Origin of the sequence: Mesorhizobium sp. B2-4-15 (assembly GCF_006658505.1) — a bacterium.
GTDB lineage: Bacteria > Pseudomonadota > Alphaproteobacteria > Rhizobiales > Rhizobiaceae > Mesorhizobium.
The window spans coordinates 1-54,970 of record NZ_VFUZ01000034.1; the positions used below are offsets into that span (position 1 = coordinate 1).

A 54,970-nucleotide genomic window follows, 5' to 3' on the forward strand; every position below is an offset into this window, starting at 1 on the left:
GTTGGCACGGCGGGTACCGCTTCGGCCAGCATCGCGCTGACCAAGGGCGATGTGGACGCCGGCGACGCGGCTACTTACGACGGCACGGCGTTGACCAGCAATGGCTGGGCGACCAGCAATGGCGGGGTGACCTACACCAAGACCGGCACCTACGGCATCGCCACACTGACCACCGGCACGGGCATCGTGAGCTACGCGCTGAACAATGCCGACACCGACACCGATGGACTGGCCCAGGGCGCCAGCGTCAGCGACAACTTCACCGTCTTCGTCAAGGACGGCAGCACCGGCACCGCCAGCACCGCGGTGAACTTCGCCATCACCGGCACCAACGACGCGCCAGTGGCGCAGGGCGATGTCTATTCGGTGGCGAGCGGCGGCGCACTTCACATTGTCGCGGGGGGCACGCCTGATGGCGTGCTTGCCAATGATACTGATGTCGATAGCGCAATTACCGCCGTGCTTAATGCAGGACCTACGCACGGCACTCTCACTCTAAACGCCAACGGAAGCTTTGATTACACTCCGACCTCCGGTTACATTGGCACCGACACGTTCACTTACCATGCAAGTGACGGAACCGCTTCGAGCAACGTCGTTACGGTGTCGATCGCGGTAACGGCGGGAGCTTCCAGTGGACATATAATTGACTTTGGATCAGCTCAGGACACTGCCGACTTCTCGAAAGCCACGTTTGATAACAACCCTGCAACAGGAGGCGCCTGGTCGGTTTATATGGGCGGCAGTCAGGACACTCTTACGACTGCATGGAACCATCTCAATGGGACGACGTCGTACTTCGCCGACACAGTCCCGGTTGGCACACCTGGAAATCCCAATGACAGTGTAACCCTGCTTTTCTCCGTGGCTCAGCTAGAATCAATTTTGGCAGACGCCACCTATGAGGCGCGTTTGCAAACATATTTGGACGGGAGCATCAGCAACAACGATGCGCTCGACCTTTCCGGGTCGGCTTGGAACGCCAAAGTAGCAGGTTTTGGTAAGGCCCAATTGGCGGTGGCTGCCGCGAATGGGGCAGTGATAAATTATTCGGCCATCGGTGCGGCCGAAGCGAACCTGCCAGATCTCTTCACGACAAACTTGACTGGAAACAGCGCTGACAACACGATCGTTGGCACGAATGTTGGCCAGACCATCGGCGCCATCGACGGTGACACAAATGGAAACGGCAACGACATTCTCGTGGGCCTCGGCGGTGACGATACCCTCCTCGGCGGTGCCGGTTCCGACTTGTTACTTGGCGGACTAGGGAACGACATCCTAACCGGAGGCACCGGCGCGGATATCCTCTCGGGCGGTGCCGGCAACGACACATTCCGCTATACTGCGGCTTCCGAATCGACACACAGCGCTTTTGACACGATTGTCGATTTTACCTCTGGTTCCGACAAGATTGCGGCTACCTCGGGGTTTGCAATCTCCTCTGTAGGCACCTCACTGGCAGCAGCAAACAGTAGCATCGCCGCGCATACGTTTGCCTGGTTCGTCGACACGACCAACAACCAGACCATTGTTTATGGCAATGCTACGAATGGTGCTCTCTCCGGAGGGGACGGAAGTCTTCTGGAAATCCATCTTTCAGGGGTGACTTCGCTGACCGCCGCCGATTTTGTGACAGGAGTGGCGCCAGCCGGAATCGCTGGAGAGCAGATCAACCTTGGCCTAACTGGCCCCTCGGAAAGTTCGGGCGATGTGATCACGGTGAGCGTGGCTGGAGTTCCAGTTGGCTGGACTCTTGAGGGCGCCACGCTGCTTGATGACGGCACCTGGGTCGTGCAGACAAACGACTTGGGTTCGCTGGCGATCACCTCACCAGCAGAATTTGCGGGGGCGACCTTACTGAACGTCACCGAAACCTGGATGGATGGAGACGGCAGTACGGTGGCTAAACTTATCGCCGACAACGTCGAAGCCTACGCGTCGGGTTCGCCGATCTTCGCCTGGTCCAGCGACGACGTGCTGACCGGCTCCGGCGGGAACGACCTGTTCGTCTTCTCGCAGCCGATCGGCAACGACACGGTGCACAGTTTCGACGCGGCGGCGGACCAGATCGATCTCATTGGCTATTCCGGTTTGGCAGACTTCGCCGACGTCCAAGCGCACATGGCCGATGATGGAAACGGCAATACGGTGATCAGCCTCGGCGCCGGGCAGTCGATCACGCTCGATGGTGTGCATTCGAGCGCACTCGCTGGCAGCAATTTCGTCTTCGACCAGACGCCGGTGGTCAACAATGCCGGCACCATGACGATCGGCGACGGCGCATTGCTGCCGCTGAGCGGCACGGTCAACAATACCGGCCTCATCTCGCTCGACTCGACCGGCGGCGATACGCTGCTGCAGCTCATCCAGCACGGCATAACCCTGCAAGGCGGCGGGCAGGTCGTCCTCTCCGACAGTGATGCCAACATGGTCTCCGGCACGGCCGCCGATGTCACCTTCACCAATGTCGACAACACCATCTCCGGCGCCGGTCAACTCGGCGGCGGCCTGCTGTCCCTGGACAACCAAGGCACAATCATCGCCACCGGCACGCATGCGCTGGTCATCGACACTGGCGGCAGCACAGTCGCCAACTCCGGGATTCTGGAGGCGACGGGTTCGGGTGGCCTGACGGTCAACGGTGCCGTCGCCAATTCCGGACTGATCTGGGCCAATGGCGGTGACATTGCGATAGGGGGTCAGGTTACCGGCGACGGCGATGCCATCATCGGCAACATGTCGCAGCTGGAGTTTCACGCAGCCTCTTCCACCAACGTCACCTTCGCGGCGGATGCTGCCGGCACATTGCAGCTGGACGATTCATTCGATTTCAGCGGAAGCATCGCCGGCATCACCAATGATGACAAGGTGGACCTCGGAGACATCTTGTTCGGCACAGGAACATCCGCCGTCTATCATATGAACCAGGATGGAAGTGGAGGAACGCTGCTGGTTTCGGACGGTACCCATGATGCCACGCTCCACATCATCGGCGCGTACGATGCAGACAGCTTCACGGTAGCCGACGATGGCACCGGCCGGACCGTGGTTGGCTATCATCCGGCGGACGAATTCCACTTCGTCTGACCGTTGAACGGCCGCAAGGACCAATCTGAAGCGGGCGCCGGATCAAACCGGCGCCGCTTCAGATCTGAATTTCGGATATTCCAAGACGTAGGGCGGGCCTATTTCTCGCGGAATGCCCGCTGGAACGAGTCGACCAGTGGCTTGGTGAGGTAGGCCAGAAACGTCCGCTCGCCCGTTGAGATGAATGTCTCGACCGGCATGCCCGGATAGATCTGCTCGGGCTTGACCTGCGGTGGCAGCTTGTCGGCCATTTTCAGCCGTACGGTGAAATAAGGCAGCCCCGTGCTGGGGGTAATCAGCCGGTCTGCCGAGATGTAGAACACCTTTCCGGGTACTTTCGGCGTCGTGCGCGCATTGAGCGCCGTAAACATCATATTCGCATCCTGCCCCACCCGGATCGAGTCGATGTCTTCGGGCTTTATCCTGGCCTCGACGATGAGCTCGTTCGTGGTCGGCAGGAGTTCCATCGCAACCTCTCCCGCTCTGATGACGCTGCCTTGAGAATTGTAGAGGGATCGAACGACGATGCCGTCGACCGGGGCCCGAATGGTCGTCCGGTCGAGGACCGATCGAGCAGCGTTGATTTGTTCCTCCAGGTCCGCGACCTGTGCCCGTGCTTTGTTCATCTCGGTCACGGCATCCTCGACCCGGCTGGTTGTTAGCCGTTCAATCTGTTGACGCGCTTCCACGGTCTGGGTTGCAGAACTGGCGATCTGCGCCTCTAGGGATCCTGCCTGGCCTACCAAGTCGGCGGTGCTGCGTAGAAGATCTGTGTATTCCGAACGATTTGTCAGCCCTCTTTCCAGCAGACGCTTTTTGCGTTCAGTTTCCGCATTGACGATTGCGAGCTGGTTTTCCGCGGCCTCCTTTTGAGCCTTGAGCCCAACAATGGCATCCTGAAGTGCTGCTACCCGTTGCTTCAGAATCCCCTGTTCCGCGGCGTAGCGCGCTAGCCGCGCCTCAAATTCCTTGCTTTGCTCTCCGAAGACATCGCTATATTCGGAAGCCCCCGAATATGCTCCGAGGTCACTGGACAAGACAATTTTCTCAAGTCCGTCCCGCTCTGCTTCGAGCCGCGAAATTTCGGCTTTTTGTGCAACCCACTGCTTCAGAACGCGGTTCAGTTGGGATTGCGCGACCGTCGGATCGAGCACGATCAGGGCTTGGCCTCTTGAGACCCTGTCGCCCTCCCGGACCTTGATGCTGCTGACCACGCCTCCTTCGAGGTGCTGGATCATGACATTTTGCCCAGCTGCAGCCACCACACCCGGCGCGATCGTCGCTCCCCCGATGGGTGCGGTGGCCGCCCAGAACCCGAAGCCGAGCACGAAAACGGCCACGCTTCCATAGCCGGCCAGCGTGATCCGATTCGTGCGTGTGTCGACATTGCGCTGCCAGCGATACACCTTGGCGTGCGCTTGGATGGCTTGGCTAGGAACCATCATTGGCGACCTTTATGTCAACGCGAGCCGGTGACGGGAAAGGCACCACTCCTTCATTGTCTTGCGACTGAGCGGCCGCCGCCGCTGCCGCTTGGCTCCGTCGCTGGGCAAGTTGGTCGAGGACGTCCTTGGTCAAACCGTAAATCTCGACCTGACCATTTCGAAGCATGAGGATGCGATCGCATTTGGAAGCGAGGGAGGGCCGGTGGGTGATGACGAGCACGGTCGTTTTCCGTGAACGGGCCTGGATGATAGCCCGCTCGAGCGCGGCTTCGCCGTCGGAATCCAGATTTGCATTGGGCTCATCGAGTACCAGGATCTTGGGTTCACCGTAAAAGGCGCGCGCAAGGCCGATGCGCTGACGCTCGCCACCCGAGAGGCGGACGCCAGTCGGGCCGATCAACGTCGAATATCCATCCCTCTGCCCCAAGATGAGCTCATGCACCTGCGCCTGTTGAGCTGCTTGAACCAATTTCCCGTCAGGCGCATCCGGCTCGAAACGAGTAATGTTCTGGCCGATTGTTCCTGGGAAAAGTTCTACATCCTGGGGAAGATAGCCAATATGGCGGCCGAGCTCCTCCGGATCCCAGTTTCGAATATCGCCGCCATCGATGCGGATGACCCCCGATCGGGGCTCGATGGCACCAACTATGAGGCGCGCCAGAGTCGATTTTCCAGCTTGGCTTGGCCCGACGATCGCGACTGTTTCGCCAGCGGGGACTTCAAAGGTCACCCGCTTTATAAGCGGCAGGGAGCCGTCGGCCGAACCTGGAAGATGATAGACTAACTGATCCGCACTCAACGCCCCTTGGGGCGTTGGCAATGCGACATTTTCCTTTGGTCCCGACCTCGATTGGACAGCTGAAAGCCGCTTCCAGGCAAGATTGGCGTCGATGATCTGCCGCCAACTCCCAACGATCTGATCCAGAGGTTGCAGGGCGCGTGCGGAAATCATCGAGGACGCAAATATCATACCGGCGGTCATCTCGTTGTGCAGGACCAGATAAGCGCCGACGCCCAATATCGCGATCTGCAGTACCGATCGTGTGGTGCGGGAAACACCACCATAAAATGCGTTGGTGCGAGCGAGCCCATCGGAGGCATGCAGAGAGCCGGAAAAACGGGTGCCCCAGAACTCTATCGCATTGGACACCATGCCGAGTGCGCGGACCGTTTCGAAGTTTCGCGCGAAGGCCTGCGCCGAATTCATTGCAGCGCCAAGACTCTCCGCCGCCTCTTTGCCGGGCCGCGAACTTGCGACTTGGTTCAGCACGGCAATAAATACCATGAGAACCGCCCCGACGACCGTTACAAGGAACAGCAACGGGTGGATGAAATAGAGCAGGCCCACAAAGATAGGGCCAAATGGAAGATCGAAGAGAAAGAAAATGGTTCGCGAGGCGATAAATCCCCGCAGAGTGGCCAGGTCACGCAATGCTTGAACATCGCCGAGTCCAGCGCGTGGACCACTCATTGCGGCGAGAAAAGACGACGTGCCCAAAGAGACATCCATGCGTGCGGCGAGGCGGCTCGCATACACACCGCGGACGACTTCAAGCACGCCGAACAGCAAGAGCGATGAGAGTGCAAGCAAGGTGAGGTAGGTGAGAGTATCCAGGTTGGCGGCGGGCAACACCCGGTCATAGACCTGCAGCATATAGAGAGGCAGGATCAGCACGAGCGTGTTCATCACCGCGGAGAAGAGGCCCATTTCGGCCACGCTTCTCGATAGCACCTTTCGGTTTATAGAACTTGACATGCCCGGAATTGCCCCCTGGGAAATGCACGCACATTAGGCAATCTTTATATATCATTCGAGGTTGGCACGCTATCGACTGCGATTCTTTTGAGAGCCATAGTAAAGAGGACCGGCGCCGACTGGCGCTACGCCAGCAAAATCGATGCATTGAGGGATCAGGGCGGTTGCTGCGCGCCCGGATAAATCAGGCTCTTGATCAACTGGCTCGACAAACCTGATGTCCTTACCCATCCCGCCTGGTTGCGGTGGCCATACTTCGTTACCGGCCTTGAACGGCCTATACCGGCATCAGGCCACAGATAATTCACCGCGAGCGCCAACGGTTGCGGGCGGCCTCGGATGGGCTGATCGAGGCCCGCGTGCTCGATGTTAGGCAACCCGCCTTGGGTAAGGCCCTGCCTGAATATGAGACGTTGTATTTGGGCTGGTTGACTGCTTCAAGTAGGCAAACAGTTTCGAACCAACGTGACGGTGGATTGGGACGCGTTGCTACTACGTTAGGCCAGTCATTTGCCCCGCCAGCGACGACACTGAAGGGTGCTCGAGCATACGCGATTGTTGCCGGCGAGGCCTATGAGAACCCCTTGAGATAAGCGCCGCAAGGCGGTTGAAGCGAACTAGCTAGATCTAACCCCTATAAACCCGCTGCGAACGTTCCATTAGCAGATGATTTCTACGACAGCGCTGTATTGGTGGTAGCCCTCTCAAGGCTCGAACCCCCGATGACGTTCGTAATGTATTAGGCCGCGGCGGACGCCATCCCGCCGTGATACGGTTGCCCGCACTCCTCCTCGTCCGACCGTTAATCCTGAAGAACCACCGTCCCTTTTGCACGCCGGCGCCACTGTTTTTTTCTACTCGCTCCACGCGTCGCTTTAAATGTCTCAGCCTATCGGTTTCAATTTGCCGCAGCGTTTGCGATGGAGGTGAAACATGGGCCGAGCGCAACCAGTGTCGATCAGACGAACCGTTCGCAGGCATGAACTACGCGAGATAGTTCCGCTGGCCGACAGCACTATCTACGAAATGGAGCAGCGGGGAGAGTTTCCGCGGCGCTTCGCATTGACGCCACGATGCGTGGTTTGGGACCTAGGCGAGGTTCAGGCATGGCTCGCTGCTCGCCGCTCAAAGCCAATCCTCCGAGCTCCGGCGCCCGACGTGAAGCAACGTAAGACCCGCCCGGTCAAAGAGCAGGATCGGGCTCCAAGATCGGCATCGACGGCGGAATGAGAGTTGGGATGTGTCTTCTGCCGTCGGCCCATGCATCCAAGATGTCGGACCACTCTTGCATCATGTGTCGGCGCTGCACCTTATACTCGGCTTTGTTGTAGACGCCGCGCGACGAGCGCCCATCCTCGTGCGCCAAGCACTTTTCGATCCAGTCACTGTTGAAACCAAGTTCATTCAGCAGGGTGGAACCCGTTCGCCGCAGGTCGTGGACCGTAAACGGCTCCAGGGGCAGACCTTCCGCCCTGGCTCGTTCCACGACTGCGTATGTCACCCGGTTAAAGGTGGCGCGCGACATAGGGGCATCCGCGTCGTACCTCGAAGGCAGAAGATACCTTGAATTCCCCGCGCAGGTCTTCAGGGCGATCATGATGTCGAGCGCCTGGCGCGACAGGTAAACATTATGTGCCTTCGAGCGCTTCATCCGCTCCTTGGGGATTGTCCACACCGCATTCTCGAAGTCGACTTCGTCCCAAACGGCGTCCTGCAACTCGCTCTTGCGTACCATCGTGAGCAAATAGAGCCGCATCCCCAAACGGATGGTGGGAAGCGTAGCGATATGTTCGAGCTGCTTAAGCATCACTCGAATTTCAGAGGGTGACAGTGAGCGGTCCCTCGGCACGAAGGTTGCGATCGATGCCGGCCCAACGCCGTCCCCAGGATTGGCGACCTTTTCACCATGCAAGATCGCGAAGCTGTAGATCTGCTTCAGGATGTCTCGCACGTGGATAGCCGTTGCCGGGGCTCCGCGATCGACGATTTTGCCGCAGTGGGCTCTTAGGTCGTCCGGCGTAATCTCCGTCAAGAGACGATTGCGCCAGACCGGCAGCAGTTCACGCTCCAAGATCGAACGTCGCATGGCACGCGTACTGTCGGCCATCGGCGCCCCGGTCAACCACTTCTCCCCGAACTCGCCAAAGCACTTCGCCTCCTTCAGGCGACGCTTCTCGCGCTGCTTCTCGATCGCCGGAGAGCGCCCCTCGCGGACCTCGCGCTTTGCGTCGAGGCATTTTTCTCGGGCGCGAGCAAGCGAGATCCCATCGCGTCCGTACCTGCCTAGATAGACGGTCTCCCGGCGGCCATTGAGCCTGTAATCCAGGCGAAACGAGATCGCGCCACTCGGCATGACGCGAACATACATCCCATCGCGGTCCGCAATTTTGTATATTTTATCTTTTGGTTTCAATGCTTTGAATGCGGCGTCCGTCAGCATCACTATTGTCTCCCGAAAAGTACCGTCAGCACATTTTCAAGGGCTCGTGGCAGATATTTCTTTTTTCTTTCAATGTGTTAAAAGCAAAAAAGTACCGTCACGAGCCTCATTGACCGTGACGGTACTTTGAAAATTTCGTCCGAGCAATACAACGGAGACCCGTCGGGCAAGCCATCAGAGCCAAACTCTACGTGCCGATAGTCACCGAATGTTCTGGAGAGGATTTCGTTTTTCTTTCAATGCATTGCGTCGTACCGTGGCGTAATTTCGACGACGTTTGAGCAGGCCTGAATCATTCCCACTCAATCGTGCCGGGCGGTTTCGACGTGACGTCGTAGACGACGCGGTTGATGCCGCGGACCTCGTTGATGATGCGCGTGGCGGCAGCGCCCAGGAAGCCCATGTCGTAGTGGTAGAAATCGGCGGTCATGCCGTCGACCGAGGTGACGGCGCGCAGGGCGCAGACGAATTCGTAGGTGCGCCCGTCGCCCATCACGCCAACGGTCTGCACCGGCAGCAGCACGGCGAAGGCCTGCCAGATGGCGTCGTAGAGGCCGGCCTTGCGGATCTCGTCGAGGTAGATCGCGTCGGCCTCGCGCAGGATCTCCAGCTTCTCGCGCGTGATGCCGCCCGGGCAGCGGATGGCGAGGCCGGGGCCGGGAAACGGATGGCGTCCGATGAAGCTTTCGGGCAGGCCGAGTTCCTTGCCCAGCGCCCTCACCTCGTCCTTGAACAGTTCGCGCAGCGGCTCGACCAGCTTCATGTTCATGCGCTCGGGCAGGCCGCCGACATTGTGGTGCGACTTGATGGTCACCGACGGGCCGCCGGTGAAGGAGACGCTCTCGATGACGTCGGGATAGAGTGTGCCCTGCGCCAGGAAATCGGCGCCGCCCAGTTTCTGCGCCTCTTCCTCGAACACCTCGATAAACAGGCGGCCGATGGTCTTGCGCTTCTTCTCCGGATCGGCTTCGCCTTCCAGCGCCGAGATGAACTTGTCCGAGGCATCGACCAGGATCAGCGGCAGATTGTAATGCTGGCGGAACATCGAAACCACGCCGGCCGCTTCGTCCTTGCGCATCAGGCCGTGGTCGACGAGGATGCAGGTCAGCTGGTCACCGACGGCCTCGTGGATCAGCAGCGCGGCGACCGAGGAGTCCACGCCGCCCGACAGCGCGCAGATGACCTTGCCCTTGCCGACCTGCTTGCGGATCGCCTCGACCGCGTGTTCGCGATAGGCGCGCATCGTCCAGTCGCCCTCGATGCCGGCGATGTTGTGGACAAAGTTCCTGAGCAGCCTCGCACCGTCGGGCGTGTGCACCACCTCGGGGTGGAACATGATGCCGTACATCCTGCGCCCGACATCGCCGAAGATGGCGAAAGGCGAGCTTTCCGACTTGCCAAAGACCTCGAAACCCGGCGGCAGGGCGATGACGCGGTCGCCATGGCTCATCCACACCTGATGGCGCTGGCCGGTGGCCCACAGGCCCTCGAACAGCGGGCTGTCCTTTTCGATCTCGACGAAGGCGCGGCCGAATTCACGATGGTTGGAGCTTTCGGCGACACCGCCCATCTGCACGCACATCGCCATCTGGCCATAGCAGATGCCGAGCACCGGCACGCCGGCGTCGAAGACGATCTGCGGCGCGCGCGGGCTGCCGATATCGCTGGTCGACGCGGGGCCACCAGACAGGATCACCGCTTTTGGATTGATGCGCTTGAACACCGCCTCGGCCGACTGGAACGGCACGATCTCGGAAAACACCCCCGCCTCGCGGATGCGGCGGGCAATGAGCTGCGTAAACTGGCTGCCGAAATCGACAATCAGGACGGTGTCGGGATGATTGGCTGTTGTCATGGCGAGCGTTTAGAGAAAGAAACGAGTCTGCGCAATGGGTTGCGTAGCCTGACGTTCAGAGCGGTCTCACCTCTTCATGAGGTGAATCCGTCCGCAGCGTGCCCGACCCGATCGCCTGTTCAAGACGCGTGACGGCGTCGGCCAGCTTCTCGTCGATGACATGGAGGTATTCAGTCCAGTCACCAACGTGCCTGAGATCGGCCGCGCCGTCGGAAATGCCGCGCAACCCGATCAAAGGCACATCGAACAACTGGCAGGCGCGCAGGCATGCGAAGGTTTCCATGTCCACCATGTCGGCCGCGATCGTGTCGTAGGCCGCGCCGGTGATGATCGCCCCACCGGTCGACAGCGTGGCCTCCTTTATCTCCGGGATGCGGAACGGCAGCGGCACGGTCACCGGCAGGTCGAGAAACGGCGTCGCGCCTTTCTCGAAGCCAAGCGGCGACGCATCGATGTCGCGATAACCGACGGAGACGGCCTGGTAGATCTCGGTCTGCTCAAGCGTCCTGCTTCCGGCGGAACCGAGCGACACGACGAGATCAGGCAAGGCTTTCTGCGACTTCAGCCAAGACAGTTCCGCGCCGAGCCGGACGCCGGCTTCGACCGGGCCGACACCCGTCATCAGCGGGGTGAACAGCCGCTGCAGATGCGGACCATATTCGGCCTGCGCCGCCATGACGAAAAGGACATCCCTGCCACCGATCCGCACAATTTTGTCCATCGGATCACCCTGCAATCCCATCACGGCCAACCATCGTCATCATCGTCCCCGTCATGGTGGCGATCAGCTTGGCCTCGCCGTCGGCGGCGAAGGCATAGGCCTGGCCATCGGCAACGATGATGGTGCGGCCGGGCTTGGTCACCGTGCCACGGAACAGGAAACGCTCGCCCCTGCCCGGCGCCAAAAGGTTGACCTTGAATTCGATGGTCAGCACACCTGAATTCTCCGGCATCAGCGAGAATGCCGCATAGCCGCAGGCCGAGTCCAGCGCGGTCGAAATGACACCCGCATGCAGGAAGCCATGTTGCTGGGTCAACGCCGCCGAATAAGGCATCTCGATCTCGATGATACCGGGCGTCACAAGCGTCAGTTCGGCACCGATGGTCGCCATCGCCTGCTGGCGCGCGAAGGACGCCCTGACGCGATCCTCATAGTCTGGAGCCGGTACGATCTTTGCCGCCATCACGATTTGCCTTCAGGTTTGCCGGGAAAGCTTATCGCAGAGGCACGGGCAGCAGGCAATGCTTTTGCTGCAGTGCAGCATTCGGCCCGGTCTTGGCAGAGAAATCGAATCTCCTGTGATATGGGGGCGCCCCTTTGCGGTTCAACTGGCCCTGCGCATGGCACAGAAGTAGAATCCGTCAGTGCCGCTCAGCGCCGGCGACAGTGAAACATCCCCGCCGGCGCCGATCCGCGCGGCCGCCTCATGGCCTGGAAAACAGCTGTTCCAGAGCGCGCGGTGATCGACCGGAGCAAAGCCGCTGTTGCGCTCGCGGAATGCCGCGACCTGTTGGCCATTCTCCTCGTCGAATACCGAGCAGGTGATGTAGACCAGTAGGCCGCCGGGTTTGACATAGGCGCGTGCCGCGTCGAGGATCGCCGATTGCTCACCCTTGCGGGCGTCGAGCTGTCTTTGCGTCAGCCGCCATTTGGCATCGGGACGGCGCCGCCAGGTGCCGCTGCCGGTACAGGGCGCGTCGACCAGCACGATGTCCATATGCTTGGCGAGCGGAGCGAGTTCAGCCGGCTTGGTGACGACCTGCACATTGCGGTTTTCCGAGCGGCGGATGCGGTCGAAGATCGGCGCCAGCCGTGCCTTTTCGGCGTCATGGGCAAAGATCTGGCCCCGATTTTCCATCGCGGCCGACAGCGCCAGCGTCTTGCCGCCAGCGCCGGCGCAGAAGTCAAGCACCTGCATCCCGGCCGTCGCGCCGGCAAGCGCTGCGGCAATTTGCGACCCCTCGTCCTGGACCTCGAACCAGCCTTTCTGGAAGGACGGCTCGGCCTGCACGTTAGGGTGCCTGCCGTCGCCGTCGATGGGCGGGATGCGGATGCCCTGTGGCGCGATCCGTGCGGCGCTGGCCCCGGTCTGCGCCAGCTCGGCCAGCAATTTGGCGCGGTCGGCCTGCAACGTGTTGACCCGGATGTCGAGCGGCGGGCGGGTGGCAAGCGCGGCGCCCTCCTCGACCCATGTCCCGCCGAAGGCCCGTTCGAAAAGCGGTTCGCACCAATCGGGTATGTCGGCGCGAACCGCGGGCGGCGCGTCGGCAAGCCTGCGTTGTGCGATTGCCTGGAGTTCCGTGGCGCTGAGCAGCGGCGGCGCGAACTTGTCGCCTTCGAGCCCGGTGTTGAGTGATTGCGCCGTCTGGCCCCATTCGAGCAGCAGCGCCCCGAAGCCGATGGCACGCGGCGTGTCTTCGCCGAGCAGCCAGCCGGCGGAGCGTTTGTGGCGCAGCGCGTCGTAGACGATGTTGCCGATCGCGGCGCGATCCCCGCCGCCAGCGAAACGGTGTGAGAGCCCCCAATCCTTCAGCGCATCGGCCACCGGCCGGTGACGCCGGCCAATGTCCTCCAGCACTTCGATGGCCGCAGCCAGCCGTCCGCCCAGTCGCATTCGTTATTCCATCAAATCGAGCACGTTCATCTCTCGGCCTGCTCTTAGAGCCTTTCACGTCCGGATTGAACCCCGCTCCGACTCGCGACGAGGCAGCAGCCGGACCGTGGCCTGCCAAATCTGTCCGATCAAGAAATCATCCGGGTCGGCACCAGCAGAGCGACCAGTAGATGAAAGATCTCTAATGTTCGTAACTGGGTGAGCGCAAGCACCGTACATGGCGCAACAGCTCTGCTTTCCAAGTTTTTCGGTTGGGAATACTCTTCCAACCATGATTCGCGGCGCGGAAAACGCGGACCGGCGGATCGTCACGAGGAGAGGGCAATGAAGACTTATCTGGCGGAAGTTCTAGGCACATTTCTGTTGGTATTCATCGGCACGGCGTCGGTGGTGACGGGCGGCTTCGGCGGCGCGCTTCCCCTTGGTCAGGAAGGCATTGGCCTGGCATTCGGCATCGGTCTCATCGCGGCGGCCTATGCGATCGGTCCGATTTCGGGCGCGCATCTCAATCCGGCGGTGACGCTCGGCGTCTTCCTTGCCGGCCGACTGCCGGCCAAGGACGTCATTCCCTACTGGATCGCGCAGATCATCGGCGCCATCCTGGCTTCGCTGGCGTTGTGGATCATCGTTTCCGGCCAAGCCGGCGGCCACACAGGCGGCTTCGGTGCCAATGGCTGGGATGAGGCGAAATGGGGCATGAGCTCGGCATTCCTGTGGGAGCTGATCGGCACCTTCACCTTCGTTACCGTGATCCTCGGCGTTACCGCTGAAAAGCACTCGACGGCATTTGCCGGATTGGTCATCGGCCTGACGCTGGCGGGCATTCACTTCGCCATGATCCCGGTCACCGGGACCTCGGTCAATCCAGCCCGCTCCATCGGCCCGGCGCTGTTCTCGGGCGGTGCAGCGATCAGCCAGCTCTGGCTGTTCATCGTCGCGCCGCTGATCGGCGGCGCCGTCGCCGGCGTCGTGGCCAAGGCGCGTGTCTTCGAAAAGGATTGATCTCGAAGACCTGAATGAAGAAAAGGCGCGGACCGTGGCCCGCGCCTTTTTGTTGAGTGAGTATCTGCCTGGATCAGCGCGCGATGTCGAAGCGGTCGGCGTTCATCACCTTGGTCCATGCCGCGACGAAATCTCGGACGAATTTCTGCCCGGCGTCCGCCGATCCATAGACCTCTGCCAGCGCACGCAGTTGCGCATGCGAACCGCAGATCAGGTCGGCACGGGTGCCGGTCCATTTGACCGCCTTGGTCTTGCGGTCGCGACCCTCATACACTTCTTCCGAGCCTGGGACGGAGCCGGCAGCCGGATCCCAGACTGTGTTCATGCTGAGCAGATTGACGAAGAAGTCGTTGGTCAGCGTGCCCGGCCTGTCGGTGAACACGCCGTGCTTCGACTTGCCGGTGTTGGCGCCGAGCACCCGCAGACCGCCGACGAGCACCGTCAATTCCGGCGCCGTCAGCGCCAGCAACTGTGCCCGGTCAACCAGCATCGCTTCAACCGACATGGGCTGCTTGCCGCTGACATAGTTGCGGAAGCCATCCACCTTCGGCTCGAGCGCGGCGAAGGAGTGCACGTCCGTCTGCTCCTGCGAGGCGTCCATGCGGCCGGGCGTGAACGGCACCTTCACCTCATGGCCGCCGTCCTTGGCGGCTTTTTCGACCGCGGCGACGCCGCCAAGCACGATCAGGTCGGCGAGCGAGACCTTCTTGCCGCCGGCGTTGAACTCCTTCTGGATGCCCTCGAGCTTGGCAAGCACCTTCGCCAGTTCAGCCGGCTGGTTGACGTCCCAGTCCTTCTGCGGCGCCAGGCGGATGCGGGCGCCGTTGGCGCCGCCGCGCTTGTCGGAATTGCGGAACGTGGAGGCCGAGGCCCAGGCGGTCGAGACCAACTCGGAAACCGACAGACCCGATGTGAGGATCTTCGCCTTCAGCGACGCAATGTCCTGCTCGCCGACCAGTTCATGATCGATCGCCGGAATCGGATCCTGCCAGATCAGTTCTTCCTTCGGCACCAACGGGCCGAGATAGCGCGCGACCGGACCCATGTCGCGATGGGTCAGCTTGAACCAGGCGCGGGCGAAGGCATCGGCGAACTGGTCCGGATGCTCGTGGAAACGCCGCGAGATCTTCTCATAGGCCGGGTCGAAACGCAGCGCGAGGTCGGTGGTCAGCATCGCCGGCGCATGACGCTTGGAGGGATTATGCGCATCCGGCACCGTGCCGGCGCCGGCGCCGCCCTTCGGCGTCCACTGATGGGCACCGGCCGGGCTCTTCGTCAGTTCCCATTCGTAGTTGAAGAGGTTGTCGAAAAAGTTGTTGCTCCATTTGGTCGGCGTCGTGGTCCAGGTGACCTCGAGACCCGAAGTGATGGCGTCGCCAGCAATGCCGGTGGCATACTTGCTCGACCAGCCGAGGCCCTGCGCCTCGATGCCAGCGCCTTCCGGCTCTGCCCCCACCAGCGAGGCGTCGCCGGCGCCATGGGTCTTGCCGAAGGTATGGCCACCGGCGATCAGCGCCACGGTTTCCTCGTCGTTCATCGCCATGCGGGCGAAGGTTTCCCTGATGTCGCGCGCCGCGGCCAGCGGATCGGGCTTGCCGTTCGGGCCTTCCGGATTGACGTAGATCAGGCCCATCTGGACGGCACCGAGATGGCCCTGAAGCTCGCGGTCGCCGGAGTAACGCTCGTCACCGAGCCACTTGGTCTCCGAACCCCAGTCCACATCCTGTTCGGGCTCCCACACGTCGGCGCGCCCACCGGCAAAACCGAAAGTCTTGAAGCCCATCGATTCCAGCGCGACATTGCCGGTGAGGATCAACAGGTCAGCCCAGGAGATCTTGCGGCCATATTTCTGTTTGACCGGCCACAGCAGGCGGCGGGCCTTGTCGAGATTGGCGTTGTCCGGCCAGCTGTTGAGCGGCGCGAAACGCTGCTGGCCAGCTCCGGCGCCACCACGGCCGTCACCGATGCGATAGGTGCCTGCGCTGTGCCAGGCCATGCGGATGAACAAAGGGCCGTAATGGCCAAAGTCGGCCGGCCACCAATCCTGCGAATCCGTCATGACGTGGCGGAGATCCTTGATCACCGCATCGAGATCGAGGCTCTTGAATTCCTTTGCATAGTCGAAGTCCTCACCCATCGGATCCGACAGGTTGGACTGCTGATGAAGAACGGCAAGATCGAGCTGGTTCGGCCACCAGTCACGGTTGGTCCTGCCGGCGGATCCATGCGCCACGGGGCATTTGCCAGCGCTGTTGTCGTCGGTTTTCGCGTCCATCTTATTCTCCAATTTTTGCCGAGGTTTCCAGGCAGCCGAGGCACACCATTCTGGAATGATTCCAGACTAGGCCGCATTCGTGATAAAAACAAATTGCCTTTCCTGTTCATTTCAATAGGATTTTCTTATGATAGGCTTGACCGTCCGGCAGATGCATTATTTCGACGCGTTGGCGCAGACGCTGCATTTCGGACGCGCGGCAAAACTCGCCGGCGTCAGCCAGCCGGCGCTCTCCTCGCAGATCGCGGAAATGGAGCAGCGCCTGAACTGCCGGCTGTTCGAACGCGGCGGCAGGTCGGTCCGCATGACCGACGAAGCGATTGCGCTCTTGCCGCGCATCGAGCGCATCCTGGCCGACATACGTGACGTCGAGACGACAGCGCGGCACGGCCGCACGGCCATGGAGGGGCGCTTCCGACTGGGCATCATCCCAACCGTCGCGCCCTATCTTCTGCCGCGCGCCCTGCCCGAACTGAAGAAGCATTTCCCGGCCTTGCTGCTCGAACTGCGCGAGGCGGTCACCACCTCCCTGGTCGAGGACATCGCCTCGCGAAAGCTCGATGCCTTCATCGCGGCACTTCCTCTCGATCACCCGGGCCTGATCACAGAGGCGCTGTTCTCCGACCGGTTCTTTCTCGCCGTGCCGTCGGGCGATCCGGCCTTTGCCTCGCCACCGGTTCCGCCCGAAAGCCCGGCGCTGGAAAGGCTGATGCTGCTGGAGGAAGGGCATTGCCTGCGCGAACAGGCGCTGGCGGTCTGCGGCAATGTGCGGCCGGTGGCGATGGCAAGCTACGGCGCCACCAGCCTGACCACGCTCCTGCAGATGGTGGCGCACGGGCTCGGCGTCACGCTCATTCCCGAAATGGCGGCTGGACCGGCCGGCGCCATCCCCGACCTCAAGATCGTGCCGTTCCAGGAGCCGATGCCGCAACGGATGATCTGCCTTGCCTGGCGGCGCAACAATGCCCGCCACGGCGAATGCGTGGAACTCGCCAAGATCATCCGAAGCCTCGGCGCGGCGGTGCTGGCAGCCTGAGGAGCGGTCGGACCGGCCCTCACAAAACCCGGGACAGGAACTCGCGGGTGCGCGGCGATCGCGGGTTGGCGATCATCTCGCGCGGCGCGCCACGTTCGACGATCACACCACCGTCCATGAAGACGAGCTGATCGCCGATCTCGCGGGCGAAGCCGATCTCGTGGGTGACGACGACCATCGTCATGCCGCTTTCGGCGAGATCGCGCATCACCTGCAGCACCTCGCCGACCAGTTCCGGATCGAGCGCCGATGTCGGCTCGTCGAAGAGCAGCACCTTCGGCTTCATGGCCATGGCGCGGGCGATCGCCACGCGCTGCTGCTGGCCGCCGGAAAGCTCGCGCGGGTAGCGGTCGACCTTGTCGGCAAGGCCGACGCGCCGCAGCAGGACTTCCGCTTCGGCCTTGGCCTGATCGGCGGGAATGCGCCGCACCTGCGTCGGCGCCTCGATCAGGTTCTCCATCACCGTCATGTGCGAGAACAGGTTGAACGACTGGAACAGCATGCCGATCTCGGCACGGCGCTGGCACAGGAGATCGTCCTTGACCTCATGGAGCCTGTCGCCCTGGAGGTCGTAGCCAACGAACTGGCTGTCCACCAAAAGAATGCCGGCGCTGAGCTTCTCCAGATGGTTGATGCAGCGCAGGAACGTGCTCTTGCCGGATCCCGACGGGCCGATGATGCAGGCCACCGATCCCTCGGAGACATCGAGGTCGACGCCCTTGAGGACCTCGAGCGGGCCATAGGACTTGCGCACGCCGCGCGCGAACACCATGGAGTTGGCCGGCACGCCGAAGCGGGCACGATTTTCGGACTTCACATCACTCATCGGGCAACGCCGCGCAGGCTGATGGCGTTGCGCAGGGCACGCATCGTCAGGGGATCTCGTCGGGTGTCGCTGCGGCCGAAATGGCGTTCGAGGAAATGCTGTCCCACCGACATGATGCTGACCACCGCGAGATACCAGAAGGCGACCACGATCAGCAGCGGGATCGTCTCGAAGGTGCGCGCATAGATGCTTTGCGCCGTGTAGAACAGGTCGTCGACGGCGATGAAGGTCACCAGCGAGGTCATCTTCAGGAGATTGATCGCCTCATTGCCGGTCGGCGGCAGCACGAAGCGCATCGCCTGCGGCAGCGTGATGCGCTTCAGGATCATGCGGTAAGGCATGCCGAGCGCGCTCGCGGCCTCCGACTGGCCTGATGGCACCGATTTGATGCCGGCACGGATGATCTCGGCCATGTAGCCGGCCTCGCAAAGCGAAAGCGCGACGACGGCGGAAAGGAACGGCGTCATGAAATCATTGGTGCGCACGGAAAAAAGCGTGCCCAGGAAAGGCAGGCTGAGCGAAATCTCGCGCACCAGCAGCGAGAGATTGAACCAGAAGATCAGCTGGATCAGGGCCGGGACACCCCGGAAGAACCAGACATAGACGCCCGCGAAGCCACGCAGCACCGGACTCGGCGACACCCGCATGATGGCGATGACGGTGCCGACCACGATGCCCAGCACCATGATGATGACGGTCAGCATCAGCGTGTTGCCCAGACCACGCATGATCGAGGGATGGAACAGGTAGCCGGCCGCCGTGCCCCAGGCGAAGGCGGGATTGCTGGCGAAGGCGCGGATGATCAGGAAGGCCAGCAGCAGGGCGAACGCCGTGCCGACCCAGATGCCGTAGCGGCGCTGCGGCACGACGGTCAATCGCGACACGGCAGCGGCAGCGCCCGGCTCGACGCCGATCTCGGTCTGGTGGGCCACGCCCATCAACAGTCTCCTGGTTGCTGGCCGGCGCCTGATTAAGGATCAGGCGCCGGGTAATTTCATTCGGCGCGGAGCGCGTCCATGGACCCGACGAAGTAAGGTTCCTTGATAGCGTAGGCGCCCATGCCGTACTTCTCGAGGATAGCCTTGTAGGTGCCGTTCTTGAACAGCTCGGCAAGTGCTGCCACCATCATGTCGGCGGTCTCCTTGTCGTCCTTGGCGATCGCCATGCCGAGGGGCGCAACCTCGTAAAGCGTCGGCAGCACCACCAGTTGCCCCTTGCTGGTCACCTCGAAATAGCTCGACGCGGTCGCATCGTCCATACGAGCGTCGACGCGATCGGACAGTACGGCCTGGACGATGTCGGTCGAGGAGTTGAAGACGGACTTCTCGATGGCCGGCTGGCCCTTGTCGGTGCACTCCTTGCCAAGCTTGTCGACGAGGAAATCCGAGGCGCTGCCGGCCGAGACGCCGATGCGCTTGCCGCAGAGCGGAGTGTCGCCGCTGAAGCTCGCCTTCTTCTCGGGCGACGTCGAGACAGCCAGCCCAGCCTTCAGGAACATGACGAAATCGACCTGCTTCAACCGCTCGGGCGTGGCCGAGAACGTCTCCCAGGCGATCTTGAAGCGGCCGGCGGCAAGCCCGGGTATCATGGAAGGAAACGGCGTGCGCTGCACGTCGAGCTTGGCATCGACGAGCTTGGCCACCTCGCCGGCCAGTTCGATGATGATGCCGGTCTGCTTGCCGTCGGCATCGAGATATTCGAACGGCGCGAAGTCCAGCGTGTTGGCGACGGCGAGCGTTCCGCTCTGCTTGACGTCTGTGGATTTCGGTACCTCGGCGGCCCGGGAAATCCCACCCCAGACGGTCGCGGAGATCGCCAGCGCAAGGCCGGTCATTCGCAGATATGCATTCATTGCTGTTCCCCTTTCTTTTGCTTGTTTGCAGTCTTCATCAGGCAAAACCACGCAAAGTCCGGGCCGGTCTCCGTTCGGAACCGGCCCGTGCTCGGCATTCGCCTACGCGTTGGCCGCTTCCGCCGCCTTCTTCTTGCGGTAATGGTAATTCTTGTCGATGCGCTCCATCAGGTAGTCACCGTAGAGCACCGGCTCGTATTTCGGCTGCGTGCCGGCCGGCACGCAGACCGGCAGCGCCTCGATCGTCTCGTCCATGGATGGATCAAAGAAGAAGGGCTGCGAATAGCGCTCGCGTCCCGAGCGGTTGATGACGCGGTGCGGCGTCGAGACGAACTGGTCGTTCGACCAGCGCGCCAGAATGTCGCCGACATTCATGACGAAGGAATCCGGGACCGGAGGTGCTGGAACCCAGTCGCCGGCCTTGTTCTTGACCTCGAGGCCGCCGACATCGTCCTGCGCAAGCAAGGTGATGAAGCCGTAGTCGGTGTGCGGCGCCGAACCGAAGAGCCCTTCTTCCTGGGGCTGCGTCGGATAATGCAGCAGCCGCAGGAAGGTCGTCGGCTGCTCGAAATAGCGGTCGAGGCTGTCGGAGGGCAGCCCGAGCGAGAGCGCGATGGCGCGGACCATCTTGCGAGCGAGCGTGCACATTTCATCGACATAGCGCTCGATCGTCTGCCTGAAGCCCGCAACGGCGGCCTCGTCCGGCCACTGGTTGGGGCCTTGCAGCGGCTTTTCGGCCAGGGCCCTGGGGTCTTCGGCGCCGACCTCGTGCATGAAGAAGATCGACTCGCTCTGATTGGGCTTGCTGACGGTCGCCACCGACGAGGTCACGATGGTCGAGCCGGCAAAGGGCAGGTAGCCGCGGAAATTCTTGTCGATCTTCAGCTTCGCCTTTTCGTCCTCGGGCAAGGCGAAGAAGCGCTTGCTGGCTTCGCGGACGGCTTCGACGTCGGCGCGCGGAATGGGGTGGCCGGTGACATAGAGGAAGCCGATCGTCTCGAGATAGCGGCGCAGCGTCGCCGCCGTGGCCCGGATCGCGCCCTCGTCGTCGCCATAGAGCGCGGAGACGTCGAGGATTGGAATTTCGGAAAAATCGCCGCGCTCTTGTGCATCCATTTTCGAACACCCTGTCTTGAACATAAGATACAGTACTGTATTTCTACACATCCGAGCGGCCTCATCAATAGGCTTTCGATCGCAAAAGGAAGGACGCGGCATCATGGCACCACGCAAGATCATCATCGACACCGATCCGGGCCAGGACGACGCGTTCGCGATCCTCTTCGCGCTAGGATCCCCGTCCGAGCTCGAGGTGGTCGGCGTCACCACGGTCGGCGGCAACGTGCCGCTTGCCCTGACGTCGAAGAACGCGCTGAAGGTGGTCGAGCTTGCCGGGCGGCCGGATGTGCCGGTCTATGCCGGATGCTCGGCGCCAATGGTGCGCAAGCTGATCACGGCCGAATATGTGCATGGCGAAACCGGCCTCGACGGTGCAGACCTGCCCGAACCGGTGACGCCGCTCAAGAGCGAACACGCCGTCAACTACATGGTGCGCACGATCATGGACGCGCCGGAGGGCGAGCTGACCGTCTGCACGCTCGGACCGATGACCAACCTCGCCATGGCCATGACCATGGAGCCGAGGATCGTGCCCCGCCTGCGCGAAGTCGTGCTGATGGGCGGCGGCTTCTTCCAGGGCGGTAACGCCACCCCCGCGGCCGAGTTCAACATCTTCGTCGACCCGCATGCCGCGCATAAGGTGTTCGACAGCGGCGCGCCCGTGACCATGGCGGGCATAGACTGCACCTACACCGCGCTGATGACGCCTGAATGGCTGGAGCGCCTGCGCGCAACCGGCAGTCGCGCCGCGATCGAGGCCGCGAACCTCGCGGACTTCTACCGCGAGTATGGCACCCACAAATTCGAAACGCCGGCGCGCCCGATCCACGATGCCTGCGTCACCGGCTATCTGCTGGCGCCACGGATCTATGAGCAGCGCCAGTGCGCGGTGACTGTCGACATCGTTTCGCCGGAGACGATCGGCATGACCGTGGTCGATTGGTGGCACGTGACCGGCCGGCGCAAAAACTGCAACGTCCTGCGGCGCATCGATCCGGCGCCGTTCTTCGAGCTCATGCTGGAGCGGATCAGCGCATTACCCTAAGCTAAGAGCCTTGTTTCCGTGCAATTCCGGACGGAAAACCACTTTTCCTGGAATTGCTTTGGCCTTCCGCGATAGATGGACTCCTGGAGAATCGCGGAGCGCATCGAAGCCGGCGAACGGGTTGGAGGCGTCGCGCATGGCGATGAAGGTCTTGACCACATGAAAGCGGACAGCGCCCCGGCAAGAGGCAAGAGACCGTCCAAGGCCGCCCCGGGTCAGAAGGTGGCGCGGCAGACGCTCAGCCGCGAGGCCTGGATCGCGGCGGCGCGCAAGGTGCTGGAGAAGCGCGGCATCGCAGAGGTCAAGATCGACCGTCTTGCCCAACAGTTCAAGGTGACGCGCGGCTCCTTCTACTTCCACTTCGCCAGCCTGGCCGATCTTCGCGACGGCCTGCTGCAAGAGTGGCGCGATATCAATTGCGCGCCCTTCTGGGCCATGCGCGACATGCACGATGTCGATGGCCTGCAGTTCTTCACTGACATCGTGCATGTCTGGGTGGATGAAGCGCCGTTCAGCCCATTGCTGGATCTGGCGGTGCGCGACTGGTCGCGAACGTCGAAGAAGCTGACGCAGGAAGTCAAGGACATGGACAACCTGCGCATCGAGCTCCTGATCCGCTCGTTCCGCGCCATGGGCTACCCCCCGGACGAAAGCCTGGTCAGGGCCCGCATCACCTACTTCCACCAGATCGGCCAGTACGCGCTGTCCTTCAAGGAAGATCCGGCGGTGCGCAGGAGCTACCAGCCGCTGTTCGGTGAAGTGCTGCTCGGACCACTTGTGCAGGAGCCGGGGACAGCGCCACGGCCGTCGGAGATGAAGGGCGGACGGCGGTAGAAGGCGGCCTTCGGTTAAGGCACGACCAAAGACGACCTTCGTGAGGCGACAACGGCGGGGCGGCTTTGTGCCTCATCGATGGATTGTGCCGACCACCGGGACGCTGTGGACTGATGATCTTATCGGTATCGGCTGAGCCGCGGATCTGTGCTAGGCAGCGGCCCAATCAATCAAAGGACGACACCGTGAACGAATTGACCGTGGCCGATGCGACCGAGAATATCTATGCCTCACTGCGAGCGGACAATGCCGACCTAGACGCACATATCGCGACGCTCAAGGCAGCGCTGACACGAGAGGGGATTAAGCAGGCAGTGTTCGATCCGACCAGATTGGTGCAGAACAACCGCTCGGGTCGCAAGTTGATGCAGGCTTATTTTCGGCAGCGCGGAGTGAGCGTGAAGTTTTCTGACTAAGTCTGGCATTCATCTGAAGATTGCCCCTCACGCCGTCTTCTGCGTCACCAGCCCCAGTTCCTCCACCATCGCCTGGCGCATCAGGAATTTTTGCGGCTTGCCGGTCACCGTCATCGGCAATTCGGTGCGGAAGCGGATGTGGCGTGGCACCTTATAGTGGGCGATCTGGCCGGCGCAGAAGGCCTTGATCTCCTGCTCGGTGGCGATCTGGCCAGGTTTCAACACGATCCAGGCACACAGCTCCTCGCCATATTTGGCGTCGGGAATGCCGAACACCTGCACTTCCCGCACCTTGGGATGGCGGTAGAGGAATTCCTCGACCTCGCGCGGATAGACGTTCTCGCCGCCGCGTATGACCATGTCCTTGACCCGGCCGACGATGTTGCAATAGCCCTCTGCGTCTATTGTTGCGAGGTCGCCGGTGTGCATCCAGCCGTCGCTGTCGATCGCCTCGCGGGTCTTTGCCTCGTCGTCCCAATAGCCCTTCATCACCGAATAGCCGCGCGTGCACAGTTCACCCGGCGCCCCGACCGCAACGGTGGCGCCGTCGGCATCGACCGCCTTGACCTCGACATGGGGGTGGACGCGCCCGACGGTGGAGACACGCTTTTCCAGGGGATCGTCGACGCCGCTCTGGAACGAGACCGGGCTGGTTTCGGTCATGCCATAGGCGATGGTCACCTCCGACATATGCATCAGCGACACCACCTTCTTCATCACTTCGATCGGACATGGCGAACCGGCCATGATGCCGGTGCGCAGGCTGGTAAGATCGAATGTGTCGAAATCCGCGTGGTCGAGCATGCCGACGAACATGGTCGGCACGCCATAGAGGCCGGTGCAGCGCTCCTGCGAAATGGCATTCAGCGTCAGGCCGGGATCGAAGCCCTCGCTCGGGAAAACCATGGTCGCGCCCTTGGAGACACAGCCCATCGTGCCCATCGACATGCCGAAGCAATGATAGAGCGGCACCGGGATGCAGAGCCGGTCATCGACGGTGAGCTTGATCGCCGAGGTGACGAAGTTGCCATTGTTGACGATGTTCGAATGGGTGAGCGTCGCGCCCTTGGGTGCGCCCGTCGTGCCTGAGGTGAACTGGATGTTGATCGCCTCGTTCGGCTTCAGCCCCTCGGAGATGCGGTCGAGGCTGTCGTGCTCATCGCGCCCGGCCATGGCCAGCACGTCGCCGAAATTGAACATGCCTGGCGAATTGTCCTCGCCCATGCGGATGACGATCTTCAGTGACGATAGTTTCGTTGCCTCGAGTTTGCCAGGCGTGGCCGTTGCGATCTCCGGCGCCAGCGTCTCGATCATGCCGAGATAATCCGAGGTCTTGAAGCTGGCGGCGGTGACGAGCGCCTTGCAGCCGACCTTGTTAAGCGCATATTCGAGCTCGATCAGGCGGTAGGCCGGGTTGATGTTGACCAGGATCAGGCCGATGCGGGCGGTAGCGAATTGCGTCACCAGCCATTCCCAGCGGTTGGGCGACCAGATGCCGACACGATCGCCCTTTTCAAGGCCAAGTGCCAGGAAGCCGGCGGCCAGCGCATCCACCGTGTCCGACAGTTCGCTCCAGGTGAAGCGCTTGTCCTGGCCCACGAAGACGGCGGCATCAAGCGTGCCGTATTTGCTGACCGTGTCGGAGAAAAGCGCTGGAATGGTCTTGTCGAGCAGCGGCACCTTGCGCTCGCCCGAGACATGCGCCCTGCCGTCAAGGGGTGCGATGAAGACGCTGCCGGCGCGCGCACCGCGTCCGCGGAGATTGGTGGCGTTCTTCAGCTCGTCGAGATTGACCGGCATCGCTGTCTCCTCCAGCACAGCGCCGAGCCTATCAGCCTACCGGGACGGTGGAAACTGGGTATTCCCTGCCCTTGAGGGGGTGCCGAGCGTAGCGAGGCGGGGGTGGAGCCGTCTCACGTCGAGCACTGCCGCAAGGACCCCACCCGTCCATCCGCCTTCGGCGGCTGTCCACCCTCCCCTCAAGGGGGAGGGAGAGCGCTCATTTTCGTGACGATGTCGCGCAAGATGGCTTCATCGCCTGCGGAACGAGCTTTCTTTGATGCGACCAGGCAGGCTTGCGACTTCAAGACCACGCCGTCGCTCAACACCTTGAGATGATTGGCACGCAGCGTCGAGCCTGTGGTGGTGATATCGACGACGACATCGGCAAGCCCGGCGGCCGGCGCGCCTTCGGTGGCGCCGAGGCTCTCGACGATGCGATAGACCTGGATCCCGTGTTTCTGGGAGAAGAACTGCTGCGTCAGCCGCCAGTATTTGGTGGCGATCCTCAGGCGTCGGCCATGGCGCTGGCGGAAATCGGCGGCGACGTCGTCGAGGTCGGCCATGGTGTCGACATCGAGCCAGATTTCGGGCACCGCCACCACGACATCGGCATGGCCGAAGCCGAGGCGGGCCAAGATCTCGGCGCGGGTCTCCCAATCGGCGAGATTTTCCCGCACAAGGTCCTCGCCGGTGATGCCGAGATCGACCGCGCCCTGGCCGATCTCGCCCGCTATCTCGGAAGCCGACAGAAAGGCGACCTCGACATTGTCCAGGCCCTCGACGCGGGCATGATATTTGCGTTCGTCGCCGGGCAGGCTGATGGCGAGGCCGGCCTTGGCCAGCGCCTCCAGCGCCTGCTCCTTCAGCCGGCCCTTCGACGGGATCGCCAGCGTGATCATCGTGCCGTCTCCCGCAACGCTTCGATGCGGTCGAGCCAGACGGAAAAGCCGACACCGGGGATCGCGGTCCTGGCGCCGAGCAGCGTCAGCAGCCGGTCATAACGGCCGCCACCGGCCAGGGGACGCTCGCCATCCTGCGCGGCAATCTCGAAGACGACACCGGTGTAGTAGTCCAGCGGACGGCCGAAGGCGGCGTCGTAGCGGATTTTTCCCGCAGGCAAACCATGCGCCTCGATCGCCCTGGCGCGGGCGGCAAACTTTTCAAGCGCTGCGCCCAGCGAAAGCCCGGCGCCGTCGGCGAAGGTGTCCAGCGCGTGCGCCGCGCCATCGAGCGGCACGTCGATCGCCAGAAAGCCCTTCAGCGCCGCGAAGGCTTCGTTCGACAGCCGCACGCTGCGCAATTCGGCCTTTTCGATCAATCGCCGGGCAATGTCGGACGGCGAACGGCCGGCCGATGCCGAGAGCCCGGCTTCCTCCATGCCACCGGCAATGTGCGCCGAAAGGGCTTCGAGATCACCGTCGAGGACAAGTGCCGCGACCGGGCCGGAAAGCTGGCCGTTGCGCGGCGGATTGGCGAGATCGGCAAGGGCTGCCTGCAGCATCGGCGCCGAACCGAAGGCGCGGGCCAAGCGCATGCGCCAGCCGCGCGGCAGCCCGAGGGCGGCGAGCACCGCCTCGAAAATGCCCTGGTCACCCAGCGTGACCGTGAGGGATTGGCCGGGCAGCACCAGCGTGAGCAGTGCGTGCGCGTCGGCCACGGAGCGGGCATCGGCTGCAGCCGTGTCGCGGTCGCCGAGATCCTCGATGCCGGCTTGGAAGAACTCGTTGCCGCCTTCGCGGCGCTGGCGAAACACTTCGCCCAGATAGGAATAACGGCGCGGCGTTCCGGCCTGGGAGCGGATATGGTCGAGGCAGACCGGGATGGTGAATTCCGGCCGCAGGCACATCGTCTGGCCGGTCTCGCTTTCGGTGAGGAAGATGCGGCGGCGCAAGTCCTCGCCGGCCATGTCGAGGAACGGATCGGCCGGCTGCAACACAGCTACCTCGACCGGATGGGTGTCGCGGGCGGCGAAGAGGCTGGTGATGTCGGTTGAAATGGCGGGGTAGCGGGAGGTCATGGAAAGGTTGGGCGCGAGGCACCCCCCTTGGCGCGATCGGATGCCTGCGCAGCCAAAATCTTCTTCACCTCCGCAACCAGATCACCCTCGGCCACCGTCACCTGCGCCGGCCGCGCCGCACGCCATTCGGCATTATCGGTGATCTCGGCCGACATGCGCGCGCCTTCAATCAGGTCCTTGATCTGCAGTTCGCCCTTTGCGCGCTCGTCACCGCCCTGGATGATTGCGACAGGACAGCCGCGCCGGTCGGCATATTTGAGCTGCGCCTTCATGCCGGCGCCGCCGAGATACATTTCGGAGCGGATGCCGGCGGCGCGCAGCTCCGCCACCGTCTTCTGGTAGCGGCCGAGGCTTTCGATGTCCTTGTCCATGACCAGCACGACGACCGGCGCGATCACCTCCGAAGTGTCGAGCTTGCCGAGGTTCTTCAGCGCCGTCATCAGCCGCGAAACGCCAATGGAGAAGCCAGTCGCCGGCACCGGCTCACCACGGAACCGCGAGACCAGGCCATCATAGCGCCCGCCGCCGCCGACCGAGCCGAAGCGCACGATCTGGCCGTCCTCATTGGGGATTTCGGCCAGCAGTTCGGCCTCGAAGACGGGGCCGGTGTAATATTCGAGACCGCGCACGACCGAGCGGTCCATGGCGATACGGTCCTCGCGATATCCCGCCGCCCTGACCAGGGCTTCAATCGTCGCGAGTTCGCCAACGCCCTCCTGGTAAGTCGTGTTCGCGCCGACATTGGAATCCTGGCCAGCCTGTCCGTTCCTTGCCGTCGCAAGAAGAACGGCTTCGGCCTGTGCGTCGTTCAGCCCGGCGCCCTTGGCGAAGTCGCCTTCGCCTTCCTTGCCGCCATCCCAGCGCCCCGGACCAAGCAGGAGCCGCACGCCTTCCGGCCCAAGCTTGTCCAGCTTGTCGATGGCGCGCAGCACCGTCAGCCGGCGGCCGGCATTCTCTTCGCCGCCAAGCCCGATCGCCTCCAGCACGCCGTCGAGCACCTTGCGGTTGTTGACGCGGATGACGTAGTCGCCGCGCTTGATGCCGAGCGCTTCCATCACGTCGGCCATCATCATCGCCATTTCGGCGTCGGCGGCGACGCCCGGCGTGCCGATCGTGTCGGCGTCGAACTGCATGAACTGGCGGAAGCGGCCTGGACCGGGCTTCTCGTTGCGGAACACCCAGCCCGAGCGATAGCTGCGGTAGGGCTTGGGCAGGCGCTCGAAATTCTCGGCGACAAAGCGCGCCGTCGGCGCGGTCAGGTCGTAGCGCAGCGACAGCCACTGGTCGTCATCGTCCTGGAAGGAGAACACGCCTTCGTTCGGCCGGTCTTGATCGGGAAGGAATTTTCCCAGCGCATCGGTGTATTCGATCAGCGGCTGGTCGGCGGGTTCGAAACCATAGAGCTCATAGACCGAGCGGATCGTCGCCATCATCTTCTCGACGGCGCGGATGTCCTCGGCGCCGCGGTCGGCAAACCCGCGCGGCAGCCGCGCTTTCGTCTTTTCCGATTTGTCGGCCATGAGTTGGGCACCTGGTGTTTCGTGATGTTTGCAGGTCAACAATGTTGCGATTTTCGCAATGCGCGTGTCCTAACCGATGCTGATTGGTGCGGCAAGGCCAGGCGAAGCCCGCTTCGGCAAGCCGTACCAAACCACTAGGGAAATGCACCAATTCCGCCACAAGCAGCATTGTGCCGACACAATCGCAACCGACAAATCGCGCGGAGACAAGGGGATTTGGCGATGGCGACGGGACGGAAATTCGATATCGTTGACGCTGGCGACGTATGTGCGCATCTACGCCCTGCCAACACCCATATTCACAAGATGACAAGCCATGCGGCGGGCCCATTCGAGCCGACATCCGGTGAAGTCGCTGGGCCCACCATGCGCGATGCGCTAGTGACCGGACTGCTGGTGATCTACCCTGCTCTTGCCATCGTGGCGGCCATTTTCGCCGGGCTTTACATGTCCAGAACCATCGGCGCCTGATAGGCCGGCGCCGGGGCGCAGGCGCCGCCGCTACTTCGGCCGCTTGAATGCCTTCCGTTCCTTCTCAACCTCCTTGCGGCAGACACACCCTTCGAGATGGTCGTTGACCAGGCCCATGGCCTGCATGAAGGCGTAGACCGTGGTCGGGCCGACGAAGCTCCAGCCGCGCTTCTTCAGTTCCTTCGAAATCCGTACCGAGACCGCCGTGGTCGGGTTGGCGCGTAGATGGGCGAGATCAACGATCTCGGGCCGCTCCTCCTTGCCGGGTTCGAACTTCCAGAACCAGGCGGCCAGCGAGCCGAATTCGTCGGCCATTTCACGGGCGCGTTTGGCGTTGTTGATGGTCGAGACGATCTTGCCGCGATGGCGGATGATGCCGGCATTGCCGAGCAGGCGCTCGACATCCTTGTCGGTGAAGGCGGCGACCTTGTCGAAGTCGAAGCCGGCGAAGGCCTCGCGAAAATTCTCGCGCTTGCGCAGGATGGTCAGCCACGACAGGCCCGACTGGAAGCCCTCGAGGCAGATCTTTTCGAACAGCCTGCGGTCATCGGCCACCGGCCGGCCCCATTCATGATCGTGATAGTGCAGATAGTCGGGCAGATTGCCATGCCAGAAGCAGCGCGCGACACCGTCGGGACCGGCGAGCAGGCCGGTGTTTTCTTGTTGCATGCCTAAAATCCATTCCTTAACGCACTTTTGCGCTGCTTTACCGTGGCTTTACCAGATTCCTGAACGCGGCGGTAACCACACCAAAAGGTTTACTGACAGTTCCGCATTTTACGCATTCCGATTCATGTTTCGGTTGCCGCTGGCGCGCCAATGATCGCTGAACCGGGGAGCGTTTCCACCCGGTTGTATCAGACGATCAAGGTGCGTTCCCGATGAAGAGAGTCCTGTTTCCCTTGCTCGGCGCCGTGGCTGTGTTTGCCGCCGGTGTCACGCCATCCACCGCCGGCGACCGCTATGCCGACAGGCCGCCCGTGATGGTGAGCCCCGACCTTTCCGCCCCGTGGGTGCTGCAGCTTGGCCATGCGCCCGGCATCGTGCGGCAGAACCGTTCGGTCGCGCAGCAGCAGCCGCGCCCGCGCTATGCGCAGCCGCAAGCACAGCCCGACCGCTTGCAGACGGCCGCCGTGCAGACGCCGGCCAAGCGCATGGTGATGCGCCCGCAGATCAACCCGATCTACCTGCCGCAGGAAGTCGACTATGACGGTGGGCAGAAGCCAGGCACGATCGTGATCGATACGACGCAGAATTTCCTCTATCTGGTCGAGAAGAACGGCAAGGCGCGGCGCTACGGCGTCGGCACCGGGAAGCCGGGCTTCGAATGGTCGGGCACGCACAAGATCACCAACAAGCGTGTCTGGCCGGACTGGCGCCCGCCGGCGCAGATGATCAAGCGCGAAGCGGCCAAGGGCCGCTACCTGCCGACCTATCTGGCTGGCGGCATCGAGAACCCGCTCGGCGCCCGCGCCCTCTATCTCGGCACGACCGAATATCGCATCCATGGCACCAACCAGCCCTGGACGATCGGTGGCGCGGTGTCGTCGGGCTGCATCCGCATGCGCAACGAGGACGTCGTCGACCTTTATGAACGGGTCAATGTCGGAACCACGGTCGAGGTGATATAGTGACAGCGAATCAGCCGGTTAAGCAGTGCTGAGAAGGTTTTGGCGCGCTGTTGCCCTCAAGCCATAGCGCGCTGTTGGAAGACGTGCTTAGACTGGCAACGAGTTAACGGGGGACGGGCCGTGTGGGGATACGGCCAGTCACGAGAGGGCAGCACGGGTAACCGGGCTGCCCTTTTCGTTTCATGGTGCGACAGGTCGCCCCGGAGGCACGGTGTTTCGTTTTCAGGGCTGATTTCCGGGCCATGCTCTGCTATTGCAGTGCACAATCTCCCCACCAAAGGTTCGAACTATGTCCCTGTCCGACGACAGCCGCTATCTCAAGGGCGGCCCGGTTGCCCAACGCATCATCGCCGCCGTGCGTCAGGATGCGGCAATTGCCAAAGCCGAGGGTTTTCCGCCCAAGCTGATCTCGATCACCGTCGGCGATACGGATGCCGTCGATGTCTATGTGCGCAACCAACGTGCCAAGGCTCAGCTCGCCGGTATCGATTTCGAGGAAAGACGTTTTCCCGCCACCATCACCTCAGGCGAATTGGAGGCGGCAATCCATGGCCTGAACGCCGATCCGCGCGTCACCGGCATCATCATCCAGAGGCCGGTGCCAGCGCATATTCCGATCAAGACGCTGCAGGCGGCGGTGCATCCGCTGAAGGATGTCGAGGGCATGCATCCGGCCTCGATCGGCAACATCGTCTACAACCAGCTCGATCTCGCGCCCTGCACGGCGGCCGCCTCGGTCGAGTTGCTGAAGGAGACAGGCCTCGATCTCAAGGGCCTGGAAGTCGTGGTCGTCGGCCATTCGGAAATCGTCGGCAAGCCGATCGCCTTCCTTCTGATGAGCGAAGGCGCGACCGTCACGGTCTGCCACCACATGACGCGCTCGGTCGCCGCCCATGCACGCCGCGCCGATGCGCTGTTCGTCGCCGTCGGCAAGCCGCGGCTGATCAAGGCCGACATGGTGAAACCAGGGGCTGCCGTCATCGACATCGGCATCAATTCCGAAATCGGGCCGGATGGGGCGAGCCGCATCGTCGGCGACGTCGATACCGAAAGCGTGCGCGAGGTCGCCTCCTGGATCACGCCTGTGCCAGGCGGCGTCGGCCCGATCACGGTGGCGATCCTGCTGCGCAACACGATGGTGGCGCTCAGCCGGCAGCGCGCGCTTTACGAGGCGACTTACGGTACGGCGGACAGGCTCGCGGCCGAATAGGCTCCCGATTCTTATTCTGCCGCGATGAGGCTGTTCTCGAGCACACCGTCTGGCTTCGGCCCGCCATAGGCCCAGTCGAGCAATTTTACCGTGTGCACCACCGGCAACTTCGCGGCGGACGCGATCTGCGTGATGCAGCCGATGTTGCCGGTGGCAATGATCGAAGCGCCGGTCGCCTCGATGTTCTTCACCTTGCGGTCGCGCAGCCTGGCCGAGATCTCGGGCTGCAGGATGTTGTAGGTGCCGGCCGAGCCGCAGCACAGATGGCCCTCGCGCGGCTCCCGCACGATGAAACCGGCCCTGGCCAGCAGTTCCTTCGGCTGGCGGATGATCTTCTGACCATGCTGCATCGAGCAGGCCGAGTGGTAGGCAACGACCGTGCCTGGCTTGCGCACCGGCTCGGGCAGATCGAGGCTTGCCAGATATTCGGTGATGTCCTTGGCCAGCGCCGACACACGCGCGGCCTTGTCGGCATAGGCCGGATCGAGGCGCAGCATGAAGCCATAGTCCTTGATCGTCGTACCGCAGCCCGACGCGGTGATGATGATGGCATCGAGACCGCCCTGGTCGATGGCGCCTGTCCAGGCGTCGACATTCTGCCGTGCCGAGGCAAGCGCTGCTTCCTCGCGCCCCATATGATGAACCAGCGCGCCGCAGCAGCCCTCCCCGGGCGGCACCACCACCTCGACACCGAGCCGTGTCAGCAGCGAGATCGTTGTGTCGTTGATGGCGGGGTCGAGTACCGATTGCGCGCAGCCGGTGAGGATGGCTACGCGCCCCTTTTGCGTGCCCTGCCCGGCATGAATGCCCGGCGACGCCAGCGGCGAAGCCTCTGGGATCGATGTCGGGGCGAGCCTGAGCATCGCGCCGAGCGGCTTAAGCGCCGGGACCTTCTCGAACAGGCCGATGAACGGCTTGCCCAGTTTCGCCAGTTTGAGCGCGGCTCGAAAGCGCTGGGGATAAGGCAGCACGAAGGCCAGCATGCTGCGGGTCAGCCGGTCGAGCAGCGGCCGCTTGTACGTCTCCTGGATATGCGCGCGCGCATGGTCGACCAGATGCATATAGTTGACCCCCGATGGACAGGTGGTCATGCAGGCCAGGCACGACAGGCAGCGGTCAATATGGGTGACGATCTCCTTGTCGGCGGGACGGCCGTTCTCCAGCATGTCCTTGATGAGATAGATGCGCCCGCGCGGTGAATCGAGCTCGTTGCCAAGCGTCACATAGGTCGGACAGGTGGCGGTGCAGAAGCCGCAATGCACGCATTTGCGCAGTATCTTTTCCGATTCCGCGACATGCGGATCGGCAAGCTGGGCGGATGAGAAATTCGTCTGCATCTGATGTCCTAGGCCATGCGGCCGGGATTGAGGATGTTCTTCGGGTCGAATTCCTGCTTCAGGCGCAGGCTGAGCGCGGCAAGCGCCGGCGCCTGCGGTTCGAACACCGGCAGCGCCGTGCGATGGGCGGGCGCGGCGCGCGCCAGCGTCGCGTGGCCGCCGCCATGTTTGCGCAACAGCCCCCGCAGCAGGGCCGCTTCCGGGTCGCCCTCTTCCATGCGCAGCCATACCAGTCCGCCCTGCCAGTCATAGAAGGCGCTGACGGCGGCCTGCATGCGCAAGGTCAGCACCATCTGGTGCGCTTGCGAAGGCGCCATCGACACGCGCCAGACCGGCTTCTCTCCGCTATCGGCGAAGGGCCTGATATCGCGTATGTCGCGCCAGATCAGCCGCGAAGCCTCGCCGGCAATCTCCTCCAGCGGCCCGGCCTTGCCGAGCAGCGTCTTCAGCGCGGCAATGCGATAGGCAACCGACGGACCAAAGCCCTCGACGCGCAGCAGCGTGGCGGCATCGCTGCCGAGCGCGCCGCCGGCGACGCGCGCGGCAATGCGCTCGGGCAGATGGGCGGCGCTCGACACTTCCGCGCTGCAGCCGAGCGCCAGGGCCATGGCGGCGGCGGCCGCATCATCAAGCAATCCCCTGATCGCCAGGGTGACTTCGGCTTCAGCCGCAGGCAGCACCTTGAAGGTAACGTCGGTGAACACGGCCAAGGTACCCCAGCTGTTGGCCATCAGCTTCGACAGGTCGTAACCGGTGACGTTCTTGACCACGCGGCCGCCGGATTTGAAGGCTTCGCCCCGGCCGGAGATCACATTGATGCCGAGGATATGATCGCGAGCCGCGCCGGCCTTCAGCCGGCGGGGGCCGGACAGGTTCGCGCCGAGCACGCCGCCGATCGTGCCTTTGCCCGGCTCGCCGCCCAGCAACGGACCATAGTCCATCGGTTCGAACGCCAGTTGCTGGCCGTTCTCCGCCAGCAGTTTCTCGATCTCGGCCAGCGGCGTGCCGGCTTTCGCCGACAGCACCAGTTCGGCGGGTTCGTAGAGCGTGACACCGGTGAGCCTCGACAGGTCGAGCGTGTGTTCGGTCTGCGGCGGACGGCCGATGCCACGCTTGGAGCCATGGCCGAGGATTTCGAGCGGCGACTCCTCGGCCACCGCCCAGGCGACGGTGGAAAGGACTTCGTCTGAGGTGGAGGGGGTGAAGATGGTCATGCACGCGTGCCCTTCCTCTGCCCCGCAAAGCGGGCGAGAGGTGATAGGTCGCGTTTCTTCACACCCCCCTCTGTCCTGCCGGACATCTCCCCCGCAAGAGGGGAGATCAGATGCCGCATCGGATTTCGCCAACATCCAATGTCGGTTGAATGGCGAGACGCCGGAACTGCTAATCTCCCCCCTTGCGGGGGAGATGTCCGGCAGGACAGAGGGGGGTGTTCAAGCACCAACATGTCCCTCAAAACCTCGGAATGTCGGGAAACGCCACTTGCCCGCGATGCACGTGCATGCGGCCGAGTTCGGCGCAGCGGCGGAGCTGCGGGAACACCTTTCCCGGATTGAGCAGGTGGTTGGGATCGAAGGCGCATTTGACGCGCATCTGCTGGTCGAGGTCGACCTGATTGAACATTTCCGGCATCAGGTCGCGCTTCTCGACGCCCACGCCATGTTCGCCGGTGAGGACGCCGCCGACCTTGACGCAGAGCCGCAATATGTCTGCGCCGAAGCTTTCGGCCTTGTCGAGTTCACCCGGTACGTTGGCATCGTAGAGGATCAGCGGGTGCAGATTGCCATCGCCGGCGTGAAAGACATTGGCGACGCCGAGCCCATATTTCTGCGACAACTCGCGCATGCCGTGCAGCACGCGCGGCAGTTCCTTGCGCGGGATGGTGCCGTCCATGCAGTAATAGTCGGGCGAGATGCGGCCGACCGCCGGGAAGGCTGCCTTGCGGCCGGCCCAGAAGCTCAAGCGCTCCTGCTCGGACTGCGAGATGCGGCAGGTGGTCGAGCCGTTGCGGATGGCGATCGCCTCGACCGCGGTGATGAGATGATCGACCTCGACGACAGGCCCGTCGAGCTCGACGATCAGCAACGCCTCGACATCGAGGGGATAGCCGGCATTGACGAAATCCTCCGCCGCCTGGATCGCGGGACGGTCCATCATTTCCATGCCGCCTGGAATGATGCCGGCGCCGATGATGTCTGCGACACACTGGCCGCCCTGCTCGCTGGTCGGAAAGCCGATCAGCAGGGCTCGCGCCGTCTCAGGCTTCTTCAGGATGCGGACCGTGACCTCCGTGACGACGCCGAGCAGTCCTTCCGAACCGGTCATGACGCCAAGCAGGTCGTAGCCTTCCGCGTCGAGATGGCTGCCGCCGAGCCGCACCACCTCGCCATTCATCAGCACCATCTCGATGCCGAGCACATTGTTGGCGGTGAGGCCGTATTTCAGGCAGTGCACGCCGCCGGAGTTTTCCGCGACATTGCCGCCGATCGAGCAGGCGATCTGGGAGGATGGATCGGGGGCGTAGTAAAAGCCCTCCTGCTCGACGGCGGTGGTGATGCCGAGATTGGTAACGCCCGGTTGGGCAACGACGATGCGATTGGGATAGTCGACCTGGAGGATGCGGTTGAAGCGGCTCATGACCAGCAGCACAGCATCTTCCAGCGGCAGTGCGCCGCCCGAGAGCGAGGTGCCGGAGCCGCGCGGTACGACACGGATGTTGCGGTCGTTGCAGTATTTCAGCACGCGCGACACCTGCGCCACCGTTTCAGGCAGCACCACGACCAGCGGCAATTGCCGATAGGCGGTGAGCCCGTCGCTCTCGAAGGCCCGCATGGCGTTGGCGGCATCGACCACGCCCTCGCCCGGCACGATGATGCGCATGTCGGCGACGATCTCGTCGCGATGGCGCATCGTGGCATCGTCAGGTTGCGGCATGGCCAGGCCGGACATCAGCAGCCTCATTCTGGTTGACTGGTCAAAATCTTTTACCAGTACGGCACGCCCGTTGCAAATGCTGCTTTGGTCGAGACCGCAAGTCGAGGTCGAGACGGGCTTCCGCAGCGGCAATCTGCCGCTGCCCTCCCCCCTCGAGGGGGAGGTGGACGCGAAGCGGCCGGAGGGGGTCGTCTCACCTAGATCCCGACTTCATCTCCTGGCGCGAAGGAGGGGTTGGCGCTCTACGCGAGGCGACCCCCTCTGTCGCCTTTGGCGACATCTCCCCCTCGCGGGGGGAGACTACGCGCCTATTCGCCGGCGTGCTTGCCGGGCTCGGAATGCATGCGGCGCACACGGCGCACGCCCCACCAGACCAGCAGGATGGCGACCGGCACCGAAGCGGCGGTGACGACTTCCGGCGCGAAGGCATGGCCAAAGATCGAGGCGCCCTTGGCGACATAGCCGATGAGGCCGACGACATAATAGGAGACGGCGGCGACCGACAAGCCTTCGACGGTCTGCTGCAGCCGCAGTTGCAGGCGAGCGCGGTTGTTCATCGAAGCGAGCAGGTCGCGGTTCTGCTTTTCAACCTCGACATCGACCCAAGTGCGCAGCAGCGTCGTGGCGCGGGTCAGCTTGCGCGACAGGTTGGCCTGGCGCTCCTCGACCGAGCGGCAGGTGCGCATGGCGGGTGCGACGCGGCGCTGCAGGAACCCTTCCCAGGTGTCGTAGCCGGGCACGGCTTCCTCTTCGAGTGCTTCCAGCCGCTCGACCACGATGCCGTCATAGGCGCGGCTGGCGCCGAAGCGGTAAAGACTCGAGGCCGCATCCGCCTCCAGTTCCGCGGCAAGTTCGGTGAGGTCGGCGAGCAGCGTCTGGCTGTCGCGGGTCTCGGCGACCTTCATTTCCAGCGTGGTCAGGGCCAGCCTGTCCTCGATGCGGCGGGCGCGGCCCGACAAGGTCAGCGCCAGCGGCAGGCCGAGCATGGCGAGCGTGCGGTAGGTTTCGATGTCGATCAGTCGCTGCGACAGCGCCCCGGTGCGCGCCGGCGTCAGGCCGCGATCGAGCACCAGTATGCGGGTCATGCCGTCGCCATCCTGTCGGAAATCGGTGACGATTGCCGCGTTGCCGCGCTCGACCAGCGAGTAGCACAGGCTGGTCGGGTCGAAATCGGCGATCAACCGCTCGCTCACCTGTGTCCATTTGCGGATCTCGAGCCGGATGCCCGAAATGACGGTGCCCGGCGGCGAAAAGCCGTTGCCGAACGGCGAATCCTCCTGCCCCCTACCGTTTTCGGAGAGCGGCCCTTCCCACAGATAAGTCGAGAATTCCGTATGCCGCTCCCAGCGCAGCGAGCCCTTGCCCCACTTCATGGCGTGGTGACGCGCCTGGCGGTCGGGCGCGGCAATGCCAAGACGCCGCGACAGTTCGGAAAGCACGGCATGATCGACCCCGGAACCGCCTTCGGTCATGAAGGCGAGTTGCACCAGGACGCGCGGCTTTTCGATCAGCGGATGCGGCCGGGCATGCACCTCGCCCAGCGCGCCGGGCCGGCCCTCATGCGCGGGGAAGCCCATGACGCTGCCCTTGGCACGCGGCTGGAATTCGAGATTGGACGGGTCGTCTGACACGGCTGGTCCCCCGGGTTTCCTTGACCCTCTTGCAGTCGCGTCCCTCTAGGACCAATCGCCTGATGACGCAAACAGCAAAGCTTAGCCGAAGGTGATGGAACAGCGCGCGGCAATGCCGGCCCACCCTGACCAATTGGATAAATAATTTGACCAGTTGGCGACGCAGGCTTTATCCTGCGTGATACCGGTTCACCTTCCAGGCAATCTGTTGAGCGATATTTTTTCCAGGATCGAGCATTCGCGCACCGCCGACGAGGTGGTGCAGCAGATCGAGAGCCTCATCCTCGAAGGCGTGCTGCGCACGGGCGACCGGTTGCCGGGCGAGCGCGAGCTGGCACGCCAATTCGACGTGTCGCGGCCGATCCTGCGCGATGCGCTGAAGGCGCTCGAAGGACGCGGCCTGCTGACCACGCGCCCAGGCGGTGGCACGCATGTCGCCGACATTATCGGCCAGTTGTTCACCAAACCGGTGGCGGACCTGATCTCGATGCATCGCAAGGCGGTGACCGACTATCTGGAATACCGCCGCGAGATCGAAGGCATAGCCGCCGAATATGCGGCGCGGCGCGCCACCCCCGAGGATCTTGCGCTGCTCGACCGCATCATGGCGCGCATGGACGAGGCGCATCGCACCGGCGATTTCGACGACGAGGCCGAAATCGACGTCGAGTTCCATCACGCGATCTGCGAATGCGCGCACAACATCCTGCTGCTGCACACGCTGCGCTCCTGCTACCGGCTGCTGTCGGAAGGCGTGTTCCAGAACCGGCTGCTGGTGTTCACCGTGCCCGGCGCGCGCGAGGCGCTGCTTGCGCAACACCGGGCGATCCATGCCGCGGTGAAGGCCGGCGATCCAGCCGGAGCCCGTCAGGCGGCGATGGACCATATGACCTATGTCGAGCGGTCGATGGCGGAAGCCGAGCGCAGCGGCGACTGGCAACGCGTGTCGCGGCTCAGACTGCGGCAGCGCTCGGAGGCCGGCGATACCGAACCAGCACGCAGACGCTCCTAGTCAATTCGATCAAGCGGGGACCATCATGAGCGACATTCTCACCATCGCAGACCTCAAGGATCTCGCGCGCCGGCGCGTGCCCAAGATGTTCTTCGACTATGCCGACTCCGGTGCCTGGACCGAGAGCACCTATCGCGCAAACGAGGAAGACTTCCAGAAGATCAAGTTCCGCCAGCGCGTGCTGGTCGACATGAGCAACCGCTCGCTGGAATCAACCATGATCGGCCAGAAAGTGTCGATGCCGGTGGCCCTGGCGCCGACGGGCCTGACCGGGATGCAGCACGCCGATGGCGAGATGCTGGCGGCGCAGGCCGCCGAGGAATTCGGTGTGCCCTTCACGCTGTCGACGATGAGCATCTGCTCGATCGAGGATGTCGCCTCGGTGACGAAGAAGCCATTCTGGTTCCAGCTCTATGTTCTGCGCGACAAGGATTTCGTGCTCGACCTGATCGACCGGGCGAAGGCGGCGAAATGCTCGGCGCTGGTGCTGACGCTCGACCTGCAGATCCTCGGCCAGCGCCACAAGGATGTCCGCAACGGGCTTTCGGCGCCGCCCAAGATGACGCTGACCAACATCATCGACTTGGCCCTCAAACCGCGCTGGTGCCTGGGCATTGCCGGCACCAAGCGTCGCACCTTCCGCAACATCGTCGGCCATGCCAAGGGCGTCGGCGATGTCTCTTCGCTGTCGTCCTGGACGACGGAGCAGTTCGATCCGCAGCTGTCGTGGAAGGACGTGGCGTGGATCAAGGAGCGCTGGGGCGGCAAGCTGATCCTGAAAGGCATCCTCGACAAGGAAGACGCGCTGATGGCGGCCAGGACCGGCGCCGACGCGATCATCGTTTCCAACCATGGCGGGCGTCAGCTCGATGGTGCGTCATCGTCGATCATGGTGCTTGAGGAAATCGCCGATGCGGTCGGCGATCAGATCGAGGTCCATATGGATGGCGGCATCCGCTCCGGCCAGGACGTGTTGAAAGCGCTTTGCCTCGGCGCCAAGGGCACCTATATCGGCCGGCCATTTCTTTACGGCCTGGGCGCGCTCGGCAAGGAAGGGGTTACCAAAGCGTTGGAAATCATCCGCAAGGAGATGGACATCACGCTGGCGCTGTGCGGAAAGCGTTTGGTCACCGACATGGGCAAGGACCAGCTCCGGCGCTAGTCAGTGACATCCGACCACGGAGACCACGAGAAATTGGCGGAACCCGGCATCCATTTCCTCGACGCGTATGGGCCGGATGGTGTGCGTCTCTACGCGATCGGCGACGTGCATGGCCGGCTCGACCTGCTGGCCGCCATGCACCGGCGGATCGAGAGCGAGTTGGAGTGGCAACCGGCTCGCGACTGGCGGGTGATTCACCTCGGCGACTATGTCGACCGTGGGCCGGACTCCGGGGGTGTCATCGATTTTCTGATCGAGGCGCGCGAACGCGATCCGCGCAATCTGATGCTCGCCGGCAACCATGACACCGGCTTTCTCGATTTTCTGAGAACCCCTGACCCGGAAGGGCTTTTCATGCGCTATGGCGGCGTCCAGACGGCGCTGTCCTATGGGGTGTCGCTCGCCGCCGACGCCGGTTGGTTCGGCAAGATGGAGACGATGAGACGGGGGCACGCGGCCCTCCTCGAAGCCGTGCCGCAAAGCCATATCGACTTCCTGCGCTCGCTGCCCTTCTCAGTGAGCTTCGGCGACTTCTTCTTCTGCCATGCCGGTATCAGGCCCGGCATTCCCCTGGAGAAGCAAAACCCGCAGGACCTGATCTGGATCCGTGACGTTTTCCACGATCACACCGGCCTCTTCCCCAAGATCGTGGTGCACGGCCACACCCCGGTCCCTGAGGCGGAGGTGATGGCCAACCGCGTCAATGTCGACACGCTTGCCTGGCAATCAGGCATGCTTACCGCGCTCGTCGTGGACGGAGCGGACAAACGCATCCTGGAAATGGCGATAAAGGAAGCTTGAGCGGCGCGCGCTAGAGGACGCGAGAGAGGCTCCGGCTTTAGCGAAGGGAGGCGGTGACGCCGTAGCCGTCGACGGCGTTGTGGTTGTTGGCTGCATCCGCGGCATAAATACCCAGGCCGCAAAGCACGATGGCGGACAGCATGGCAAAGGACAGAAGCGCTGCTTTCACGGAAGTCATCTCTTGTTGAGCTTTCTGCATCTGTGCATGGGACGGTTACCAATGCGTTGAAACGGAGAATTCGCTTCAAATTTTCGGCGATTTCGCGCTTCTAGGCATGTTCTGTATCGGAGGTGTGTCGCACGGGTCACACAAAAGGTTCATCGCGGTTGCACTGCCGATGCAGAGCGCGCGCCTTCTAGGACAGCGGGCGGACACAAGCCAAGGATGAAAGGTGTTTTCCCCAGACGGATTCAGGGCCGCGTGCCAATTATGTCACGCGGCGGGCTGCGGAGGGCGGATGCTCAGATGGTCGCGACCCAGGCGCGAGCAATGGCAAGGCCGGCGGCATCCGCGTCGGGGCCGTTGCGGGCCATTTCGCCGTCAAGCTTGCCTGCCCAGTCGGGATGGCGCGCGGCGATAACGGGCGCGAAGGAGGAACTCCAGTCCTTGACCATCGGCCGGTCGGCCTCGAAATGGAACTGGAAGCCGTAGACCGCGCGGCCGACACGAAACGCCTGATTCTCGGCGACGTGATTGCCGGCGAGCCGCACGGCGTTTTCCGGCAGTTCGAACGTGTCGTCGTGCCACTGGAAGATCGGGAATTTTTCAGGCAGCGCGGCCAATACCGGATCGGCCTTGGCGTCCGGCGTCAGCGAAACGCCGTGCCAGCCGAATTCGTTGGCGCCGCCGATGCGGTTCTCGCCGCCGAAGGCGCGGGCGACGAGCTGACTGCCGAGGCAGATGCCGAGCACGGCGCGATCCTTGCCGGCGAAATCGCGGGTCAGTTCCAGCAACGTCGGGAAATAGGGATATTCATCGTCGGCCAGCGCATTCTGGCCGCCGCCGAGCACCACCATGGCATCGTGGCCAGTCGCGTCGTCCGGCAGCGGATCGCCCTTGTAGGGCAGGCGCACATCGAGATCGGCACCCGCTTCCGCGAGTGCGGCACCAACCTGGCCGAGGCCGGTATTGTCGTAGTTCTGGACCACCAGCACCCGCATCCGCAAAACCTTGCTGACATCAAAATGATGCGAGGAGCGATATCATGCCGCTAGTGTCGCAGCCAAGATGCGTATCCTGGGAGAGAACTATGCCACTGCAGAACCGGGTCGATCCGTTCGGCGCCATCCACGCCGTGCCCGAGCGCGGCCTGTTCACCGGCAATCGCGGCATCATCCACGATCCCGAAACGAAGACCCTGTTGAAGAAACGTTGGGCCTTGCAGGCGTGGATCATCTGCGTGTGCCAGTTCCGCAACGTGCGGCGCGAGCCGATGGGCCGCAACCGGCCGGGTGGCAAGCCCGGCTGGACCGAGCTGTTTTTCCTCGACGAGGTGACGGCGCTGGCCGCGGGTCACCGGCCTTGTTTCTTTTGCCAGCGCGAGCGGGCCAGGGATTTTGTCGGCCACTTCGGCAAGGCCTTCGGCATTGCCGAACCGCGCGCGCCGCAGGTCGATAGGCGATTGCACAAGGAGCGGCTGGCTTCCGGCGGGCAAGCGGTGAAGCTCGATCGCACGTCGATCATGGCCCTGCCGGACGGCACGATGATCGCGGCCGGCAACAGGCCCTACGCGCTGCGTGACGGTGCGGCGCTGCCCTGGAGTTTCGGCGGTTATGGGCCGGCGATCGGCCTCGACGCACCCGACCTTGCCGATCCGTTCATGATCACGCCGATGACGGCCGTGGCCGTGCTTGGCGCCGGGTATCGACCGGCCTGGGCAAGCTGAGCAGTCGCGCTACTTCAATTCCGACTGCGGCACCACGGGAACCGCCGGCAACTCATAGTAGTCGCCCGCGGATTCCGGATACAATTGGCTTTCCATTTTCAGACCGGTCTTGCCGTCTATGGTCCCGGCCCAGACCGAAATGAACGGGCTGCCAACCTGGCGCCAGAACAGATTTCCACCACATACGCAGCAGAAGGCGCGCTCGGCGTGCTCAGACGATCTGAACCAACGCAGCGTATCGCCTGTGATGGTCGCCCGTTGCTGTTCAACCTGCGTGGCCGCCCCGAAATGGCCGGTTGCCTTTCTGCACTGATTGCAATGGCAAGCAACGATCGGACGCAGTTCACCGCTCAACTCATAGCTCACGGCACCGCACAAACAGCCGCCTCGTGTAATCCTTTCCAACCCACGCCTCCAGACCGCATTCTTCTGCACTCCAGACTGCGCGATGGAGCAAAAGACGGGCATCGGCATTCCGACAGCGCCATGTCGTCTTTGCTGTACGGCCGGCATGCAGGCTTGACGCCACGGGCAGCGTCGACCATTCCTCGGCCATGCGCGCCAATTACAAGATGCAACGCCTGTTCGTGTCCGACGATCTCGCGGCGGACGTCGAGTTCGATGCCGCTCAGCAGCAGAGCCATTATCTCATGCATGTGCTGCGGCTCGCCGAGGGCGCGGAGATCCTCGTCTTCAATGGCCGCGATGGCGAATGGTCGGCTGCGATTGCCGCCAAATCAAAAAGGGCGGTGCGGCTGAAAGTGCTGACGCTGCAACGGCCACAGCCGCCACTGCCCAACCTCATCTACTGTTTCGCGCCACTGAAGCAGGGCCGCCTCGACTATCTCGTGCAGAAAGCGGTCGAGATGGGCGCGGGCATCCTGCAGCCGGTCATCACCCAACATACCCAAGTGGCGAAGCCGTCAATCGATCGCCTGCGCGCCAATGTCGTCGAGGCCGCCGAGCAGTGCGGCATCCTGGCGGTGCCGGAGGTTCGCGAGGCGGAAAGGTTCGAACGCCTGCTGACCGGGTGGGACAAGGAGCGGCGGCTGGTCTTCTGCGACGAGGACGCCTCGACCAACAATCCGCTGCCGGCTTTGCGGCAGGTGAAGGTGAAGGAGAAGAAGCTGGCGCTGCTGGTCGGGCCGGAAGGCGGCTTTTCCGATGACGAGCGCAAGATGCTGCGCGCCCTGCCCTTCGTGACCGCCATTCCGCTCGGGCCGCGCATCCTGCGCGCCGACACGGCGGCCGTGGCCGCACTTGCCGTCATGCAGGCGACGATCGGAGATTGGTGAGGCTCTTCTTTCTCCCTCCGAGCAAGAAGGCGCGCTCTTCAATTCCTCTTGACCTCTGGCTCAGGATTTTTCGCTTGATCGGCTGCTGACATTTCGTCCATTTACCCCCGGCGGCCCTCCGGCTGCTCTTGAGGGCTTGATCATGGCGCGCGACACAACCGATTTCCGGCCCATCGAAGGCGTCGACGAACTCGTCGAGCACCTGGCCGAGGGCAACAAACCACGTGACAAGTGGCGCATCGGCACCGAGCACGAGAAATTCCCGTTCTATGTCGATGGCAACGCACCGGTGCCCTATGGCGGCGAACGCGGTATCCGCGCCATCCTCGAAGGCATGCAAAACAAGCTCGGCTGGGATCCGATCATCGATGACGGCCGCATCATCGGCCTGGTCGAGCCAACCGGACAAGGGGCGATATCGCTCGAGCCCGGCGGCCAGTTCGAGCTTTCCGGTGCACCGCTGGAGACGATCCACCAGACCTGCCGCGAGGGCAATGCCCATCTGGCGCAGGTGCGCGAGATCGCCGAGCCGATGGGTATCCGCTTTCTCGGCCTCGGCGGCAGCCCGAAATGGTCACTGGCCGAGACGCCGAAAATGCCGAAGTCGCGCTATGAGATCATGACGCGCTACATGCCCAAGGTCGGCACCAAGGGCCTCGACATGATGTACCGCACCTGCACGATCCAGGTGAACCTCGACTTCGAGAGCGAAGCCGACATGCGCCGCAAGATGCAGGTGTCGCTGAAGCTGCAGCCGCTGTCGACGGCGCTGTTCGCCAACTCGCCTTTCACCGAGAGCCGCCCAAACGGCCTGCAGAGCTGGCGTGGCGACATCTGGCGCGACACCGACAACCAGCGCTCCGGACTGCTCGAATTCTGCTTCTCGCCCGATTTCGGTTTCGTCGACTACGTCGAATGGGCGCTCGACGTGCCGATGTATTTCGTCATTCGCGACGGCCGCTATCACGACATGACGCATATCACCTTCCGCCAGTTCATGGCCGGGGCCGCGCGCAATGAAGTGCCGGACGGTCTGCCGACCATGGGCGATTGGGCGAACCACCTGTCGACGTTGTTCCCGGACGTGCGGCTGAAGCGCTTCCTCGAAATGCGCGGCGCCGACGGCGGCCCTTGGCGGCGCATCTGCGCGCTGCCGGCCTTCTGGGTCGGGCTGCTCTACGACGAGGCCGCGCTCGACGCGGCCGAGGCGTTGACCTCGAGCTGGACTTACGAGGAAGTTCTGGCGATGCGCAACGCGGTGCCCGAGCAAGGCATTTCCGCGCCCTTCCGCAACGCCACGCTGCGCGAGATGGCGCGCGATGTGCTGGCCATTTCGCGCCTGGGGCTGAAGAACCGCGGCAAGAAGAACCGCGACGGCTATGACGAGACGTCGTTCCTCAACACGCTCGACGAGGTCGTGGCGCGCGGCACCACCAGCGCCGAGGAGATGCTTTCCGCTTACCACACGCGCTGGGGCGGCTCGATCGAGCCTGTGTTCATGGAATACGCCTACTGACCCGGCGCGTTGAGGAGCGGCAAAACCCGCTTCAATAGAGTGATGAAACGAACTAGGCTCTCAGCCGAGGATTTCCCGGAGGAGACGCCGATGCCTACCTTGTTCGACATGCTGACGCAGGCCCAGAACGGCAACGGCATGCAGGCGCTTGCCCAGCAATACGGGCTTTCGATGCAGCAGACGCAGGCGGCGGTCGCCGCGCTGCTGCCGGCCTTTTCGCAAGGGTTGCAGCGCAACACCGCCGATCCCTACGGGCTCGGCGCGTTCATGACCGCGATGGCCAGCGGCCAGCACGCCAAGTATTTCGAGGATGCGACGCGCGCCTTCTCGCCGCAAGGCGTCGACGAAGGCAACGGCATTCTGGGACACCTGTTCGGCTCGAAAGAGCTTTCGCGCGCCGTGGCCAGCCAGGCAGCGCAAGCGAGCGGCGTCAGCCAGCAGATCCTGCAGCAGATGCTTCCCGCGATCGCCTCGATGGTGATGGGCGGCCTGTTCAAGCAGACGACGGACCAGTTGACGGGAGTTCCGATGCAGGCCGCAGGCGGCTTCGGCGGCGGCAATCCGCTCGGCGAGATCATCGAGCAGATGATGCGGCAGGGTGGCGGCATGCAGGCGCCGCCGCCCCAGGCCCCGATGGACAACCCGCTTGGCAAGGTCTTGCAGGATATGTTTGGCGGCACGCCGCAAACGCAAAGCCAGCCGCTGCCGGCCCCCAATCCCTATGGCGACAATCCGCTCGGCAAGGTGCTGCAGGACATGTTCGGTGGCGCTGCCCAGCAACCACGGAACCGGCCGCAGCCGCAGCAGACACAGAGCCCTTACGGCGACAATCCGCTGGGAAAAATGTTCGAGGAGATGCTGCGCGGCGGGAGTGGATTTGGCAGCGGACAGCCGGCGCCCGAGACACCGCAGCAGCGTCAGGCACCACAGCCGCAGACCAACCCGAGCGGCAGGCCGAGGAATCCATTCGACGATATCTTCGGCAAGATGTTCGAGACCGGCGCCCAGCAGCGCGACGAATACCAGAAGAGCGTGGAAACGATCTTCGACCAGTTCAAGCGCGACATGGACCGCCGGTAGGGCGCCACGCTACAACCCACCATTTTCGAGCAAGCCGAAAAGAAAAGCCCGGTCCTTGGGAGGACCGGGCAATGTGCAGGCAGGCCGGCGGGGAACCGGCAGGGAGTGGAGAGCCTGCAGAACCTTGGTTGCGCTGACCCCTCAAAAGGTTCAACGGGAACCAATCAGGCCACCTTGCGGGCGATGTCCTCGATCGTTGCGACGCGATCGCTGGCAATCTCACGCAAGATCACCGTCGGGTCGCGGCCAAACGGCACGTCGATGGCGACATGCAGGTCGGCGCGCGTCAGGCCGATATCGGCGAGTTCGGCATCCGACATCTCGCCAAGGCGATAGAAGGCGCGGCGATTTTTCCAGGCGCGGTAGGCTTTGGAGACGGTATTTGCCACGCGCGTCGCAACGGCCGGACGCGTGGTGATGCGCGAGGTCTCGGTGGCGAAATCGATCGTGGTCATGTCAGCCTCCTTCGGAGTCGAGCGGACGAAGCCGGGCAAGCGGCGCCAGTGACAGGTGCCGCTCCGGTTTCGATTCACATGCTTTCATGTGGACAATGCCAATTTGCCATCGACCAATTGATTAATCCAACGAATGTTTCTAATCCTAGGCATCAACATCAATGATGGATCACGCCGATGAAAGCGCCGCTCGATCTCGATCAGTTGCAGACCTTCATCTCAATCGCCGACACCGGCAGCTTCACCCGCGCGGCGGAGGAAGTGCACCGCACCCAGTCGGCGGTGTCGATGCAGATGCGCCGGCTGGAAGAGCGGATCGGCAAGCCGCTGTTCGAGAAGGACGGGCGCAGCAACAGGCTGACGGAGGAAGGCGACAAGCTGCTCTCCTATGCAAGACGGCTGCTCTATCTCAACCGCGAAACACTCGCCGCCTTCGATGACCAGCGGCTCGAAGGCACGATCCGCATCGGCACGCCGGACGACTATGCCGACCGTTTCCTGCCCGAGATCATGGCGCGCTTCACGCGCTCCAATCCGCGTGTCGAACTGACCGTGATCTGCGAGCCGACGCCGGGGCTGGTCGAGCATATCAAGCGCGGCAATCTCGACCTGGCGCTGGTGACCCACAATGATGTGCGCGGCCAATCGGAAGTCGTGCGGCGCGAACCGCTGCTGTGGGTCTCCTCGGCCAACCACGCAACACACGAGCAGGAAATCCTGCCGATGGCCTTTGGCCGGCCGAACTGCATCTGGCGGCGCGCCGCCGTGGATGTGCTGGACCAGCAGAACCGCGACTATCGCATCCTCTTCACCAGCTTCTCGGCAACCGTCATCACCGCCGCGGTGCTGTCCGGCCTGGCGATCTCCGTGCTGCCGGAATGCGCTCTCAGGCCCGGCATGCGCGTGCTGGGCGAGGCCGATGGCTTCGGCGCCCTGCCCGACTGCCGCATCGGCATCATGCGCGGCCAGACGTCGCGACCCGAGATCGTCGACGCGCTCGCCCGCCATATTTCGGAAAGCCTGGACAATATCTCGGTGCCGCTCGGCGAGGAGACGGGAACCTTCGACTTCGCCGCACTTGCCTTTTCCAAGATGAAACGAACCAGGCCGAACCAGATCCTGCCGGGCTGGTAGATAGGGTCCGGCGCACCAGGTTCTGGACAACTGGCCTGACACGCGCCTTGACGTGGAGCGCCAACCGGCCCCCAATCGACCGATGAGCGAAGCAGCATCCGAATCACGCACCAACGCCACCGAATACACGGTGAGCGAAATATCCGGTGCCTTGAAGCGCACGGTCGAGGACGTCTTCGGCAATGTGCGGGTGCGCGGCGAAATTTCGGGCTATCGCGGACCGCACTCCTCCGGCCATGCCTATTTCGCGCTGAAAGACGACCGCGCGCGGCTCGATGCCGTGGTGTGGAAGGGCACGATGAGCCGGCTGAAATTCCGTCCCGAGGAAGGGATGGAGGTGATCGCCACCGGCAAGCTCACCACCTATCCCGGCAAGTCCAACTACCAGATCGTCATCGACAATCTCGAGCCGGCAGGCGCCGGAGCGCTGATGGCGCTGCTGGAAGAGCGCAAGCGCCGGCTGCAGGCGGAAGGGCTGTTCGACGCGGGCCGCAAACGCCGGCTGCCGTTCATGCCATGCGTCATCGGTGTCGTCACCTCGCCAACCGGCTCGGTCATCCGCGATATCATCCACCGCATCAAGGACCGCTTTCCGCTGCATGTGCTCGTCTGGCCGGTGCGCGTGCAAGGCGAAACCGCGAGCGCGGAAGTGACCAATGCCGTCACCGGCTTCAACGCGCTGGCATGGGATGGCCCCATCCAGCGCCCCGACCTTTTGATCGTCGCGCGCGGCGGCGGCAGCCTGGAAGATCTGTGGGGCTTCAACGACGAGACACTGGCCCGGGCTGTTTCCGCCTCCGGCATTCCGGTGATCTCCGCCGTCGGCCACGAGACGGACTGGACGCTGATCGACCTCGTCGCGGATGTGCGGGCGCCGACACCGACGGGTGCCGCCGAAATCGCCGTGCCTGTGAAGGCCGATCTCGAAGCGACGCTTGCCAGTCTCGGCGCGCGGCTGAAGGCCGCGGTGCTGCGCAATTTCGAGCGCAAGCGGCAGGCAGCCCGCGCGGCGGCGCGCGCACTGCCCTCGCCCGATCAATTGCTGGCGCTGCCGCGCCGGCGCCTCGATGATGCGACGAGCCGGCTCGGCCGCGGCCTGATGGTGTCCACCGAACGCAAGCGGGCACGATTCTTCGCCGTAAAGTTGACGCCGGCGATGCTGTCACAGAGGATTGCCGAGGCGCGGCGCACCAACGATCGGAACCTTTTGCGGGCGCAAGGGGCGCTGCGCGCGCTGACGAGGGCACGGCGCGCTGAACTGAACCGCGCCGCCGATCAGTTGCCAAAATGCGCCAAGGCGTCGTTGCAGCGTCACAGGCAGCAGTTGGCATTATTACAGGGTCGCATCACGATCGAGCCGACAGCGCGGCGGCAACGTGTGCAGAGGGATTTGCTGACGGCACTGACCAGACGTGGCAGCCAGGCGGTACTGCTCAGGCTGGAGCGGCTGCGCGGCCGCATTGGCCAGGCCGACCGGCTGATGGCGACGCTTTCCCACAAGGCCGTCCTGGCGCGTGGCTTCGCGCTGGTGAAGGACGCCGACGGCGCCGTCATCAAGCAGGCGGCCGACGTGGCATCGGGGATGGCGCTGTCGTTGGAGTTCGCGGACGGCACGGCGGATGCGGTGGCAACCAGCGGGACCGCGCGGCCAAGGCCGGCTGCCAGGCCGGCGGCCAAGACCAAGGAACCCGGCAAACAGGGATCGCTGTTCTAGAGCCGGATGATTTCAGGTCGAATCGACCTAAAATCTGAATCCGGCTCTAAATCATAGGGTTAGAGCATGATGTCATCCGAAAACCGCTTCACACTTTTCGGCATCATGCTCTGAGATCATGACCGACAATCCGCATCATCTTGCGACGCCGTCAGGCAAGCCGCGCGCGCGGAGCGTCGGCATCGGCTTTGACGGAACGCCCGGGCCGTTCAATGCGATCACCGACGTGCCCGGTGTCGCGGTCGGCTATTCGACGCTGATATCGGGCGATGGCGCGCTCGTCGTCGGCAAGGGGCCGGTGCGCACCGGCGTCACCGCCATCCTGCCGAGGCCGCGTGCCGAATTGGCCGCGCCGGTTTTCGCCGGCATCTTCAGCCAGAACGGCAATGGTGAGTTGACCGGCTCGCATATCGTCGAGGAAACCGGTGCTTTCAACTTCCCGATCACAATCACCAACACGCATTCCTGCGGAGTTTCGCGTGACGGCACGCTGCGCTGGATGAACCAAGTGCTGCCGGCCGCAATCGACAGCGCCTGGGGCCTGCCGGTGGCGGCGGAGACCTATGACGGGTTTCTCAACGACATAAACGGCCACCATTTGACGTTTGCGCATGTCGCCGAGGCGCTCGATGGCGCGGCGGGCGGCCCGGTCGAGGAAGGCAGCGTCGGCGGCGGCACCGGCATGATCACTTTCGGCTTCAAGGCCGGTTCCGGCACGGCGTCACGCATCGTCGCATGGCAAGGGCGCAGCTACACGGTGGGCGCCTTCGTGCAGTCGAATTTCGGCAAGCGGCGCAATTTTACCCTTCGTGGCCTGCGTGCCGGACCGGACCTTATCGAGCCGGCTGTCCGCGAGGGAACGCCGCGCGCCGAAAAGGGCTCCATCATTGCCGTCATAGCCACCGACGCGCCGTTCCTGCCGCACCAGATGAAGCGGCTGGCCCGCCGTGTGCCGCTCGGCGTCGCGATGACCGGCGGCTTCGGCTATCACAGCTCGGGCGATATCTTTCTCGCCTTCTCGACAGCCAATCCCGACGCGGCACTGGCGCCATCGGGCCGCATCGCCAATGCCGATTTCATCCCCGATACGGACATCGATCCGTTTTTCGATGCCGTGATCCAGACCGTGGAAGAATCGATCCTCAACGCTTTGGTCGCCAATGACGACATGACCGGGCGCGACGGCAATTTCGTGCCGGCATTGCCGAAAGCGTGGCTAAAGGAAAAGTTTGGCTGAGAGGAAAACGCGGGCCGAACAGCCCGCGCATTCAGACAGGGGCGCCTCTAAACTTATTCCGCGGCCTTGCTGGAAGGCTGCTGGTGCTCGTCGGCCTCGGCCGCTTCCTCGAGCCGGGAGGCGATCAGTTCCTGGATATCGCCGACTTCCTCCTGGATGTCCTCCAGCGGGATGCCGACCTCGGCCGCCTTGGCGGCGCATTCCTTGGCCAGCGTCTCGGCCTGATTCTCGATCCTGGCATGGGAGTGGCAATGGACCTTTTCGCCGATCCATCCCCGCAAGAATTCGATCGCGTGTTCACTCATACTGCTGTTCCCTGGCGGCAAAGCCGGTTGGTAATCATAAACGTCGGCATCCAACAAAGGATGCATGCTCCCATTCCAGCCGAGTCGCGGCCAGCCGGCAAGCCGATGCCGTCCAAGGTCCACAGAGCCGAAGGGAATCGAGGGGTGAAGAACATTTTCTGATTCTGAAGGACTGTACCGTTGGCGGGATCTGCCCCGCTCCGAGCAATTGCTTCTACCTTTTACGGCTTTCAGTCCGTTTCGTATCTCAATGGCGGCCACAGCCGCCTCATGTTGCACTTCAAGGCGCGAGCCCGCGAGGCCGCCGCTATATAGTGATATCCTCATGCAATGTCGACTCCTCTCAACGGTGCCCGCAGGACGCTCGGAAGTCGCGCATTGCGCCAGCCCGTCAGAAGGTCTCAACCCAGGGCCTGAGTTCCATTTCCCAGGTCCATGCGCTGCGGTGCTGGCGATGGATGGAGAGATAGGCCTGCGCGATCGCATCCGGTGACAGCCGGCGGTCCTGAGGCTCGGAATCCTGTCCGGAGACGGCTGAGCCAATGGCGCCATCGATAATGAAATGCGCGACGTGGATGTTCTTCGGCGCCAGTTCACGGGCCATGGACTGCGCCAGCCCGCGCAAGCCGAATTTGGGCATTGCAAAACCGGCGGAGCCCGCGAACCCCTTCACGCTTGCCGTCGCTCCGGTGAAGAAGATCGAGCCCGCCCCCTGGGCGAGGAGCCGGTGGGTCGCCTGCTGACCAACCAGGAAACCGCCATAAGCCCCGACCAGCAAAGCCTGCCGGACGGTCTCGGGATCGAGCTCGGCGATCGGTCCGCGGGCGCGTCCGCTGGCATTGAAAACCACGAGCGAGAGCGGGCCGGCCTTGTCGGCGACATCGAACAGACGCGCCACCGAGGCGCGATCGGAGACATCCGTTGCCACGGCCTGCGCGCCTGTCTGCGCCTGCAAGGCTTCCAGCTTTTCAACGTTGCGGGCAGCCAGGACCACATGGAACCCTTCCTTCGCGAAAAGACGCGCAAGCGAGGCGCTCAAGCCGGAGCCTGCACCGGCGATGACGGCGACTTTGGATGTCATGAGACCTCTCCCTCTTTCCACTGATTGCGGCCAATGGCTGGCGCATGGCCTTTATTGAAGCTTGCCCGATCAGCGCGGCGCGAGCAACGTGCACGGCGCCCAGAAAAATGGCCGGGCGCGAAAGCGGCCCGGCCAAAAAGAAGGTCATAACCTTCAGAGGGGAACACCGCTCGGCGAAATGGGAGGAAACACCGAACGGGTTTTTCCCTTTTGGACCAAATTCCGGCCGGAAGCGACGAAGGGTTTTCTAAAGATCGGGCAGGATCGCGAAATTCTGTCCTTTCCTGCACGGGAAGCTCATCAACTCCGATTTCCGACTCCAGCAGATTGGCCTAATGGCGCCGCGCGACATCGGGAATGCTCGCGCCAGTCCTGTGTGCCTCTGGTTAGCTCGACGCGCCACTCTGGACGATCAGCGACTGGTGCTTGCCAGAAAGAGCTGATCCGTTGTTTCCAGCAAGGCTTCGTCTGCGATGGCATCCCGCTCTGTCTGCTGCTAGGAAAGCTGTTGTGCAGGCTGTTCGACCTGATGCACCTTTCCGGCCTGGGTCAGTCGCGCCATGACCGCGGTCATCTGATTGTAGAGATCGACGAACCCCGCCGGCGACATCGACAGTTGCCCGACAACGACGCGATTGATGTTCGCGCGGTCCTCGGCGTCCACACGATCCGAATAGAGCGTAAGGCGCAACACGTCCTGGCGGAAACTTATGGCCAGGGCGCCATCGCAAAAAATCTCCGGCGCATCGGGCCGGTCGATGATCTTCTCAACGCGCTGGTTCATATCGGCCCTCTTTGCCTTTTCTCGAATTTGATCGCGCGCGATTGGTGTCGATCCACCCGGCCCGCAGGATCGAGGGGGAGACGAACTCGCCCTCGATCGGTGCATGCACGAGATTCGCACACGGTTCGTCAAACGTGGAGTTGCAGGTAGCTGCCCGAGTAATTCAGCGCACCCGCAACAATGCCGAAATGATCGCCCTCATCCAAGGTGGTGAAAACGTGCGACTGGTTCAGCGACAGCATCATGTTGTTGCCGGTGGCCCCATCGGTGGTGGCGTTCATGTCGGCAAAGATCTGGCTGCCCGACGGCACACCGCCAACTGAACTCTGCCAGGCGGCGCTGCTTGCCTTGACCGTCTTGGTGAAGCCGTCTTTGCCCGGTTCCGTGGCATTGTTGTAGTCGAGGATATAAGCATCGGCGGAAGTTACCTGGCCGTCGCCATTGGTGTCCGTGTTATGCGTCACGCCGCCATTTGCGATCAGCCAGTCGGTGATGTTGGCAATCATGCCCGCCGGCGCGCTGAAGTTCGGGACACCGGCCCCATTGAGCAGCGTGGTGATCGCATAGCGGACGAAATCGCCGAGCTTGTCGCCGCCCGTGCCGTTAGCCCCGCCGACGATCTCCCGGGCATCGTCCCACTCGATGACCAGGGACTTGCCGCTGGCATCCGTGAATAGCAGATCCTTGTGGTTGTCGTGATCGACATCGAGATTTCCGGGTAGATTATTGGCGATGTCCGGGGCCGAGATCGTGCCGGCAGCGGCGAGCTTGGAAGCGAGCGAAACACCCTTTCCGTCAACGCCGCCATTGCTGGTGTCGGTTCCGAGGATCGGCGCGTCCCAGACATATTCATGATTGTACCAGAAGCCCGGGGTGAGCCCGAGGGCGCCGAGTTCGTGGTTGCCGAAGGTCAGGGCGTTGCCGACGTTGACTTCCCTGTGCAGGGAGTCGGGCTGCCCTTCCTCTCCGGCGACCGCGACGAGTTCCTGTCCGCTGAGCACCGTTACCGTCGTGGTGGCGTCACCAACGCCATCCTTGTTGTGGTCGACGGTCGCACCCCAAGTCGTTCCATCCGTGAACAGCTCGGAGATCGTATAGGTACCTGGATGAAGGTTGCCGAACGAGAAGTAGCCATTTGCACCAGTCGTCGTCGTAAGGGTGTCGATCGTGCCGTTGCCGTCGACATCACCCTGCAACTGGATGGTGATGCCGGCCATCGGGACATCGCTTCCATCGTATTTGCCGTTGGCATCCATGTCATTGAACTTGAAGCCATGGATGGAGCCCGGCACGAAGTTGTCGAAGTCGAGCCCGGTCTGGTTGGTGCCAGAAGTGCCGGTAATGCCGTAGCCGGCAGCACCGACCGTCT

Annotated in this window: 49 protein-coding genes; 20 read left to right on the forward strand and 29 right to left on the reverse strand. The window is 63.0% G+C overall.

The features are described from left to right. The coding region (locus tag FJ930_RS27010) for an Ig-like domain-containing protein (protein ID WP_141840813.1) at window positions 1-3,090 on the forward strand (3,090 nt) is incomplete at its 5' end. Window positions 3,091-3,188: 98 nt separating this feature from the next. On the opposite strand, the gene FJ930_RS27015 is transcribed toward FJ930_RS27010, so the two are convergent. Continuing rightward, window positions 3,189-4,535, reverse strand: coding sequence for an HlyD family type I secretion periplasmic adaptor subunit (locus FJ930_RS27015; RefSeq protein ID WP_246677046.1), 1,347 nt, complete (start codon window positions 4,533-4,535; stop codon window positions 3,189-3,191). After that, complete coding sequence (locus tag FJ930_RS27020; RefSeq protein WP_141840814.1) at window positions 4,522-6,291, reverse strand: type I secretion system permease/ATPase; 1,770 nt, start codon at window positions 6,289-6,291, stop codon at window positions 4,522-4,524. The genes FJ930_RS27015 and FJ930_RS27020 overlap by 14 nt, the downstream gene beginning before the upstream one ends. A 933-nt stretch (window positions 6,292-7,224) precedes the next feature. Here FJ930_RS27020 and FJ930_RS27025 point away from each other — a divergent pair. Beyond that, window positions 7,225-7,521, forward strand: coding sequence for an AlpA family phage regulatory protein (locus FJ930_RS27025; RefSeq protein ID WP_141840815.1), 297 nt, complete (start codon window positions 7,225-7,227; stop codon window positions 7,519-7,521). Here the strand turns inward: FJ930_RS27025 and FJ930_RS27030 are convergent. From FJ930_RS27030 to FJ930_RS27050, 5 genes are all read right to left on the reverse strand, one after another. Then, window positions 7,475-8,731 (reverse strand): site-specific integrase, encoded by a 1,257-nt coding sequence (locus FJ930_RS27030; protein WP_141840816.1) that lies wholly within the window; start codon window positions 8,729-8,731, stop codon window positions 7,475-7,477. The two genes, FJ930_RS27025 and FJ930_RS27030, sit on opposite strands and share 47 nt — an antisense overlap. 292 nt (window positions 8,732-9,023) lie before the next feature. Continuing rightward, the gene (gene guaA, locus FJ930_RS27035; RefSeq protein WP_141840817.1) at window positions 9,024-10,586 is read right to left on the reverse strand and encodes a glutamine-hydrolyzing GMP synthase; all 1,563 of its coding nucleotides are present in this window, start codon (window positions 10,584-10,586) and stop codon (window positions 9,024-9,026) included. A gap of 55 nt (window positions 10,587-10,641) precedes the next feature. Next, complete coding sequence (locus FJ930_RS27040; RefSeq protein ID WP_141840818.1) at window positions 10,642-11,307, reverse strand: 5'-methylthioadenosine/S-adenosylhomocysteine nucleosidase; 666 nt, start codon at window positions 11,305-11,307, stop codon at window positions 10,642-10,644. 4 nt (window positions 11,308-11,311) lie between these two features. Next, a complete protein-coding gene (locus FJ930_RS27045; RefSeq protein ID WP_141840819.1) occupies window positions 11,312-11,770 on the reverse strand; it encodes a PaaI family thioesterase in 459 nt (152 codons plus the stop codon). A gap of 141 nt (window positions 11,771-11,911) precedes the next feature. Next, window positions 11,912-13,201, reverse strand: coding sequence for an RsmB/NOP family class I SAM-dependent RNA methyltransferase (locus tag FJ930_RS27050; protein WP_141840820.1), 1,290 nt, complete (start codon window positions 13,199-13,201; stop codon window positions 11,912-11,914). A 324-nt stretch (window positions 13,202-13,525) separates the two neighbouring features. Between FJ930_RS27050 and FJ930_RS27055 the strand changes: the two genes are divergently transcribed. Beyond that, entirely contained in the window at window positions 13,526-14,203 is a 678-nt protein-coding gene (locus FJ930_RS27055; protein WP_141840821.1) for an MIP family channel protein, read from the forward strand. Between the two features lie 73 nt (window positions 14,204-14,276). On the opposite strand, the gene katG is transcribed toward FJ930_RS27055, so the two are convergent. Next, window positions 14,277-16,478 carry a catalase/peroxidase HPI gene (katG, locus tag FJ930_RS27060; RefSeq protein ID WP_141840822.1) on the reverse strand — a complete coding sequence of 734 codons (2,202 nt, stop codon included), beginning with the start codon at window positions 16,476-16,478 and terminating at the stop codon, window positions 14,277-14,279. A gap of 127 nt (window positions 16,479-16,605) precedes the next feature. Here katG and FJ930_RS27065 point away from each other — a divergent pair, with 127 nt between their 5' ends. Continuing rightward, window positions 16,606-17,514, forward strand: coding sequence for a hydrogen peroxide-inducible genes activator (locus tag FJ930_RS27065; protein ID WP_141840823.1), 909 nt, complete (start codon window positions 16,606-16,608; stop codon window positions 17,512-17,514). 19 nt (window positions 17,515-17,533) lie between these two features. Here the strand turns inward: FJ930_RS27065 and FJ930_RS27070 are convergent, their stop codons facing one another. The 4 genes from FJ930_RS27070 to FJ930_RS27085 all read right to left on the reverse strand — a co-directional run bounded on the left by FJ930_RS27070 (window position 17,534) and on the right by FJ930_RS27085 (window position 21,308). After that, window positions 17,534-18,340 carry an amino acid ABC transporter ATP-binding protein gene (locus FJ930_RS27070; protein ID WP_141840824.1) on the reverse strand — a complete coding sequence of 269 codons (807 nt, stop codon included), beginning with the start codon at window positions 18,338-18,340 and terminating at the stop codon, window positions 17,534-17,536. Next, on the reverse strand, window positions 18,337-19,278 hold the full coding sequence (locus FJ930_RS27075; RefSeq protein ID WP_141840825.1) for an amino acid ABC transporter permease: 942 nt from the start codon (window positions 19,276-19,278) through the stop codon (window positions 18,337-18,339). Before FJ930_RS27075 ends, FJ930_RS27070 begins: the two co-directional genes overlap by 4 nt. Before the next feature lie 56 nt (window positions 19,279-19,334). Beyond that, window positions 19,335-20,192 (reverse strand): ABC transporter substrate-binding protein, encoded by an 858-nt coding sequence (locus FJ930_RS27080; protein WP_141840826.1) that lies wholly within the window; start codon window positions 20,190-20,192, stop codon window positions 19,335-19,337. A gap of 102 nt (window positions 20,193-20,294) precedes the next feature. Further along, window positions 20,295-21,308, reverse strand: coding sequence for a 2OG-Fe(II) oxygenase family protein (locus FJ930_RS27085; RefSeq protein WP_141840827.1), 1,014 nt, complete (start codon window positions 21,306-21,308; stop codon window positions 20,295-20,297). A gap of 103 nt (window positions 21,309-21,411) precedes the next feature. Between FJ930_RS27085 and FJ930_RS27090 the strand changes: the two genes are divergently transcribed. The 3 genes from FJ930_RS27090 to FJ930_RS27100 all read left to right on the forward strand — a co-directional run bounded on the left by FJ930_RS27090 (window position 21,412) and on the right by FJ930_RS27100 (window position 23,606). Then, window positions 21,412-22,356, forward strand: a complete 945-nt coding sequence (locus FJ930_RS27090; RefSeq protein WP_141840828.1) for a nucleoside hydrolase — start codon at window positions 21,412-21,414, stop codon at window positions 22,354-22,356. Window positions 22,357-22,515: 159 nt separating this feature from the next. Then, complete coding sequence (locus FJ930_RS27095; protein ID WP_141840851.1) at window positions 22,516-23,190, forward strand: TetR/AcrR family transcriptional regulator; 675 nt, start codon at window positions 22,516-22,518, stop codon at window positions 23,188-23,190. A gap of 185 nt (window positions 23,191-23,375) precedes the next feature. After that, on the forward strand, window positions 23,376-23,606 hold the full coding sequence (locus tag FJ930_RS27100) for a hypothetical protein (protein WP_141840829.1): 231 nt from the start codon (window positions 23,376-23,378) through the stop codon (window positions 23,604-23,606). A gap of 27 nt (window positions 23,607-23,633) precedes the next feature. Here the strand turns inward: FJ930_RS27100 and FJ930_RS27105 are convergent, their stop codons facing one another. From FJ930_RS27105 to hisS, 4 genes are all read right to left on the reverse strand, one after another. After that, on the reverse strand, window positions 23,634-25,406 hold the full coding sequence (locus FJ930_RS27105) for an AMP-binding protein (protein ID WP_141840830.1): 1,773 nt from the start codon (window positions 25,404-25,406) through the stop codon (window positions 23,634-23,636). A 179-nt stretch (window positions 25,407-25,585) separates the two neighbouring features. Then, complete coding sequence (gene hisG, locus FJ930_RS27110; RefSeq protein WP_141840831.1) at window positions 25,586-26,287, reverse strand: ATP phosphoribosyltransferase; 702 nt, start codon at window positions 26,285-26,287, stop codon at window positions 25,586-25,588. Next, complete coding sequence (locus FJ930_RS27115; RefSeq protein ID WP_141840832.1) at window positions 26,284-27,405, reverse strand: ATP phosphoribosyltransferase regulatory subunit; 1,122 nt, start codon at window positions 27,403-27,405, stop codon at window positions 26,284-26,286. The genes hisG and FJ930_RS27115 overlap by 4 nt, the downstream gene beginning before the upstream one ends. Continuing rightward, entirely contained in the window at window positions 27,402-28,925 is a 1,524-nt protein-coding gene (hisS, locus tag FJ930_RS27120) for a histidine--tRNA ligase (protein WP_141840833.1), read from the reverse strand. The genes FJ930_RS27115 and hisS overlap by 4 nt, the downstream gene beginning before the upstream one ends. 222 nt (window positions 28,926-29,147) lie before the next feature. Here hisS and FJ930_RS27125 point away from each other — a divergent pair, with 222 nt between their 5' ends. After that, window positions 29,148-29,396: a hypothetical protein gene (locus FJ930_RS27125; RefSeq protein WP_140748853.1), complete on the forward strand. Its 249-nt coding sequence runs from the start codon at window positions 29,148-29,150 to the stop codon at window positions 29,394-29,396. 30 nt (window positions 29,397-29,426) lie between these two features. Here the strand turns inward: FJ930_RS27125 and FJ930_RS27130 are convergent, their stop codons facing one another. Continuing rightward, the gene (locus FJ930_RS27130; protein WP_140766228.1) at window positions 29,427-30,065 is read right to left on the reverse strand and encodes a DNA-3-methyladenine glycosylase I; all 639 of its coding nucleotides are present in this window, start codon (window positions 30,063-30,065) and stop codon (window positions 29,427-29,429) included. Between the two features lie 212 nt (window positions 30,066-30,277). Here FJ930_RS27130 and FJ930_RS27135 point away from each other — a divergent pair, with 212 nt between their 5' ends. Further along, window positions 30,278-31,027, forward strand: coding sequence for a L,D-transpeptidase (locus tag FJ930_RS27135; RefSeq protein WP_141840834.1), 750 nt, complete (start codon window positions 30,278-30,280; stop codon window positions 31,025-31,027). Window positions 31,028-31,316: 289 nt separating this feature from the next. Then, window positions 31,317-32,237, forward strand: a complete 921-nt coding sequence (locus tag FJ930_RS27140) for a bifunctional 5,10-methylenetetrahydrofolate dehydrogenase/5,10-methenyltetrahydrofolate cyclohydrolase (RefSeq protein WP_140610926.1) — start codon at window positions 31,317-31,319, stop codon at window positions 32,235-32,237. 11 nt (window positions 32,238-32,248) lie between these two features. Here FJ930_RS27140 and glcF read toward each other — a convergent pair whose 3' ends face one another. The 4 genes from glcF to FJ930_RS27160 all read right to left on the reverse strand — a co-directional run bounded on the left by glcF (window position 32,249) and on the right by FJ930_RS27160 (window position 38,139). Then, window positions 32,249-33,574 carry a glycolate oxidase subunit GlcF gene (gene glcF, locus FJ930_RS27145; protein WP_141840835.1) on the reverse strand — a complete coding sequence of 442 codons (1,326 nt, stop codon included), beginning with the start codon at window positions 33,572-33,574 and terminating at the stop codon, window positions 32,249-32,251. Window positions 33,575-33,582: 8 nt separating this feature from the next. After that, the gene (locus FJ930_RS27150; RefSeq protein ID WP_141840836.1) at window positions 33,583-34,788 is read right to left on the reverse strand and encodes an FAD-binding protein; all 1,206 of its coding nucleotides are present in this window, start codon (window positions 34,786-34,788) and stop codon (window positions 33,583-33,585) included. A gap of 238 nt (window positions 34,789-35,026) precedes the next feature. Beyond that, the gene (locus tag FJ930_RS27155) at window positions 35,027-36,523 is read right to left on the reverse strand and encodes an FAD-linked oxidase C-terminal domain-containing protein (protein WP_141840837.1); all 1,497 of its coding nucleotides are present in this window, start codon (window positions 36,521-36,523) and stop codon (window positions 35,027-35,029) included. Window positions 36,524-36,816: 293 nt separating this feature from the next. Continuing rightward, window positions 36,817-38,139 carry a DUF3422 family protein gene (locus tag FJ930_RS27160; RefSeq protein WP_141840838.1) on the reverse strand — a complete coding sequence of 441 codons (1,323 nt, stop codon included), beginning with the start codon at window positions 38,137-38,139 and terminating at the stop codon, window positions 36,817-36,819. 208 nt (window positions 38,140-38,347) lie between these two features. Here FJ930_RS27160 and FJ930_RS27165 point away from each other — a divergent pair, with 208 nt between their 5' ends. The 3 genes from FJ930_RS27165 to FJ930_RS27175 are packed head-to-tail and all read left to right on the forward strand — an operon-like array spanning window position 38,348 to window position 41,114. Further along, window positions 38,348-39,151 (forward strand): FCD domain-containing protein, encoded by an 804-nt coding sequence (locus FJ930_RS27165; RefSeq protein WP_141840839.1) that lies wholly within the window; start codon window positions 38,348-38,350, stop codon window positions 39,149-39,151. Window positions 39,152-39,176: 25 nt separating this feature from the next. Further along, window positions 39,177-40,313, forward strand: coding sequence for an alpha-hydroxy acid oxidase (locus tag FJ930_RS27170; RefSeq protein WP_141840840.1), 1,137 nt, complete (start codon window positions 39,177-39,179; stop codon window positions 40,311-40,313). A 33-nt stretch (window positions 40,314-40,346) separates the two neighbouring features. Next, on the forward strand, window positions 40,347-41,114 hold the full coding sequence (locus tag FJ930_RS27175) for a metallophosphoesterase family protein (RefSeq protein WP_141840841.1): 768 nt from the start codon (window positions 40,347-40,349) through the stop codon (window positions 41,112-41,114). 37 nt (window positions 41,115-41,151) lie between these two features. On the opposite strand, the gene FJ930_RS30785 is transcribed toward FJ930_RS27175, so the two are convergent. Continuing rightward, window positions 41,152-41,283 (reverse strand): hypothetical protein, encoded by a 132-nt coding sequence (locus FJ930_RS30785; RefSeq protein ID WP_013893872.1) that lies wholly within the window; start codon window positions 41,281-41,283, stop codon window positions 41,152-41,154. 293 nt (window positions 41,284-41,576) lie between these two features. Further along, the gene (locus FJ930_RS27185; RefSeq protein WP_141840842.1) at window positions 41,577-42,275 is read right to left on the reverse strand and encodes a type 1 glutamine amidotransferase; all 699 of its coding nucleotides are present in this window, start codon (window positions 42,273-42,275) and stop codon (window positions 41,577-41,579) included. An 89-nt stretch (window positions 42,276-42,364) separates the two neighbouring features. Between FJ930_RS27185 and FJ930_RS27190 the strand changes: the two genes are divergently transcribed. Beyond that, window positions 42,365-43,000 carry a hypothetical protein gene (locus FJ930_RS27190; RefSeq protein WP_141840843.1) on the forward strand — a complete coding sequence of 212 codons (636 nt, stop codon included), beginning with the start codon at window positions 42,365-42,367 and terminating at the stop codon, window positions 42,998-43,000. Window positions 43,001-43,009: 9 nt separating this feature from the next. Here the strand turns inward: FJ930_RS27190 and FJ930_RS27195 are convergent, their stop codons facing one another. After that, window positions 43,010-43,354: a GFA family protein gene (locus FJ930_RS27195; RefSeq protein WP_246677047.1), complete on the reverse strand. Its 345-nt coding sequence runs from the start codon at window positions 43,352-43,354 to the stop codon at window positions 43,010-43,012. Window positions 43,355-43,554: 200 nt separating this feature from the next. On the opposite strand from FJ930_RS27195, the gene FJ930_RS27200 reads away from it, so the two are divergent. The 3 genes from FJ930_RS27200 (at window position 43,555) to FJ930_RS27210 (ending at window position 46,891) form a co-directional block, all read left to right on the forward strand. Next, window positions 43,555-44,295, forward strand: coding sequence for a 16S rRNA (uracil(1498)-N(3))-methyltransferase (locus FJ930_RS27200; RefSeq protein ID WP_141840844.1), 741 nt, complete (start codon window positions 43,555-43,557; stop codon window positions 44,293-44,295). Between the two features lie 142 nt (window positions 44,296-44,437). Beyond that, a complete protein-coding gene (locus FJ930_RS27205; protein ID WP_141840845.1) occupies window positions 44,438-45,811 on the forward strand; it encodes a glutamate--cysteine ligase in 1,374 nt (457 codons plus the stop codon). A 90-nt stretch (window positions 45,812-45,901) separates the two neighbouring features. Continuing rightward, window positions 45,902-46,891, forward strand: coding sequence for a DUF937 domain-containing protein (locus tag FJ930_RS27210; RefSeq protein ID WP_141840846.1), 990 nt, complete (start codon window positions 45,902-45,904; stop codon window positions 46,889-46,891). Between the two features lie 164 nt (window positions 46,892-47,055). Here FJ930_RS27210 and FJ930_RS27215 read toward each other — a convergent pair whose 3' ends face one another. Continuing rightward, window positions 47,056-47,346: a DUF1127 domain-containing protein gene (locus FJ930_RS27215; RefSeq protein ID WP_140748803.1), complete on the reverse strand. Its 291-nt coding sequence runs from the start codon at window positions 47,344-47,346 to the stop codon at window positions 47,056-47,058. A gap of 177 nt (window positions 47,347-47,523) precedes the next feature. Between FJ930_RS27215 and FJ930_RS27220 the strand changes: the two genes are divergently transcribed. The 3 genes from FJ930_RS27220 to FJ930_RS27230 all read left to right on the forward strand — a co-directional run bounded on the left by FJ930_RS27220 (window position 47,524) and on the right by FJ930_RS27230 (window position 51,431). Next, window positions 47,524-48,480, forward strand: coding sequence for a LysR substrate-binding domain-containing protein (locus FJ930_RS27220; RefSeq protein ID WP_140748800.1), 957 nt, complete (start codon window positions 47,524-47,526; stop codon window positions 48,478-48,480). 82 nt (window positions 48,481-48,562) lie between these two features. Further along, entirely contained in the window at window positions 48,563-50,194 is a 1,632-nt protein-coding gene (xseA, locus tag FJ930_RS27225) for an exodeoxyribonuclease VII large subunit (RefSeq protein ID WP_141840847.1), read from the forward strand. A 118-nt stretch (window positions 50,195-50,312) separates the two neighbouring features. Further along, a complete protein-coding gene (locus FJ930_RS27230; protein WP_141840848.1) occupies window positions 50,313-51,431 on the forward strand; it encodes a P1 family peptidase in 1,119 nt (372 codons plus the stop codon). A gap of 53 nt (window positions 51,432-51,484) precedes the next feature. Here the strand turns inward: FJ930_RS27230 and FJ930_RS27235 are convergent, their stop codons facing one another. The 4 genes from FJ930_RS27235 to FJ930_RS27250 form a co-directional block, all read right to left on the reverse strand. Continuing rightward, window positions 51,485-51,736 (reverse strand): DUF768 domain-containing protein, encoded by a 252-nt coding sequence (locus FJ930_RS27235; protein WP_140748791.1) that lies wholly within the window; start codon window positions 51,734-51,736, stop codon window positions 51,485-51,487. Between the two features lie 391 nt (window positions 51,737-52,127). Continuing rightward, entirely contained in the window at window positions 52,128-52,817 is a 690-nt protein-coding gene (locus FJ930_RS27240; RefSeq protein ID WP_141840849.1) for an SDR family NAD(P)-dependent oxidoreductase, read from the reverse strand. Window positions 52,818-53,313: 496 nt separating this feature from the next. Then, entirely contained in the window at window positions 53,314-53,601 is a 288-nt protein-coding gene (locus tag FJ930_RS27245) for a hypothetical protein (protein WP_140748785.1), read from the reverse strand. 128 nt (window positions 53,602-53,729) lie between these two features. Further along, window positions 53,730-54,970 (reverse strand): SdrD B-like domain-containing protein (locus FJ930_RS27250; protein WP_210243491.1); only part of this gene is annotated, 1,241 nt, incomplete at its 5' end.

Excerpts from the sequence above, each read along its gene's own strand:
- FJ930_RS27015 (WP_246677046.1), bottom strand. The coding sequence starts at position 4,535 with ATGATGGTTCCTAGCCAAGCCATCCAAGCGCACGCCAAGGTGTATCGC.
- FJ930_RS27020 (WP_141840814.1), bottom strand. The coding sequence starts at position 6,291 with ATGTCAAGTTCTATAAACCGAAAGGTGCTATCGAGAAGCGTGGCCGAA.
- FJ930_RS27025 (WP_141840815.1), top strand. The coding sequence starts at position 7,225 with ATGGGCCGAGCGCAACCAGTGTCGATCAGACGAACCGTTCGCAGGCAT.
- FJ930_RS27030 (WP_141840816.1), bottom strand. The coding sequence starts at position 8,731 with ATGCTGACGGACGCCGCATTCAAAGCATTGAAACCAAAAGATAAAATA.
- guaA (WP_141840817.1), bottom strand. The coding sequence starts at position 10,586 with ATGACAACAGCCAATCATCCCGACACCGTCCTGATTGTCGATTTCGGC.
- FJ930_RS27040 (WP_141840818.1), bottom strand. The coding sequence starts at position 11,307 with ATGGACAAAATTGTGCGGATCGGTGGCAGGGATGTCCTTTTCGTCATG.
- FJ930_RS27045 (WP_141840819.1), bottom strand. The coding sequence starts at position 11,770 with ATGGCGGCAAAGATCGTACCGGCTCCAGACTATGAGGATCGCGTCAGG.
- FJ930_RS27050 (WP_141840820.1), bottom strand. The coding sequence starts at position 13,201 with ATGCGACTGGGCGGACGGCTGGCTGCGGCCATCGAAGTGCTGGAGGAC.
- FJ930_RS27055 (WP_141840821.1), top strand. The coding sequence starts at position 13,526 with ATGAAGACTTATCTGGCGGAAGTTCTAGGCACATTTCTGTTGGTATTC.
- katG (WP_141840822.1), bottom strand. The coding sequence starts at position 16,478 with ATGGACGCGAAAACCGACGACAACAGCGCTGGCAAATGCCCCGTGGCG.
- FJ930_RS27065 (WP_141840823.1), top strand. The coding sequence starts at position 16,606 with ATGATAGGCTTGACCGTCCGGCAGATGCATTATTTCGACGCGTTGGCG.
- FJ930_RS27070 (WP_141840824.1), bottom strand. The coding sequence starts at position 18,340 with ATGAGTGATGTGAAGTCCGAAAATCGTGCCCGCTTCGGCGTGCCGGCC.
- FJ930_RS27075 (WP_141840825.1), bottom strand. The coding sequence starts at position 19,278 with ATGGGCGTGGCCCACCAGACCGAGATCGGCGTCGAGCCGGGCGCTGCC.
- FJ930_RS27080 (WP_141840826.1), bottom strand. The coding sequence starts at position 20,192 with ATGAATGCATATCTGCGAATGACCGGCCTTGCGCTGGCGATCTCCGCG.
- FJ930_RS27085 (WP_141840827.1), bottom strand. The coding sequence starts at position 21,308 with ATGGATGCACAAGAGCGCGGCGATTTTTCCGAAATTCCAATCCTCGAC.
- FJ930_RS27090 (WP_141840828.1), top strand. The coding sequence starts at position 21,412 with ATGGCACCACGCAAGATCATCATCGACACCGATCCGGGCCAGGACGAC.
- FJ930_RS27095 (WP_141840851.1), top strand. The coding sequence starts at position 22,516 with ATGAAAGCGGACAGCGCCCCGGCAAGAGGCAAGAGACCGTCCAAGGCC.
- FJ930_RS27105 (WP_141840830.1), bottom strand. The coding sequence starts at position 25,406 with ATGCCGGTCAATCTCGACGAGCTGAAGAACGCCACCAATCTCCGCGGA.
- hisG (WP_141840831.1), bottom strand. The coding sequence starts at position 26,287 with ATGATCACGCTGGCGATCCCGTCGAAGGGCCGGCTGAAGGAGCAGGCG.
- FJ930_RS27115 (WP_141840832.1), bottom strand. The coding sequence starts at position 27,405 with ATGACCTCCCGCTACCCCGCCATTTCAACCGACATCACCAGCCTCTTC.
- hisS (WP_141840833.1), bottom strand. The coding sequence starts at position 28,925 with ATGGCCGACAAATCGGAAAAGACGAAAGCGCGGCTGCCGCGCGGGTTT.
- FJ930_RS27125 (WP_140748853.1), top strand. The coding sequence starts at position 29,148 with ATGGCGACGGGACGGAAATTCGATATCGTTGACGCTGGCGACGTATGT.
- FJ930_RS27130 (WP_140766228.1), bottom strand. The coding sequence starts at position 30,065 with ATGCAACAAGAAAACACCGGCCTGCTCGCCGGTCCCGACGGTGTCGCG.
- FJ930_RS27135 (WP_141840834.1), top strand. The coding sequence starts at position 30,278 with ATGAAGAGAGTCCTGTTTCCCTTGCTCGGCGCCGTGGCTGTGTTTGCC.
- FJ930_RS27140 (WP_140610926.1), top strand. The coding sequence starts at position 31,317 with ATGTCCCTGTCCGACGACAGCCGCTATCTCAAGGGCGGCCCGGTTGCC.
- glcF (WP_141840835.1), bottom strand. The coding sequence starts at position 33,574 with ATGCAGACGAATTTCTCATCCGCCCAGCTTGCCGATCCGCATGTCGCG.
- FJ930_RS27150 (WP_141840836.1), bottom strand. The coding sequence starts at position 34,788 with ATGACCATCTTCACCCCCTCCACCTCAGACGAAGTCCTTTCCACCGTC.
- FJ930_RS27155 (WP_141840837.1), bottom strand. The coding sequence starts at position 36,523 with ATGTCCGGCCTGGCCATGCCGCAACCTGACGATGCCACGATGCGCCAT.
- FJ930_RS27170 (WP_141840840.1), top strand. The coding sequence starts at position 39,177 with ATGAGCGACATTCTCACCATCGCAGACCTCAAGGATCTCGCGCGCCGG.
- FJ930_RS27185 (WP_141840842.1), bottom strand. The coding sequence starts at position 42,275 with ATGCGGGTGCTGGTGGTCCAGAACTACGACAATACCGGCCTCGGCCAG.
- FJ930_RS27190 (WP_141840843.1), top strand. The coding sequence starts at position 42,365 with ATGCCACTGCAGAACCGGGTCGATCCGTTCGGCGCCATCCACGCCGTG.
- FJ930_RS27200 (WP_141840844.1), top strand. The coding sequence starts at position 43,555 with ATGCGCGCCAATTACAAGATGCAACGCCTGTTCGTGTCCGACGATCTC.
- FJ930_RS27205 (WP_141840845.1), top strand. The coding sequence starts at position 44,438 with ATGGCGCGCGACACAACCGATTTCCGGCCCATCGAAGGCGTCGACGAA.
- FJ930_RS27210 (WP_141840846.1), top strand. The coding sequence starts at position 45,902 with ATGCCTACCTTGTTCGACATGCTGACGCAGGCCCAGAACGGCAACGGC.
- FJ930_RS27215 (WP_140748803.1), bottom strand. The coding sequence starts at position 47,346 with ATGACCACGATCGATTTCGCCACCGAGACCTCGCGCATCACCACGCGT.
- FJ930_RS27220 (WP_140748800.1), top strand. The coding sequence starts at position 47,524 with ATGAAAGCGCCGCTCGATCTCGATCAGTTGCAGACCTTCATCTCAATC.
- xseA (WP_141840847.1), top strand. The coding sequence starts at position 48,563 with ATGAGCGAAGCAGCATCCGAATCACGCACCAACGCCACCGAATACACG.
- FJ930_RS27230 (WP_141840848.1), top strand. The coding sequence starts at position 50,313 with ATGACCGACAATCCGCATCATCTTGCGACGCCGTCAGGCAAGCCGCGC.
- FJ930_RS27235 (WP_140748791.1), bottom strand. The coding sequence starts at position 51,736 with ATGAGTGAACACGCGATCGAATTCTTGCGGGGATGGATCGGCGAAAAG.
- FJ930_RS27240 (WP_141840849.1), bottom strand. The coding sequence starts at position 52,817 with ATGACATCCAAAGTCGCCGTCATCGCCGGTGCAGGCTCCGGCTTGAGC.
- FJ930_RS27245 (WP_140748785.1), bottom strand. The coding sequence starts at position 53,601 with ATGAACCAGCGCGTTGAGAAGATCATCGACCGGCCCGATGCGCCGGAG.